At 62.8% G+C, this 41525-nt stretch carries 46 protein-coding genes; 29 read left to right on the top strand and 17 right to left on the bottom strand.

The window, feature by feature from the left end:
* Together AUR66_RS00405 and AUR66_RS00400 are read right to left on the bottom strand one after the other, a co-directional pair.
* Positions 1 to 572, bottom strand: a 572-nt coding sequence (locus AUR66_RS00405) for a hypothetical protein (protein WP_197409638.1), incomplete at its 3' end; no start/stop codon positions are given.
* A gap of 235 nt (positions 573 to 807) precedes the next feature.
* Positions 808 to 1095, bottom strand: coding sequence for a DUF5779 family protein (locus tag AUR66_RS00400; RefSeq protein ID WP_058570562.1), 288 nt, complete (start codon positions 1093 to 1095; stop codon positions 808 to 810).
* Between the two features lie 439 nt (positions 1096 to 1534).
* Here AUR66_RS00400 and AUR66_RS00395 point away from each other — a divergent pair, with 439 nt between their 5' ends.
* The 17 genes from AUR66_RS00395 (at position 1535) to AUR66_RS21595 (ending at position 17472) form a co-directional block, all read left to right on the top strand.
* On the top strand, positions 1535 to 2782 hold the full coding sequence (locus tag AUR66_RS00395; protein WP_231727695.1) for a LeuA family protein: 1248 nt from the start codon (positions 1535 to 1537) through the stop codon (positions 2780 to 2782).
* A gap of 364 nt (positions 2783 to 3146) precedes the next feature.
* A complete protein-coding gene (ilvB, locus tag AUR66_RS00390; protein WP_058570560.1) occupies positions 3147 to 4907 on the top strand; it encodes a biosynthetic-type acetolactate synthase large subunit in 1761 nt (586 codons plus the stop codon).
* Complete coding sequence (ilvN, locus tag AUR66_RS00385) at positions 4904 to 5560, top strand: acetolactate synthase small subunit (RefSeq protein ID WP_058570559.1); 657 nt, start codon at positions 4904 to 4906, stop codon at positions 5558 to 5560. The genes ilvB and ilvN overlap by 4 nt, the downstream gene beginning before the upstream one ends.
* A complete protein-coding gene (gene ilvC, locus AUR66_RS00380; RefSeq protein ID WP_058570558.1) occupies positions 5557 to 6597 on the top strand; it encodes a ketol-acid reductoisomerase in 1041 nt (346 codons plus the stop codon). The genes ilvN and ilvC overlap by 4 nt, the downstream gene beginning before the upstream one ends.
* Positions 6598 to 6620: 23 nt before the next feature.
* Positions 6621 to 6902, top strand: coding sequence for a hypothetical protein (locus AUR66_RS00375; protein ID WP_058570557.1), 282 nt, complete (start codon positions 6621 to 6623; stop codon positions 6900 to 6902).
* A complete protein-coding gene (gene leuC / locus AUR66_RS00370; RefSeq protein WP_058570556.1) occupies positions 6895 to 8316 on the top strand; it encodes a 3-isopropylmalate dehydratase large subunit in 1422 nt (473 codons plus the stop codon). The genes AUR66_RS00375 and leuC overlap by 8 nt, the downstream gene beginning before the upstream one ends.
* On the top strand, positions 8313 to 8921 hold the full coding sequence (gene leuD, locus AUR66_RS00365; protein WP_058570555.1) for a 3-isopropylmalate dehydratase small subunit: 609 nt from the start codon (positions 8313 to 8315) through the stop codon (positions 8919 to 8921). The genes leuC and leuD overlap by 4 nt, the downstream gene beginning before the upstream one ends.
* A complete protein-coding gene (gene leuB, locus AUR66_RS00360) occupies positions 8914 to 9888 on the top strand; it encodes a 3-isopropylmalate dehydrogenase (RefSeq protein WP_058570554.1) in 975 nt (324 codons plus the stop codon). The genes leuD and leuB overlap by 8 nt, the downstream gene beginning before the upstream one ends.
* Before the next feature lie 251 nt (positions 9889 to 10139).
* Positions 10140 to 10907 carry an HTH-type transcriptional regulator GlpR gene (gene glpR / locus AUR66_RS00355; protein WP_058570553.1) on the top strand — a complete coding sequence of 256 codons (768 nt, stop codon included), beginning with the start codon at positions 10140 to 10142 and terminating at the stop codon, positions 10905 to 10907.
* Positions 10904 to 11821, top strand: a complete 918-nt coding sequence (gene pfkB, locus AUR66_RS00350; protein WP_058570552.1) for a 1-phosphofructokinase — start codon at positions 10904 to 10906, stop codon at positions 11819 to 11821. The genes glpR and pfkB overlap by 4 nt, the downstream gene beginning before the upstream one ends.
* A gap of 105 nt (positions 11822 to 11926) precedes the next feature.
* Positions 11927 to 13057: a fructose PTS transporter subunit IIC gene (gene ptfC / locus AUR66_RS00345; RefSeq protein WP_058570551.1), complete on the top strand. Its 1131-nt coding sequence runs from the start codon at positions 11927 to 11929 to the stop codon at positions 13055 to 13057.
* Positions 13058 to 13099: 42 nt separating this feature from the next.
* The gene (ptfA, locus tag AUR66_RS00340; protein WP_058570550.1) at positions 13100 to 13564 is read left to right on the top strand and encodes a fructose PTS transporter subunit IIA; all 465 of its coding nucleotides are present in this window, start codon (positions 13100 to 13102) and stop codon (positions 13562 to 13564) included.
* Positions 13564 to 13833, top strand: a complete 270-nt coding sequence (gene ptsH1 / locus AUR66_RS00335) for a phosphocarrier protein HPr (RefSeq protein ID WP_058570549.1) — start codon at positions 13564 to 13566, stop codon at positions 13831 to 13833. The genes ptfA and ptsH1 overlap by 1 nt, the downstream gene beginning before the upstream one ends.
* A gap of 2 nt (positions 13834 to 13835) precedes the next feature.
* The gene (gene ptsP, locus AUR66_RS00330; protein ID WP_058570548.1) at positions 13836 to 15533 is read left to right on the top strand and encodes a phosphoenolpyruvate--protein phosphotransferase; all 1698 of its coding nucleotides are present in this window, start codon (positions 13836 to 13838) and stop codon (positions 15531 to 15533) included.
* Positions 15530 to 16000 carry a fructose PTS transporter subunit IIB gene (gene ptfB, locus AUR66_RS00325; RefSeq protein ID WP_058570547.1) on the top strand — a complete coding sequence of 157 codons (471 nt, stop codon included), beginning with the start codon at positions 15530 to 15532 and terminating at the stop codon, positions 15998 to 16000. Before ptsP ends, ptfB begins: the two co-directional genes overlap by 4 nt.
* 165 nt (positions 16001 to 16165) lie before the next feature.
* Positions 16166 to 17158: a class II fructose-bisphosphate aldolase gene (gene fba / locus AUR66_RS00320; protein WP_058570546.1), complete on the top strand. Its 993-nt coding sequence runs from the start codon at positions 16166 to 16168 to the stop codon at positions 17156 to 17158.
* 164 nt (positions 17159 to 17322) lie between these two features.
* Positions 17323 to 17472: a DUF7557 family protein gene (locus AUR66_RS21595; protein WP_191965864.1), complete on the top strand. Its 150-nt coding sequence runs from the start codon at positions 17323 to 17325 to the stop codon at positions 17470 to 17472.
* A gap of 48 nt (positions 17473 to 17520) precedes the next feature.
* Here AUR66_RS21595 and AUR66_RS00315 read toward each other — a convergent pair whose 3' ends face one another.
* Positions 17521 to 17970 (bottom strand): DUF5799 family protein, encoded by a 450-nt coding sequence (locus AUR66_RS00315; protein WP_058570545.1) that lies wholly within the window; start codon positions 17968 to 17970, stop codon positions 17521 to 17523.
* A 121-nt stretch (positions 17971 to 18091) separates the two neighbouring features.
* Between AUR66_RS00315 and AUR66_RS00310 the strand changes: the two genes are divergently transcribed.
* Entirely contained in the window at positions 18092 to 19312 is a 1221-nt protein-coding gene (locus AUR66_RS00310) for an HAD family hydrolase (protein ID WP_058570544.1), read from the top strand.
* A 108-nt stretch (positions 19313 to 19420) separates the two neighbouring features.
* Here AUR66_RS00310 and AUR66_RS00305 read toward each other — a convergent pair whose 3' ends face one another.
* Positions 19421 to 20044: a hypothetical protein gene (locus AUR66_RS00305; RefSeq protein ID WP_058570543.1), complete on the bottom strand. Its 624-nt coding sequence runs from the start codon at positions 20042 to 20044 to the stop codon at positions 19421 to 19423.
* A gap of 465 nt (positions 20045 to 20509) precedes the next feature.
* Between AUR66_RS00305 and AUR66_RS00300 the strand changes: the two genes are divergently transcribed.
* Positions 20510 to 21148, top strand: coding sequence for a TMEM175 family protein (locus AUR66_RS00300; RefSeq protein ID WP_058570542.1), 639 nt, complete (start codon positions 20510 to 20512; stop codon positions 21146 to 21148).
* A gap of 58 nt (positions 21149 to 21206) precedes the next feature.
* Positions 21207 to 21653, top strand: coding sequence for a luciferase domain-containing protein (locus AUR66_RS00295; RefSeq protein ID WP_058570541.1), 447 nt, complete (start codon positions 21207 to 21209; stop codon positions 21651 to 21653).
* Positions 21654 to 21713: 60 nt separating this feature from the next.
* On the opposite strand, the gene AUR66_RS00290 is transcribed toward AUR66_RS00295, so the two are convergent.
* Genes AUR66_RS00290 through AUR66_RS00280 form a run of 3 tightly spaced genes read right to left on the bottom strand, consistent with a single transcriptional unit; the run spans position 21714 to position 23920 of the window.
* Positions 21714 to 22190 carry a hypothetical protein gene (locus tag AUR66_RS00290; RefSeq protein WP_058570540.1) on the bottom strand — a complete coding sequence of 159 codons (477 nt, stop codon included), beginning with the start codon at positions 22188 to 22190 and terminating at the stop codon, positions 21714 to 21716.
* A complete protein-coding gene (locus AUR66_RS00285; protein ID WP_058570539.1) occupies positions 22187 to 22723 on the bottom strand; it encodes a signal peptidase I in 537 nt (178 codons plus the stop codon). Before AUR66_RS00285 ends, AUR66_RS00290 begins: the two co-directional genes overlap by 4 nt.
* 60 nt (positions 22724 to 22783) lie before the next feature.
* Positions 22784 to 23920, bottom strand: coding sequence for a choice-of-anchor W domain-containing protein (locus AUR66_RS00280; RefSeq protein WP_058570538.1), 1137 nt, complete (start codon positions 23918 to 23920; stop codon positions 22784 to 22786).
* A 327-nt stretch (positions 23921 to 24247) separates the two neighbouring features.
* Between AUR66_RS00280 and AUR66_RS00275 the strand changes: the two genes are divergently transcribed.
* Positions 24248 to 25486, top strand: a complete 1239-nt coding sequence (locus AUR66_RS00275) for a mandelate racemase/muconate lactonizing enzyme family protein (RefSeq protein ID WP_058570537.1) — start codon at positions 24248 to 24250, stop codon at positions 25484 to 25486.
* 148 nt (positions 25487 to 25634) lie between these two features.
* Positions 25635 to 26591: an acetamidase/formamidase family protein gene (locus AUR66_RS00270; protein ID WP_058570536.1), complete on the top strand. Its 957-nt coding sequence runs from the start codon at positions 25635 to 25637 to the stop codon at positions 26589 to 26591.
* A 10-nt stretch (positions 26592 to 26601) separates the two neighbouring features.
* Here AUR66_RS00270 and galK read toward each other — a convergent pair whose 3' ends face one another.
* The 3 genes from galK to AUR66_RS00255 all read right to left on the bottom strand — a co-directional run bounded on the left by galK (position 26602) and on the right by AUR66_RS00255 (position 29090).
* Positions 26602 to 27795 carry a galactokinase gene (gene galK / locus AUR66_RS00265; protein ID WP_058570535.1) on the bottom strand — a complete coding sequence of 398 codons (1194 nt, stop codon included), beginning with the start codon at positions 27793 to 27795 and terminating at the stop codon, positions 26602 to 26604.
* Positions 27792 to 28355 carry an MOSC domain-containing protein gene (locus AUR66_RS00260; RefSeq protein ID WP_058570534.1) on the bottom strand — a complete coding sequence of 188 codons (564 nt, stop codon included), beginning with the start codon at positions 28353 to 28355 and terminating at the stop codon, positions 27792 to 27794. Before AUR66_RS00260 ends, galK begins: the two co-directional genes overlap by 4 nt.
* 99 nt (positions 28356 to 28454) lie before the next feature.
* On the bottom strand, positions 28455 to 29090 hold the full coding sequence (locus tag AUR66_RS00255) for a hypothetical protein (RefSeq protein ID WP_058570533.1): 636 nt from the start codon (positions 29088 to 29090) through the stop codon (positions 28455 to 28457).
* A 172-nt stretch (positions 29091 to 29262) separates the two neighbouring features.
* Here AUR66_RS00255 and AUR66_RS00250 point away from each other — a divergent pair, with 172 nt between their 5' ends.
* Both AUR66_RS00250 and AUR66_RS00245 read left to right on the top strand, forming a co-directional pair.
* Positions 29263 to 30954 carry a globin-coupled sensor protein gene (locus AUR66_RS00250; protein ID WP_058570532.1) on the top strand — a complete coding sequence of 564 codons (1692 nt, stop codon included), beginning with the start codon at positions 29263 to 29265 and terminating at the stop codon, positions 30952 to 30954.
* 52 nt (positions 30955 to 31006) lie between these two features.
* Positions 31007 to 32146, top strand: coding sequence for an MBL fold metallo-hydrolase (locus tag AUR66_RS00245; protein ID WP_058570531.1), 1140 nt, complete (start codon positions 31007 to 31009; stop codon positions 32144 to 32146).
* 135 nt (positions 32147 to 32281) lie between these two features.
* On the opposite strand, the gene AUR66_RS00240 is transcribed toward AUR66_RS00245, so the two are convergent.
* The 3 genes from AUR66_RS00240 to AUR66_RS00230 form a co-directional block, all read right to left on the bottom strand.
* Positions 32282 to 32605, bottom strand: a complete 324-nt coding sequence (locus AUR66_RS00240; protein ID WP_058570530.1) for a 2Fe-2S iron-sulfur cluster-binding protein — start codon at positions 32603 to 32605, stop codon at positions 32282 to 32284.
* Positions 32606 to 32685: 80 nt separating this feature from the next.
* The gene (locus AUR66_RS00235; RefSeq protein WP_058570529.1) at positions 32686 to 33177 is read right to left on the bottom strand and encodes a universal stress protein; all 492 of its coding nucleotides are present in this window, start codon (positions 33175 to 33177) and stop codon (positions 32686 to 32688) included.
* 34 nt (positions 33178 to 33211) lie between these two features.
* Complete coding sequence (locus tag AUR66_RS00230; RefSeq protein WP_058570528.1) at positions 33212 to 33499, bottom strand: hypothetical protein; 288 nt, start codon at positions 33497 to 33499, stop codon at positions 33212 to 33214.
* A gap of 113 nt (positions 33500 to 33612) precedes the next feature.
* Between AUR66_RS00230 and AUR66_RS00225 the strand changes: the two genes are divergently transcribed.
* Positions 33613 to 35256 (top strand): flippase activity-associated protein Agl23, encoded by a 1644-nt coding sequence (locus tag AUR66_RS00225; RefSeq protein ID WP_058570527.1) that lies wholly within the window; start codon positions 33613 to 33615, stop codon positions 35254 to 35256.
* Positions 35257 to 35304: 48 nt separating this feature from the next.
* On the opposite strand, the gene AUR66_RS00220 is transcribed toward AUR66_RS00225, so the two are convergent.
* On the bottom strand, positions 35305 to 36255 hold the full coding sequence (locus tag AUR66_RS00220; RefSeq protein WP_058570526.1) for a transcription initiation factor IIB: 951 nt from the start codon (positions 36253 to 36255) through the stop codon (positions 35305 to 35307).
* 141 nt (positions 36256 to 36396) lie between these two features.
* On the opposite strand from AUR66_RS00220, the gene AUR66_RS00215 reads away from it, so the two are divergent.
* The 3 genes from AUR66_RS00215 to AUR66_RS00205 all read left to right on the top strand — a co-directional run bounded on the left by AUR66_RS00215 (position 36397) and on the right by AUR66_RS00205 (position 38637).
* A complete protein-coding gene (locus tag AUR66_RS00215) occupies positions 36397 to 37371 on the top strand; it encodes a lamin tail domain-containing protein (RefSeq protein ID WP_058570525.1) in 975 nt (324 codons plus the stop codon).
* A gap of 244 nt (positions 37372 to 37615) precedes the next feature.
* Positions 37616 to 38011, top strand: a complete 396-nt coding sequence (locus tag AUR66_RS00210) for a hypothetical protein (protein ID WP_058570524.1) — start codon at positions 37616 to 37618, stop codon at positions 38009 to 38011.
* Positions 38011 to 38637 carry an METTL5 family protein gene (locus AUR66_RS00205; RefSeq protein WP_058570523.1) on the top strand — a complete coding sequence of 209 codons (627 nt, stop codon included), beginning with the start codon at positions 38011 to 38013 and terminating at the stop codon, positions 38635 to 38637. The genes AUR66_RS00210 and AUR66_RS00205 overlap by 1 nt, the downstream gene beginning before the upstream one ends.
* Positions 38638 to 38669: 32 nt before the next feature.
* Here AUR66_RS00205 and AUR66_RS00200 read toward each other — a convergent pair whose 3' ends face one another.
* From AUR66_RS00200 to AUR66_RS00190, 3 genes are all read right to left on the bottom strand, one after another.
* Complete coding sequence (locus AUR66_RS00200; protein ID WP_058570522.1) at positions 38670 to 40325, bottom strand: rhomboid family intramembrane serine protease; 1656 nt, start codon at positions 40323 to 40325, stop codon at positions 38670 to 38672.
* A gap of 128 nt (positions 40326 to 40453) precedes the next feature.
* Complete coding sequence (locus AUR66_RS00195) at positions 40454 to 40732, bottom strand: UPF0058 family protein (protein WP_058570521.1); 279 nt, start codon at positions 40730 to 40732, stop codon at positions 40454 to 40456.
* Positions 40733 to 40790: 58 nt separating this feature from the next.
* The gene (locus AUR66_RS00190; RefSeq protein ID WP_058570520.1) at positions 40791 to 41003 is read right to left on the bottom strand and encodes a ribbon-helix-helix domain-containing protein; all 213 of its coding nucleotides are present in this window, start codon (positions 41001 to 41003) and stop codon (positions 40791 to 40793) included.
* A gap of 183 nt (positions 41004 to 41186) precedes the next feature.
* Here AUR66_RS00190 and AUR66_RS00185 point away from each other — a divergent pair.
* A partial coding sequence (locus tag AUR66_RS00185; protein WP_157532943.1) for a molybdopterin-dependent oxidoreductase occupies positions 41187 to 41525 on the top strand: 339 nt, incomplete at its 3' end.

The following is a 41525-nucleotide window of genomic DNA, read 5'->3' as shown; positions in this document are numbered from 1 at the left end:
TGTCCGACGAGCAGGCGTTCGGGGTCGAACGACGAGAGGAGTCGGCGCGGCGGGAAGGGACGGAGCATCGGGTGGACACCGAGTCGCTCACCGGGGGCGCAGTAGTATCCAACGGACCCGACTGCTTCGGGGACGACGAGCGTGTCGAGTTCTTCGTGGAAGAATCCGACTTCTTGCCACGGCGGGACCGTTTTATCGACGACACGGAACGTTTGGAACCCGGAGTCCGCGAGTTCGCTTCCGAATCGTTCGACTGGCGCGTCGAGTTCGTTAGCGACGCCCGTCATCCACGACGCGACGTAGACTGGTACCTCGTGGCGGTTCGCCACCGCGGCCGCATCGCGTTTGTGCCGGTCGAGGCCGACGACCACGCCAGCGACGTCGCCAAGGTCGTCGAGCAAGTCGTCGACACCCGGAGCATCGACTGGGTCGAAGACCCAGACGTCACCGTCTACCTCGACGGCGTGACTCGCCCGTTGCATACCTTCTTCGGGATACGCAAGCCATCCGACGCCGTGGTCCCATCGGTCGATTTCACGGAGCTGAGAGCGTCCGCTACCTTTCATCGGCATGATAGTACCGTAGGCCGGAACGCGCATAAGCCCTCCTCCATCGGAGGTTGCGCCCGGTTTCTCTCACGTTTGCGTGTAGTGTAGTTTCGAACGACGCTGTCGAGAGTGGAGTGTAGTTTCGAACTGTGCTGTCGATTGCGTGGGTGAGTGGGAGTCGGGTTCGGCGTCACTGCGAGACACAGAGACCCCGAGAAGAGTGGAGGGGAGACAGAAGCGGGGGACGACGACTGGACCGTTATAGGTTGTCCGTGTTGATATCGACGCCCGGCGGCGTGACGACGAGGAACTTCCGGAAGTGCATCAGATTACCGCCCATGTCCTTCACGTCGCGTGCGAATCCCGCGGCGAGTTTGTTGAGGTCACCTTCGATGGCGAGAAAGAGCGTGTTTCCCCGGGCGATGGACTGGACCCACTCTTCCGGGGGTGTCGACCCGTCGAGGACGCCGAGGACGACGTCGCCTTCGGCGTCGTCTTCGTCGAGGTGTTCTTCGGCCGTCTGCAAGTTGAGGTTGAAGTCGCCCATACCCGGTCGGTTGTCGAGCGACGAGAAAAGGGTTCGGTCACTATCGGTGGGTAGCGTCGTCCAGAGAGTGTGGCGGGACTAACTCTGAGAGTGGCTGGTGGGACTACCGACCCGGTCCAGTGACGGCAGCGTCAGCGGTGTCTCTCTCATAGTCACCCTCCCAGTTCGTGTGGTGTGATAGCATCCGGTTCGGACAACATTCGTCCAATCGTGAGTGCGCGAAACGGGGTCGAATTATCGTTTCTAAACTCTATCGAGTTAATTAATCGCTTGATGGTGTTGGATGCTGTGTCGCCGTATCAGGACAACATATGACATGATATCGTATAAGGACGTTTAGGTATAGCGATTAGGGGTGTGTGGTGCTCTCACGCTGTTGCTGGTGAACGTCCGTGATACTGTCTGGGAGAAACATTTATATACGAGTTCCCACACCTGACTGACACGATGTCTCACAACGACACGGAGGATTCGTCGGGTTCCCCGGCGGGTCGAGTTCTTCCAGGGCACATTAGCCCAACAATCTGAAATCGAAGACGTACGAATCTTCGACACGACACTCCGCGACGGCGAACAGTCACCGCGAACCTCGTTCAGTTACGAGGAAAAGCGCGACATCGCCGCCACCCTCGACGACATGGGCACCCACGTCATCGAGGCAGGGTTCCCAGTGAACTCTGATGCGGAGTTCGAAGCAGTCGCTGATATCGCTGCTTCGGCGGACTATTCGACGACGTGTGGGTTGGCCCGCGTCGTCGACAAGGATATCGAAGCCGCGCTGGATTCCGGCGTGGACATGGTTCACACGTTCGTGAGCACCAGCGATGTCCAGTTGGCCGACTCGATGCACGCCTCTCGCGAAGAGGCTGTCGAGCGGGCCGTCCGAAGTGTCGAACGCGTCCGCGACGCGGGCGCCGAAGTAATGTTCTCGCCGATGGACGCCACCCGGACGGACGAGGAGTTCCTGATAGAAGTCGTCGAAGCGGTCTCTGAGGCCGGCGTCGACTGGATCAACCTCCCCGACACGTGCGGTGTGGCGACACCGACTCGCTTCGCCCGGATGGTCCGGACGGTCCGCGAACACACCGACGCTCGAATCGACGTGCACGCGCACGACGACTTCGGACTGGCGTCGGCCAACGCGATGGCCGGCTTCGAAGCAGGTGCCGCACAGGCACAGGTGTCGGTCAACGGCATCGGCGAACGTGCCGGAAACGCCGCTTACGAGGAGGTCGTCATGGCCGCAGAATCCCTCTACGGCGTCGACACCGGCATCGACACCACTCGAATCACCGAGTTAGCTCGCATCGTCGAGAAGGCGTCCGACATCCCGATTCCGGCGAACAAGCCGGTCGTCGGCCGGAACGCCTTCTCCCACGAGAGCGGCATCCACGCCGCCGGCGTCATCGAGAACGCCGACACGTTCGAACCGGGCGTCATGACCCCCGAGATGGTCGGCGCCACGCGCGAGTTCGTACTCGGCAAACACACGGGGACGCACTCGGTTCGCAAGCGCCTCGCAGATATCGGGTTCGAACCCACGGACGCCGAGGTCCGTGAGGTAACCCGCCGCGTCAAAGACTACGGCGCGGAGAAAGAGCGCGTCAACGACACCACGCTCGAGGCGTTCGCCCGCGACGTCGGTGTCACCCACGAAGACGAGAGAGAGGAGGAGGTCCGCGCCTGATGGCGCTGGGCTGTGGCCCTACTGGGCGACCGCCCTGCACTCTGTCCCGGCCGGCGTGCAATCGTTGCCCGCCGCGCAACAGTTATTATGACCCGGGAGTACGTGTGCCATACGATGAACCAGCACGACGCACGATTGGCAACCGCTTCGCCGCAGTCAGCGGCGAGCGCTGCCACCGTCGCTGCTGTTCGGTCGCTCATTATTGTAGGGGCATAGCCCCCTCACACTCCATCTCTCAGTCCTCGGGTTCGCACCGTTTTCAGACACTTCAGCAGTCCCCAACCATGGAGCACCAGTACCACGCAATCGACCGACAGCACACGCATCGATATCGACGACCAACACACCGCCACGGAGGCCATACATGAGTGAACGCACCGCAGCGGCTGCCGACGCAGACGCGTCGTCACAGTCCGACGACGACCCGACACAGACCGAGGTCACGTCGGGCGCGACTGCCGTCGTCCGCGCGCTCGAAAACGCCGGCGTCGAGACGGCATTCGGCGTGCAGGGCGGGGCAATCATGCCCATCTACGACGCCCTGTACCACTCCGACATCCGTCACGTGACGATGGCCCACGAGCAGGGCGCGGCCCACGCTGCAGACGCCTACGGCGTCGTTCGCGGCGACCCGGGTGTCTGTCTGGCAACGTCCGGTCCCGGTGCGACGAACCTCGTGACCGGCATCGCCGACGCCAACATGGACTCCGATGCGATGCTCGCACTCACCGGCCAGGTCCCTTCGGACATGGTCGGCTCCGACGCGTTCCAGGAGACGGACACGACGGGCGTCACTGCCCCAATCACGAAGCACAACTACTTCGCTTCGTCTCCGGACACCGTCGGTGACACCGTCGGCGAAGCGTTCGCGCTGGCCGCCGAAGGCCGACCCGGCCCGACGCTGGTCGACTTACCGAAGGACACCTCCCTCGGTGAGACCGACCGTGAACCCGGCGAAGCACGTCCGCCAGAGACGTGCCGTCCGCGGACTGACCCAGACGATGCACAGGTCGAAGCGGCCGCCCGCGCAATCGAACAAGCGGAGAAACCACTCCTCCTGTTCGGCGGTGGAGTCGTCAAGGGTAATGCGACCGACGTCGCCCGGAACTTCGCGACCGAGCACCAGATTCCGGTCGTCACGACGATGCCCGGAATCGGCGCGATGCCGGAAGACGACGAACTCTGCCTCTCGTGGGCAGGGATGCACGGCACCGGATACGCCAACATGGCTATCACCCACACCGATTGCCTCATCGCTATCGGGACGCGATTCGACGACCGCTTGACCGGCGGCATCGACACCTTCGCACCCGAAGCGGAAGTCGTCCACGTCGACATCGACCCGGCGGAAATATCGAAGAATATCCACGCAGATTACCCAGTCGTCGGCGACGCCGGCACCGCCATCGAGCGCATCGGTGCAGAGATGGAACACAGTCCGGACGCCCGCGAGTGGCGCGAGCAGTGTCTCGTCTGGAAAGACGAGTACCCAATGGACTACGCGGCACCAGAGGACGAACCTCTGAAACCGCAGTTCGTCGTCGAAGCGCTGGACGAAGCGACCCCCGACGAGACCATCGTCACGAGCGGGGTCGGCCAACACCAGATGTGGGCCGCCCAGTACTGGACGTTCCGCGAACCGCGCCGGTGGGTCTCTTCACACGGCCTCGGCACGATGGGCTACGGCCTCCCGTCCGCCATCGGTGCCCGACTCGCCGCTGACGACGACGAGACTGTCGTCTGTGTCGACGGCGACGCCTCGTTCTTGATGACGATTCAGGAACTCTCGGTCGCCGTGCGCGAGGACCTTGACATCACCATCGCCATCCTGAACAACGAGTACATCGGGATGGTCCGCCAGTGGCAAGACGCCTTCTTCGAAGGACGTCGCATGGCCGCCGGCTACGAGTGGTGTCCGCAGTTCGACAAACTCGCCGAGGCGTTCGGTGCCCGCGGGTGGACTGTGGACTCCTACGACGAGGTTGCAGACGCCATCGAAGAGGCACTGGCCTACGACGGACCGTCGGTCATCGACTTCCACGTCGACCCGGCGGAGAACGTCTACCCGATGGTCTCCTCGGGCGCACCGAATGGAAAGTTCGCACTCTCGGAGGACCAATTATGAGTGACAAAGAAGTCGGCCTGCAGGGTCCAGCACCCGAAGAACGGCCTCACCCAGAAGGCCGACGCAACTCGCAAGGTATCCGCATCGACCCCGAAGCGGAGTCAGAACCCGAACGACGCCGCACGGTGTTTTCGGCCATCGTGGAGGACGAACCCGGTGTCCTCTCGCGGGTCGCTGGCCTCGCCGCACGGCGCCAGTTCAACATCGAGAGCCTCACGGTCGGTCCGACCACCGTCGACGGCCACTCGCGTATCACGATGGTCGTCGAAGAACCCGACCCCGGCATCGACCAGATAGAAAAGCAGATTGCGAAACTCAAGCCCGTCATCTCTATCGGCGAACTGGACGACGACGCCGTTCGCGCGGAACTCGTCCTCCTGAAGGTTCGCGGTGAGGACCCCGACAAGGTCCACGCCATCACGGAGATGTACGACGGCACGACCCTCGACGCCGGGCCGGAGACTATCACGGTCCAACTCACCGGCGACGAGCGGAAGATAGACGACGCCGTGGACGCGTTCCGCCGATTCGGTATCATCGAAATCGCCCGAACCGGCCAGACCGCCCTCGCCCACGGCGCGAAGAAGACCGTCCCCGGAGAGGAACCCGGAACCTCCGGCGAACCGACGAAACCCACGACAAATACCCAATGACCGAACTCAGCACCACTGTATACTACGACGACGACGCAGACCGCTCCCAAATCGACGACAAGACCGTCGCCATCATCGGCTACGGGAGTCAGGGCCACGCCCACGCACAGAACCTCGCCGACAGCGGCGTCGACGTGGTCGTCGGCCTCCGTGCCGACTCCTCGTCACGCGCAGCAGCACGCGAAGACGGACTCCGCGTCGCGACGCCCGCCGAGGCCGCCGCGGAAGCCGACATCGTCTCTATCCTCGTCCCCGACACCGTCCAACCGGCAGTGTTCGAGGAGATTCGCGACGGACTCGACGACGGCGACACACTCCAGTTCGCCCACGGGTTCAACATCCACTACAACCAGATTCGCCCGCCGGAGAACGTCGACGTGACGCTCGCCGCGCCGAAGTCGCCCGGCCACCTCGTCCGCCGGAACTACGAGGCTGGCGAAGGGACCCCCGGCCTCATCGCCGTCTATCAGGACACGACCGGCGAGGCGAAAGAAGAAGCGCTGGCGTACGCCCACGCAATCGGTTGTACTCGTGCGGGCGTCATCGAGACGACGTTCCAAGAAGAGACCGAGACCGACCTGTTCGGTGAGCAGGCCGTCCTCTGTGGCGGCGTCACCTCGCTCGTCAAGCAGGGCTACGAGACGCTCGTCGACGCGGGCTACTCCCCCGAGATGGCCTACTTCGAGTGCCTGAACGAACTGAAGCTCATCGTCGACCTGATGTACGAAGATGGACTCGGCGGCATGTGGCACTCCGTCTCCGACACCGCGGAGTTCGGCGGCCTGACCCGCGGTGACCGCATCGTCGACGAACACAGCCGCGAGCGCATGGAAGAGGTCCTCGAAGAGGTCCAAGACGGCACCTTCGCCCGCGAGTGGATTCTGGAGAATCAGGCGGGTCGTCCGTCCTACACCCAGCTCAAGGAAGCAGAAGAGAACCACGAAATCGAGCAGGTCGGCGCACCGCTCCGCGAGTTGTTCGCGTGGGGCGACGACGCCGACGACACAGAGAAAGCAGAAGCACCAGCAGACGACTGACCAGCCAGCAGCGCCCCACACACATGACACGAAACGAAACACGAGACGACACAGCCGAACGAATGGGAGACATCAGCCACACCAATCCCTATACGGGAGAGACCTTCACGACGGTCTACGAGCGCGGTCCGGCCGCCACCGACGGCGGCGAAGTGGCCGGAACCACGCCGGAGATGACCGGCGGGTCCGAGACGATGGAAGACGTCGACCACACCCCGCGCAACGGCGCGGACGCGAACGAAGTCTGGAAACGCGGCCGCGACGACGGTCCCGTCCGGTCCGTACCGGGTGACGTAGATGAGTGAGGGAACGCTCTACGACAAGGTGTGGGAAGAACACACCGTCTCCGAACTCCCGACGGGCCAGACGCAACTGTTCTGCGGCCTGCACCTCATCCACGAGGTGACGAGTCCGCAGGCCTTCGGGATGCTCCAAGAACGCGACTTAGAAGTCGCGTACCCAGAGCGTACGCACGCGACAGTCGACCACATCGTCCCCACGTCGGACCAGTCGCGGCCGTTCCGTGACGACGCCGCCGAAGAGATGATGTCCGAACTCGAACAGAACGTCCGCGACGCGGGAATCAACTTCTCGGACCCAACCTCTGGCGACCAGGGTATCGTCCACGTCATCGGGCCAGAGCAGGGTCTCACCCAACCCGGCATGACCATCGTCTGTGGTGACAGTCACACCTCGACCCACGGCGCGTTCGGTGCGCTGGCGTTCGGTATCGGGACGAGCCAAATCCGCGACGTACTGGCGACTCAGACCGTCGCGATGGAGAAAAAGAAGGTTCGCAAAATCGAGGTCACGGGCGAACTCGGCCCCGGCGTCGAAGCGAAGGACGTCGTCCTCGAAATCATCCGTCGTCTCGGAACCGAAGGCGGCGTCGGCTACGTCTACGAGTACGCCGGCGAGGCAATCGAGAACCTCGACATGGAAGGGCGGATGAGTATCTGCAACATGTCCATCGAGGGCGGTGCTCGCGCGGGCTACGTCAACCCCGACGAGACCACCTACGAGTGGCTGAAGCAGACCGATTACTTCCAGGACAACCCCGAGAAGTTCGACGAACTCAAACCGTACTGGGAGTCCATCCGCTCCGACGAGGACGCCGAGTACGACGACGTCGTCACCATCGACGGGTCGGAACTCGAACCCGTCGTCACGTGGGGCACCACGCCCGGACAGGGCGTCGGCATCACCCAACCCATCCCGGCCCCAGAAGACCTGCCCGAAGAGAAGCAGGACACCGCCCGGATGGCCCAAGAACACATGGGCGTCGAACCCGGCGAGACGATGCAGGGCTACGAAATCGACGTCGCCTTCCTCGGGTCGTGTACCAACGCCCGAATGCCCGACCTGCGCCGTGCCGCAGAGGTCGTAAAGGGCCGGCAGGTCGCAGATAGCGTCCGCGCGATGGTCGTCCCTGGCAGTCAACGCGTCAAGGCCGCCGCCGAAGCGGAAGGCCTCGACCAGGTGTTCGAAGACGCTGGCTTCGAGTGGCGAGAAGCAGGGTGTTCGATGTGCCTCGGCATGAACGAAGACCAACTCGAAGGCGACGAGGCATCTGCGTCCTCGTCGAACCGGAACTTCATCGGACGGCAGGGGTCGAAAGACGGCCGCACCGTCCTGATGAACCCGCGCATGGTCGCTGCCGCGGCCATCACCGGGGAAGTGACTGACGTCCGCGAACTGAAGGAGGTGACCACGGCATGACCGACGAGATTCCAGAGATTGACTCCGCTTCTGGGTCGGGCGTTCCCATCCGCGGCAACGACATCGACACGGACCAGATAATCCCGGCGCGGTTCATGAAAGTCGTCACGTTCGACGGCCTCGGCGAGTTCGCGTTCTTCGACCAGCGATACGACGAACACGACGAACCCAAAGACCACCCGATGAACGAGGCGCACTTCCAGGACGCCTCCATCATGGTCGTCAACGCCAACTTCGGGTGTGGGTCGTCGCGCGAACACGCCCCACAGGCGCTCATGCGTTGGGGAATCGACGCTATCGTCGGCGAGTCGTTCGCCGAAATCTTCGCCGGCAACTGTCTCGCACTCGGTATCCCGACGGTCACGGCAGACCACGAGACGATCGTCGAACTCCAGGAGTGGGTCGACGAGAACCCCGACGGCGACATCGACGTCGACGTGGGGAACGAGACGGTCACGTACGGAGAGACCACCGTAGACGTGACCGTCGACGACGCACAGCGAAAGGCACTCACCGAGGGTGTCTGGGACACGACGGCGCTCATGAAGTCGAACGCCGACGCAGTCGCCGAGAAAGCCCAATCTCTCCCCTACGTCGATGACTGAGGAAATCGTCGTCATCCCTGGTGACGGAATCGGGAGCGAAGTCATCCCCGCCGCCGTCGACGTACTCGACGCCGTCGGCGACTTCGAATTCGTGGAAGCCGACGCCGGCGACCACGTGAAGGAAGCGACGGGCGAGGCGCTCCCGCAGGAGACCTACGACCTCGTCGCCGAATCGGACGCGACCCTGTTCGGCGCGGCAGGCGAGACTGCCGCCGACGTCATCCTCCCGCTTCGGACGGCAGTCGATTCGTTCGTCAACGTCCGTCCGGCGAAAGCGTACCCAGGCGTCGACGCACTCCGTCCGGAGACAGACCTCGTCTTCCTCCGAGAGAACACCGAGGGCGTCTACTCGGGCCACGAAGACCGCCTCTCGGACGACCTCTCCACGCTCACACGCGTGGTGACGACGTCCGCCTCGGAGCGACTCGCCGAGTACGCCTGCGACTACGTCGGTGGCGAAGGCGGCAGTTTCCAGGTCGCCCACAAGGCGAACGTCATGCGCGAGACGGATGGACGCTTCCGCGACGCCGTCGTCTCCGTCGCAGACGAACGCGGCGTCGAGACCGAAGAAGTCCTGATGGACGCCTTCGCGACGCGCGTCTGTCTCGACCCGACGCAGTTCGACACCATCGTCTGTCCGAACCTCGCGGGCGACGTGTTGTCGGACCTCGCTGCGGGTCTCGTCGGCGGACTCGGACTGCTCCCGTCGGCCAACATCGGCCCGGACAGCGCCCTGTTCGAACCGGTCCACGGGTCTGCCCCCGACATCGCCGGTGAGGGTATCGCAAACCCGGCGGCCACCATCCTCTCGGCCGCCATGCTGCTCGACTACCTCGACTACGCGGACGAGGCCGAGCAGGTTCGTGCGGCAGTCGAAGGCGTCCTCGAAGACGGTCCGCGGACGCCGGACCTCGGCGGCGACGCGTCTACCGAAGACGTGACTGCGGCCATCCTCGACCGCCTCTAATCGACCGGTCGCGACTGGTCGCCGACTCGTCTCTCTTCACGCTGTGGTACGCTGCGTGCAGTCGTGCCCGACTGTACGGTGACAATTTGCGGTCTCGCCCCTGCCCACCCACGCCCGACGTGCAGTTCGTCGGAATCCATTTTCGTTCCTGTTCGTCTCTCCCCCGATTCCGAACACATACGAACGGAATCCAACATAAACAATTAACTCTGCTCGTCTCCCACTTCCCATCTAACGAGGAATCGTTACAGATGTTACCAGCAGAGCGAAAACGCCGTATCGTCGAACTCGTCTCCGAGTCTGACGGCCGCTCGGTCGAGGGACTCTCCGAGGACCTCGGGTACTCGAAGGCGACGATACGTCGTGATTTACGCGAACTCGAAGACCGCGGGCTGGTCGAACGGTCGCACGGTGGGGCCGTTCCCGTGACCTCCGTCGGCCGAGAGCAGACCTACGGGCAAAAAGAAGTACAGAACCTCGACGCGAAGCGGGCAATCGCGAAACGCGCTGTCGAGGAACTCGCCGAGGGACAGGTCGTCTTCTTCGACGCGGGGACGACGACGATGGAAGTCGCCCGGACCGTCCCGAAAGACGGCACGGTTCTCGCCGTCACGAACTCGCCGCGACTCGCCATCGAACTGAACGACGAGGACAACGAGGTCAAACTCACCGGTGGGACCCTCCGCCGCCGGACGCGCGCACTCGTCGGCCCGACTGCAGAATCGTTCATGCAACGGACGAACTTCGACGTTCTCTTCTTGGGAACGAACGCACTCGACGTCGAGTCGGGGCTGACGACGCCGAACGAAGACGAAGCCCGGATGAAAGAACTGATGGTCGAGAAGGCTGCCAAAGTCGTCCTCGTCGCCGATTCCTCCAAACTCGACCGCCGAAGTTTCGTCCAGTTCGCGACGCTCGAAGACATCGACCTGTTCATCACTGACGGCGAACTCGACCCCGCGACGCGCGAGGAGATAGAGAGCGCGGGCGTCGAAGTCGTCGACGGAGTTTCCCAATGATTCTCACGATTACACCGAACCCTGCGGTAGACCACACGATTCACTTCGACGAACCACTCGAACCCGGCGTCGTCCACCGAACCGACGACGCGGTGTTCACCGCCGGCGGCAAAGGAATCAACGTCGCAAAGTACGTCTCCGCGCTCGACGTCGAGGCGACAGCATCTGGGTTCCTCGGTGGTCACTTCGGGACGTTCGTTCGTGACCGACTCGACGCGGATGGCGTCCCGAGCGACTTCGTGAACATCGACGACCACACCCGATTGAACACGACCGTTCTCGCCGACGACGGCGAGTACAAACTCAACCACAACGGCCCGCACATCGTCGACAGCGACGTGGACGAACTCGTCGAGGCGGCGCAGGCGAACGAACCCGACACCCTCCTCGTCGGCGGCAGTCTCCCGCGCGGAATGGCGCTCGAATCGGTCGATAGACTCGCGCGGGCGGGTGACTGGCGAACGGCAGTCGACATGGGCGGGAAGTACCTCGCGGAACTCGACGCCGACTACTTCGTCTGTAAACCCAATCGGTCGGAACTCGCCGAAGCGACTGGGCGAACCGTCGAGACGAACGAAGACGCGATTGCTGCGGCAGAAGAGCTCCGTGACGGGCAGTTCGAGTACGTGCTCGCCTCCCTCGGGGCGGACGGTGCTGTCCTCGTGACCGAAGACGAAATCCTGTCTGCGCCGGCACTCGACGTCGACGTCGTCGATACCGTCGGGGCTGGTGACGCGATTCTGTCCGGATTCCTCGCGGCACTCGAACACGGGATGAGCGATTCTGACGCGCTCCGAATGGGGATTCTCACTGCTGCACGTGTCGTCGGCGTCGCCGGAACTCGGGTACCTCACCTCGAAGACGTGCTCACGAACGAGACACGCGTCGACGTGGCCACTGTCCGGACTCGCTGACATTTCGGACGAATGTTTGTTAAGGACTAAAACAGTCAGGAACATTCATATTCGAAAGGGTTTTTGAAGATATACGCGTAGAAACGATAACGGGGTGGCAACACTATGGCAAACGATGCAGAAGACGCGGTTCGGTCCTACCTCACGTCGGTGAAGGAGGACCTCATGACAGGGGTATCGTTCATGATTCCGTTCGTGACTATCGGCGGAATCTTCCTGGCGCTGGGCTACGCGGTAGCCTCGCTTTCGAACAACGTACAAGACGTGTTCAGTAGCACTGGCACGGCAGGCTGGTTCCTCGCCCAAATCGGTGTGGCGGGACTCACGCTCATGGTTCCGGTCCTCGGTGCGTACATCGCGTACGCAATCGCCGACCGTCCGGGCCTGGCACCGGGGTTCATCCTCTCGTACATCATCCAGCAAGGAAACGTCCTGCAGGCGGCCGGTGACGTCATCGGTCTCCAGGGTGGGTCGGCCGGTGCCGGCTACCTCGGCGCAATCGTGGCCGGGTTCCTCGCCGGTATCGTCGCTCGCTGGTTCAAACAGCGCAACGTGCCGGAGTTCATCGCACCGATGATGCCGGTGCTCCTCATCCCGGTGGCGACCACTGCGGTCCTGACGCCGATTATGCTGTTCGTGCTGGGCGTCCCGATTTCCATCGCGAACGCGGGCCTCACGAACTTCCTGAGCAACATGCAAGGCGGCGGTCAGGCCATCGTCCTCGGTGCCATCCTCGGCGCGATGATGGCGTCGGACATGGGCGGCCCCATCAACAAGGTGGCGTACGTCTTCTCGGTCGGCCTCATCTCCGAGGGCGTCACTGCCCCGATGGCCGCCGTGATGATTGCCGGGATGGTCCCGCCAATCGGCCTCGCGCTCTCGAACTTCATCGCACCGCAGAAGTACGCAGAAGAGATGTACGAGAACGCCAAGAGCGGCGTTCTCCTCGGCTTCTCGTTCATCACTGAGGGTGCGATTCCCTACGCAGCAGCAGACCCCGCACGCATCATCCCCAGCGTCGTGGCTGGCAGTGCAGTCGCGGGTGCGGCCTCGATGGCACTCGGCGTGACGATGCCTGCACCCCACGGCGGCATCTTCGTCGTCCCGCTGTCGAACCAGCCGTTCGCGTTCATCGGCTGTATCCTGCTCGGCTCGCTCGTGACGGCCGCTATCGCGACGGGTATCAAGCCCGACTTCGAAGTTACGGCGAGTTCGGCACAGAGCAGCGACGACTGACCACGGCACCTGACCAATCTTTCCATACCCGAACGAAGTACCATGGACGTAGCAGACATCAGCACAATCACACCGCTCGAACTGATTTCACTCGAAGAGCCCCCGGCGACCAAGGACGGAGCCATCGAATTCCTGCTCGACCTGGCAGTCGACGCAGGGCGTGTCGAGGACCGCGAGGCGGCGCTCGACGCACTCCTCGAACGAGAAGAAGAGGCGACCACCGGCGTCGGCTTCGGCATCGGCATCCCACACGCGAAGACGGACGCAGTCACCACGCCGACCGTCGCATTCGCTCGTTCCACCGAGGGAATCGACTTCGACGCCATGGACGACAAGCCGGCACGCCTGTTGTTCATGATTCTCGTCCCCGCCGAGGGTGGCGAAGACCACCTCCAGATTCTGAGCGCACTCTCTCGGTCGCTCATGCACGAAGACGTGCGGGAGAACCTCCTCGAAGCAGAGAGCAAGGAGACGGTTCAGGACATCCTCAGCGAGGTGGTGGCCTGATGGAGCGAATCGTCACCGTCGTCCCCGAAGACGGCCTCCACGCACGACCAGCCTCGAAGTTCGTCGAGACGGCAAACGAGTACGACGCGGACGTGCAACTCGGCCGCGCGGACTCCGACGACCTGGCACCCGCTGCGAGTATGCTCGCCGTGACTGGACTGGGCGTCTCCGCCGGCGAAGACGTGCGCCTGGTCGCCGAAGGCGACGATGCAGAAGCGGTCCTCGACGCACTAGAAGATATCCTTTCGACGCCTGAAGCCGAACACTGACCATGGCCGAACGAACCCTCTCTGGTATCGGCGTGACACCGCTCTCCGGGGTCGGGAAGGTCGTCTGGTACCGCCCGGACGCCGACCTTCCAGAACCGCCCGCCCCCGAGGACGTCGATGCCGACGCAGAACTCGCCCGCTTCGACGAGGCGCGGAGCGACGCCGAAGACGAGTTGCAGACGGAACGCGCGCGAACCGCCGAACGCGTCGGTGAAGAAGAGGCTGCCGTGTTCGACGCCCACGTGCAGTTCCTCAACGACCCGCAGATTACCGACGGCGTCACCGACGCCATCGAAGGCGGATTACCGGCAGAACACGCCGTCCAAGAGACGTTCACTGGGTTCGTCGAGCAGTTCGAGAGCATGGGCGGACGCATGGGCGAACGCGCAGACGACCTGCGTGACATCCGTGACCGACTCGTTCGCGTCATCTCGGACAGCGAACGCGTCGACCTCTCGTCGCTCCCGAAGGGAAGCGTCGTCGTCGCCGAGCGTCTCACGCCGAGTGACACGGCGCAACTCGACCCGAAGCGCGTCGCAGGCTTCGTGACCGTAACCGGCGGCAGAACGTCTCACGCAGCCATCTTCGCCCGGTCGCTCGCCCTGCCCGCCATCGTCGGCGTCGGCGAGGAACTGGAGTCAGTCGAAGACGGGACAGAAGTCGTCGTCGACGGCGACGCGGGTAACCTCGTCGTCAACCCCGGCGACGACACGAAAGCGGCCGCCGCTGCCGAGGCGGACGTTCACGTCCGGAGCGGTCCCGTGGAGACGGCCGACGGCGTCGGCATCGAAGTCGCGGCCAACGTCGGAACGCTTGCCGACCTCGAACCCGCAGTCGACCGCGGGGGCGACGGTATCGGCCTGTTCCGAAGTGAGTTCCTCTTCTTAGACCGCGAGTCCCCACCGGACGAAGACGAACAGTTCGAGGCGTACGTCGACGCACTGGAGTCGTTCGAACACGGCCGCGTCGTCGTCCGAACCCTCGACATCGGCGGCGACAAGCCGGTTCCGTATCTCGACTTGCCGGAAGAGGAGAATCCATTCCTCGGTGAGCGCGGGATTCGGCGGTCGCTCGGCCCCGACGCGTCGCTCTTCGAGACTCAGATTCGCGCGCTGTTGCGGGCCGCGGGAAGCACCGACGGGACGCGACTGTCGGTGATGCTTCCGCTCGTGACGACGCTGGAGGAACTCCACGAGGCACGCGAGCGATTCGAATCCGTCGCGTCCGACCTCGCCGAGGAGGGTCTCACCCACGAGATGCCCGAGTTCGGCATCATGATAGAGACACCCGCCGCGGCGTTCATGGCCGACCGATTCGCACCGCACGTCGACTTCTTCAGTATCGGGACGAACGACCTCGCGCAGTACGTGATGGCCGCAGAACGCGGCAACGAACGCGTCTCTGAACTCGGCGACTATCGCCAACCTGCGGTCCTGCACGCCATCGACGCGACTGTCTCGGCAGCAGACGGTCACGACTGTTGGGTCGGCATGTGCGGCGAGATGGCGGGCGACCCGGACCTCACCGAACTCCTCGTCGGCCTCGGGTTAGACGAGTTGAGCATGAGTGCGGTCACGGTTCCGCACGTGAAAGCGGCCGTCACGGAGACGGACACAGCGGAGGCAGAAGCGCTCGCTGCAAAGGTTCTCGCGGCTGACACCAAAGATGAAGTCACTAACCTCCTAACCACAGACCAATGAAATTAGTCGCAGTCACATCCTGTCCGACGGGTATCGCACACAGCCAGATGGCGGCGGAGAACCTCCTGCAGACCGGGGAGCGTCTCGGCCACGACATCGACGTCGAAGTGCAAGGCGCCATGGGGACCCAAGACGAACTGTCGTCTGAGGCTATCGCGGAAGCCGACGCGGTCATCATCACCTCGGACACGTCGGTCAGTCGCGACCGATTCGACGGGAAACTCGTCGTCAAAGGCACCGTCAAAGACGGCGTCAACAACGCCGAGGCAATCATCGAGCAGGCAGTCGAACTCGCGGAAGCGGGGAAGACCGGGTCCGTCTCGTTCGGCGACGACGGAAGCGACGCCGAGTCGGCGGACGACGAACCGGTCGACTCTGAGTCCAAAGCGGAATCTGAGGAACCAGTCCGCCGCGGCGGCGACCCCGAAAAGGGTCTGTTCGCACGCCTGAAGAAGCTGTTCTCCTAACTCTCGCCACTTCGTCATCCCGTCTTTTTCACGGTTCTGAGCGACGCGTCTCGCGCTCGCTGAAAATTAACTCGAAAATGAACGAACGAGAACGTGCAAAATCGAAACCGGTTTCCCATAGATTATTATCCTCGCGTTCGTTGCCGAACACGAGGTGAACGCATAATGCCGTTCTACGGCGGGGAGGAACTCGCCACTGTATACGACGAGGCGCTCGACGAAGGGTTCGGTCTCGTCGCGAGTAACGTCGCGGAACCGAACGTCATGATGGGACTCGTGGAGGGTGCCGACCGGATGAACTCGGACCTGTTGCTCCAACTCAGCGGCGGTGCCTGCAAGTTCGCCGGCAACGGCGACCCCGTTGCGGGCCTGAAGGCCATGGGGACCTACATCGAGACGATTGCCGACCAGTACGATATCGGCGTCTTCCTCAACATGGACCACCAGACGGACCTCGAGTTCATCGAACAGCAGATAGAACTCGACATCCCGTCGTCCATCATGATCGACGCCTCCCACGAACCGTTCGACGAGAACGTCGCGACGAGTCGGGAAGTCGTCGAGATGGTCGAGGCTGCGGACTCCGACATCCTCATCGAGGCCGAACTCGGCCAAATCAAGGGTGTCGAAGACGAAATCGAGGCCGAAGAGGCGTTCTACACGGACCCCGAGCAGGCCGTCGAGTTCGTCGAGAAGACGGGCGCGGACCTCCTCGCTATCTCCGTCGGCACGCAACACGGCGTCGCCAAGGGCAAGGACCTGGAACTCCGCCCGGACCTCGCCCACGACATCCGGCAGGCCCTCAAGGACCACGGCCTCGACACGCCACTCGTCCTCCACGGGTCGTCCGGCGTCCAACCCGACCAACTCCAAGAGATGCTCAAACACGGCATCTGCAAGGTCAACAAGGACACGCGCTACCAGTACGAGTACACGCGCACCGCGTACGACCTCTACCGCGAGACCCCCGACGCCATCGTCCCGCCGGAAGGCGTCGAGGACGCTCGTGACACGTTCTTCAACGAGACTGAATGGTCGCCGGACAAGTCGGTGTTCGACCCCCGCGTCGTCGGACGCGACATCCGCGCCCGCATCGCAGACGTGCACGCCGACCTGACGGAAGTCTCCGGAAGCGCCGGACAGACGCTGTTCAAGTAACGTCGCGTCGTTTCAGGTGCCGGTCTTCTGCCGTCACCTTCGCCGCCGTCTTTCTTCTTCGCCGACGTCTACTCGTCTCGTGGTCCACTCGAACCACGCCGATTCGTCGGTCTTCGATTCGATTTCCCCGGCCGCTTAAGGTGTCACGTGGCGTGGGAGTACGTATGCCACAAATCCACGTCGACGACTCCACCATCGAACGACTCGACAACCTGCGCGAAGAAGACGAAGACTACGACGAACTCATCAACGAACTGATGAACATCTACGAAGCGAGCGAGCGGACGCTGTTCCACGCCGGCGACGAGTACTGAGACGACGCTTTCGCCCCCACGTGGCCATCTCGTCGTGCTACTGAACAGTCACTCTTGATACGCGATTCTGACCTGTTCCCACTTGCCTTTCTTCTCGAGGTGGTCCTGGAGGGCGTCCGCGTAGGCCTGTGTGAGTCGCTCGGCGTCTTCGAGTTTTTCCTGTTGACCTTGCTTCCCGCCGTCTCCGAGTCCGAGTGCACCTTTGATTGAATCGACGATGCCGCCACCCGACGACGAGTCCTGTTGCCCGCCGGCCCCGCCCATCGCGCCCATCTGTTTGCGGATGTTGTCGAGTTCGGGGATAATCTGTGGAACTTTTTCGGTGTCTGCGACGATTCGCGCCGCGTCCGGGTCGTCCGCGTTCTCGATTTCGAACTCCGTCGCCGTCATGATGAGGCCCCACTCTTGGCTGTTGAAGCGAGAGTTCATCACGTGGTCGTTGAACTCGCGGTCGACCGTCATCCGGTCGCCCACGATACTGTCAGTCCAATGTGCCATGTGCACACGTCGTCGTCCAGTCAGTATCAGGGTTGCGGGGTCGGCCGACGACGACGCGCCGGCCCCTGACACGAATCGCCGGCCACGCGGGTTTAATGCGACTGCGTGACCACCCCGTCTCATGGAGCGGTACGACCTCCTGTACCGACTGTACGGGAACTTCGACGCTGACGCAGTCCGCGACGCACAGGACTTCGTGGACCTCTTGCCCCCACTCGACTCCTCGGTGGCGCTCTCACATTGGCAGGAGGTCGACGACGAACTGACCGACAGAAAAGACCGTATCCGACGTGGCATCCCGGACGGGGACCGATACGCCGAACTCGCCGCCCGCGCGACGAGAGACCAGGCGTTTACCGCCCTCGACCTGTACACGAAGTACGGCCGGGCAGTCAACGCACTCGTCCTCGACGTGGACGAGACGCTTCGGTCGGCAGGGCGGACTGACAACGAGATTCCCCGAGAGGTGCTCCACCTCCTCACCGAGTTCCACGAGATGGACGTCCCCATCGTCATCTGCACCGGCCAGACGTTGGAGAACGTCAAGGGGTTCGCCATTCAAGGTCTCGGCAACGAACTCGTCCACTCTGGCGACGTGAGCATCGTCTACGAGGCGGGGACGGGCGTCTTCACACCCGGACACGGGCCGAACACGAAGCGCCTCCTCTACGAGACGCTCGACGACGCGGTGCAGTCGGTCTTCGAGTCGGTTCGTGGCCGCGTGATTCGTGACCTTCCAGAGGGTCTCCGTGGGTGTGTCCACCTCCAAGGCAACGAGTTCAACGTCACACTCAAGCCCAACTTCGAGACCGGAAGCGACGACGCCGAAGAAGTCATCGACGAGTCACTCGTGTACATGCTGGACCTCCTCGGTGAGGCAGTCACCGACGACCCAGAGGGGCCGACGTGGACGCGTGCGTACTACGCCGAACGCGACCCAGAAATCGACGGCGTCCTCGCCGACAGAGAGGAACGTCCAGACCCGGAGACGACCGTTCCGGACGACGTCGCCGAGACGCTGGACCGAGTCACCGTCGCCTACTACCACGCCGACGCCGCAGAACTGTCCGCAGTCGATTTGAACAAAGCAGCAGGTGTAGAGGCCGCACTGGAGGTTCTCGGCGTGGACGACCCGTTCGTGCTGGTCATGGGTGACTCGAAGTCGGACCTCGACGTGATGCGCTGGGCTGCAGACGGGAACCGTGGACTCGCCGCCGCACCGGACCACTCGTCTCCCGGCGTGCTCGAACACGTCGAAGAGACAGACGGACTCGTCTTCGACAGAGGCGACGCCGCGTCGATGCTCCGAACAGCATTCGCGCTCAACTTACTCGTGGAGTAACGGAGAAGAAGAGAACGACTCGTTGCGGGAACACGACTCGCAAAAAGCGGGGACCGCCGGTGAACTCCGTGTGGTGTTCTCGCCGAACACCTGACTGTGTCTACGACGTTATACCGTGCACATCCCTCCTGAGTCGTCGGTCGGCGTCGAATCGTCGTTGTCGTCGGTCGGCGTCGACTCGTCAGTTGGCGTCGATTCGTCGCTGTCGTCGGTTGGCGTCGATTCCTTGGGGGTGTCAGTCGGTGTGGCGTCACCATCGGCCGACGACGAGTCGTCAGTCGTGGTCGAATCGTCGTTCGTGTTGGACTCGGTGTCGTCACTGCCGTCGTTCGTGGCGCCAGTGTACGGCGGTTTGTCGTCTTCCTTGTCGAACTCGGAGGAACTCTTGTATCTGAGGACTGTGGTCGTTTGACTCTCCGACGACGTCGAGTCGTCCGCCTCGTCGAGCGACTCGACCGTTCCGCTCGTCTGTTCGGTGTCGTCGTCACCCGAGGCGTCCTCGCCGTCTGCCGCCGGGTCGTCGGACCCGTCGTCTGCAAGGAGGGGTTCTTCGACCGTTTCACCGCCGTCTGTGGGTGATTCGTCGGTCGGGTCTGTGGTCTCTGCACCGAGACTGGCGTCTGCATCCGATGCAGGGCCTGACTCGTTGGGGGCGTTCAAGCCCCCAGAGAGGAACGCGAACGCGACGACGACGACGACGATTCCGACCACACCGAGTTGTGCTCTGTTCATGAGTGGCTACTCCCTGTACTGCCGTCGTCGTGGGCACGAGCGTGACTGAACTCCGCGGGGAGTGTGGCGACTCGGGCCGGGGCGGAACCACCGTGGACTATTCTGGATGACAATGCAACTGGGGGAGTCGAAGACATATCCACTTGCTTATTTGTCTTCCGTCGGTTTCGTTACGAGTTATCTACCTGTCTGTGCGCACGTGCAGTGGGGAGACCCATCGACTGTTTGGTAGTCTCCCGCCTCACTGACGACCACGGACATTCCCTCACCCGATAATTACCGTTCCTAACGAGTTTTAATGCCAGAATACCTGTGCTGTCAGAGTGTCTGTGAAGCTGCAACTTTCACGTATTCGTGATAGTCGTGATGTACGGCGGTTTTTGCTTCAGACTGGCCATCCGTGTCAAATCACCAACTTGTCTGACTGTGGAAACATAGTTCTCGCTTGACAACAAAAGGGTTGGTATGGGAGTCTCGTTTCGCCGGGAGCAAGAAGAGACGGACCGATTACTCGCGCTGAGCGACGGCGTCATCGCCATCGCAATCACGCTGTTAGTTCTCGAAATCACTGTCCCAGAGATTCCACCGGGGAGACCCGTTTCGATACTCTCGAATCTGGTCTTCGAACAGTGGCACGAGTTCTTCGCGTACGTGTTGAGTTTCTTGGTGATTGGCTTCTACTGGGTGCTCCACCGCCGAATATTCCTCTACATCGAAGCACACGACAAAGGCGTCGTCTGGCTCAATCTGCTGTTCTTGCTCATGGTAGCGTTCGTCCCGTACGGGACGAGTCTGTTCAGTACCTATCCAACGCAGTTCGGCGTCATGTTCTACGCGGGTATCTTGGCACTCACCGGACTGACCCTCACGCTGCTGTGGAGTTACGCCTCGCGGCACGACATCCTCGAAGAGGGACTCACGTCGACGCTCGTCGTCCTCGAAGGGGCGCGGTTCCTCGCATCGCCGCTGGTGTTCGTCTTCTCCATCGTCATCGCCAACTTCGACACGACACTCGCAATCCTCTCGTGGCTTTTGTTGCTCCCGATAAACGGTATCTTGCAGTCACGGATGGTCGACAGCCTCGAACAGGCAAACGTGGTCTGACCGCGCTCCTCTTCTCCGGTAGACACTCGCTTATGTTCTCGGCGGGCGTACCGTCCCCGTGACCGCGACAATCGACAGCATCGTCTCACACGTCCGCCAGTGGCCGGGCGTCGAAACCGCTCCGCACCGATTCGGTGGCACCGAGTTTCTCGTCGCCGACAAGGAGATTGGCCACGTCCACGACGTCGGTATCGTCGACCTCGCCATCACCAAGCGGGTCCGTGATAGCCTCGTCGCGGATGGCCTCGCTGACCCGCACCACGTTCTCCCGGACTCTGCGTGGGTAACCTACCGCGTCCGGAGCGACGCGGACGAACGGGACGCGATTCGACTCCTCAGACTCGCATACCTCTGGCGTGTGCTCGCACTTCGTCGCCGCGGCGTCGACGTCGACCCGACGTTTGCCCCCGAAGACGAACTCGCCTGCCTCGACTTTCCGTCCGACCTCGACGCTCTCGTTCGGACGACGTTCAGTGACTCCCTCGACGGGCGTGCATCGGTCTGAGTCGGACAGACAGACTGCGACGAGATAGACGGATTTTCTGTGCTCGAGTCGCGTTTCAGTTCACTCACCTGTGGGTGACGCTGTCGCAGTCGAGGTACTGGTTGGTGTTTCGGTTGGCGTGCTTGTTTGGGTACTGGTGGGTGTCTCCGTTGTCGTCTCCATCGGTGTACTCGTCGAGTTAGTCGACTCTCCACTCGGTTCGCCGGTCAGTGTCGCCGGCGTTTCACTCGTCGTCTGATTCGAATCGGTCGTCTCCTCCGACGAACTGTTCTCGGTGAACGGTGTCTGCGTCGGCTTGGCGGACTCGTTTGCGTCGTCAATCACGGTGACGAACTCAGACGAGGACGTGGCGTTCTCCTGAGTGTCTTCACTGACCGCAGCACTCTGCGCGTCAGGTGCGTCGAAGACACCGACTCCGAAGACGGCGCTCGAAGACTCGGTGTCGGTCAAGATCCCGAACGTGTATGCCCCCGTCGACCCGAGCAGCAGTCCGAAGACGAGGACGCTGACGAGTGCAGTCCAGCCTCTACGGGTCATACGTCACCCTCCTTGCGCTCCCGGGTGCCACGAACCAGCGCGCGGAGTTCGGTCACTGCGAGTAAGGCAGCGGGTACCACGACCAGTGAAATCTTTCCGAGCGACGTCCCCGCGAAGGAGACGACGTATCCGAACCACGGGATGTGGAACATGACGACGCCAATGACCCGGTCTGAACGGACGAGTGCGGGGTCCGGGTCCTCGTTGGCGTCGCCTTTCGTCTCGAAGTACAGGCCGTCGGCACGTTCGTGGATGTCGACGACACGGTGAGTCACGCGCACGTCGCTCTGAGAACTGTACCCGCCGGGGACGAACGTGATGACGTCACCCTCTGAGATACGGTCCGTGGGTCGCTCGTCGACGATGACGACGTCCCCAGCGCCGATGCTGGGTTCCATACTGCCCGTGAGGACGACGTAGCTATGCTCGGCACCGACGAGTCCCGGAAGTGCGTAAACGGCCGCAACGGCGACTGCTGCTACGACGATGACTGCGCCGACGACGCGGAGTGAGTGTGACGCGGATGAGTTCATGTACTGAAATGGGTGATTGGGGGATGGTTCGAAGGCGGAAAGTCCGCCGTCGGTCAGTGCTTACTGGACGTCGAATTGAATGCCTGCTTCGTTGCTTGGCGACCCGGAGTAGGTGAGTTCGACAGTTCCGGTCAGTTCGAACCCGTTCGAGAAGTCGAGTCCGTCGAGTGCGACGTGTTGGTTGCCGGACCCCGAGAGGGACGTGACGGAACCAGGCGCGACGCTGAGGCCGTTGAGTTCGAGCCCGGTTACTTCGACGTCGGCATTCGCGCCTTTTGCGATGATTCCGAGTCGCCCCGTCGTCGCTGCCGGCACGGATGCCGTCAGCGTGTCACCATCCACATCGATAGTCGCGGTTCCTGCAGTAGCGTCGTAGCTGAACGAGAACGGTTCTGCTACACCGCTCGCCCAGGCGTGCGAACCAGTCTGAGTGCTCGAAATCGCGAACTCTGCTGCACCACCGGTTGCACCGTTATCTTGCCCGTCACCGTAGCGGATTTTGGCATCCCACTCTTTGTCACCGGTCCAACTCGGGAACCCAGTTCCGGCGGTGCCCAACACAGCCTGCGTCATGTCGAAGGCGAAGTCGACTTCGACGCTGTCGGTCTGGATGGTCGTCGGTGCGGACGCCGGAAGCTTCCAGTCGAGACAGAAGTCTGCTTCCTCGCTCACATCGAGCGGGTAGTGAACCTGGAACGTCTTCCCCGCCTGCAGGCGGTTGCTCGCTTTCCGGTACTGGTCGTCCCCGAGGTAGGTTCGGTTGCCCGAACTGTCCTCGAAGTACATTCGGACTTTGAGGTACTCACCGAGTTCACCGCCGTTGTTTCCGCCAGTGGTGTCTCCTGCCTCTTTCTCCATCTCCTCGCGGCCGTTCTCCTTGTTGGCCACGCGAGTGATGCGGACGTCGACTGCCCCGCCAACGTTGCTGTTGGCAGAGTTCTTCAGGGTGACACAGCCGAAACCGCTGTCACCGGGAACGATGGGGTTGTTGCTCGTGTTGAGCAGGGTGACACTCGAATCGCCACCGTTGATTCGCAGGTCCATCCGGCCCGCGTATATTTGGTTACCGTTGCTGTTCTCAGTGTCTGTGAGCGCGGCGATGGTTCCGGCACCGGCAGTCGCTGATGCGGCACCGATGAGTGCGAGTCCACCGAGCACTTTTCGACGCGAAAGTTCGATTGTGTTGTCTCCCGACATACACGTCTTCGTTCACGGGAATTCCTCTTCGTTATCTACCGACTACCTGAATTTCACAAATTCGTGTGTTTCAGCTACTACAGAATGTACCGGTATAAGCATCTTAACTACCGGATTCGAGGAGTCTGTTAGCTCTGACACTGAAATTGAATCTCGAGAAAGGTGAACGTTCAGTAGTCGTATATTGTCACTAACTACTGAATTACCGGTCTGCGCATCAACCGCCCCCGACCACAGTCATAGCCCATCACCCATGCCCTCCAAGCGACACCGCACCTGTCGCCTCGGTCGCAAAAACTTTACTGGCGTCCGAGTAAACCACCATCTATGGGAAAGAATTACGCGGACCTTCACGACCCCAACGCGGAGTATACGATGCGAGAACTCTCCGCAGACACGATGGGCGTGACCGCGACGCGCGGTGGCGGTCGAGACGTGGAGATTACGGACGTACAGACGACGATGGTCGACGGCAACTTCCCGTGGACTCTGGTCCGTGTCTACACCGACGCGGGCATCGTCGGCACCGGTGAGGCCTACTGGGGTGCTGGCGTCCCAGAACTCATCGAGCGCATGAAGCCGTTCATCATCGGCGAGAACCCCCTCGACATCGACCGTCTCTACGAGCACCTCGTCCAGAAGATGTCCGGTGAAGGCTCTGTGGAGGGTGTCACCGTCACGGCCATCTCCGGAATCGAAATCGCTCTCCACGACCTCGCGGGCAAGATTCTCGACGTTCCTGCCTACCAGTTGCTCGGCGGCAAGTACCGCGATAAGGTTCGCGTCTACTGTGACTGCCACACGGCCGACGAGGCCGACCCGCAGGCCTGTGCCGACGAAGCAGAGCGTGTCGTCGAGGAACTCGGCTACGACGCCCTGAAGTTCGACCTCGACGTTCCGTCCGGTCTCGAGAAGGACCGCGCGAACCGTCACCTTCGCCCCGGCGAGATTCGGCACAAGGCCGAAATCGTCGAAGCCGTCACCGAACGCGTGAAGGACCGCGCAGACGTCGCGTTCGACTGCCACTGGACCTTCTCGGGCGGCAGTGCGAAGCGTCTCGCCGCCGCCATCGAGGACTACGACGTGTGGTGGCTCGAAGACCCCGTCCCGCCGGAGAACCTCGAAGTCCAAGAGGAAGTCACGAAGTCCACGCTCACCCCCATCACGGTCGGTGAGAACCGCTACCGCGTGACCGAACTCCGCCGTCTCATCCAGAATCAGGCCGTCGACATCGTCGCGCCCGACATGCCCAAGGTCGGTGGCATGCGCGAGACGCGGAAGATTGCCGACGTCGCGAACCAGTACTACGTGCCGGTCGCCATGCACAACGTCTCGTCGCCCATCGCGACGATGGCGTCCGCCCACGTCGGCGCGGCCATCCCGAACTCGCTGGCCGTCGAGTACCACTCGTACCAACTCGGCTGGTGGGAGGACCTCGTCGAGGAGTCCGTCATCGAGGACGGCTACATCGAGATTCCCGAGAAGCCGGGTCTCGGCCTGACGCTCGACATGGACGCCGTCGAAGAGCACATGGTCGAAGGCGAGACCCTCTTCGACGAGGAGTGAAACGACTCGTCGAGCCAGCGGAGCTGTGCTCCGCGCGGTTCGACGAGCGTAAGCCGCGGCCACTCTCTCCTCGATACGGTTGCATTTTCGAACTCACACCCCGACAGCTAGCTAGTTTTTGTCACTTCAGCACGTTCTTTGCTAGCGCATGCCAGAGTACACCGTCGACTACGAACTGAGCGACACCGACGAAAACATCCACAACAAGTGGGACAACAGTCTGGACCCACTCGTGACGGTCGAACCCGGCGATGTCGTCCGGTTCGAGTGCCGCGACGCACTGGACAGACAAATCACGCCGGATTCGACCGCCGAAGACCTCGCCAACGCGAGTTTCGACCCGGTTCACCCACTCACCGGCCCTGTCGCCGTCGAAGGTGCAGAACCGGGCGACGTACTCGCAGTCGAGTTTCTCGACTTCGAACACAAAGGCTGGGGCTACACAGGATATATGCCGGGGGAGATGGGTCTCGGCCTCCTCCCCGAAGACTTCGAAGAGGCTGGCCTCCACGTCTGGGACCTCGACGACGACGTGGCGCACTTCGTGAACGGAATCGAGGTACCACTGGACATGTTCCCCGGCATCGCAGGCGTCGCACCCGAAGCAAACGGCGCGCACAACACACTTCCACCGCGTGACACTGGTGGGAACTTCGACATCAAGCACCTCACGAAAGGGTCGACACTGTACCTGCCCATCGAAGTCGAGGGCGCGTTGTTCTCCACTGCCGACTGCCACGCCGCGCAGGGCGACGGCGAAGTCTGCGTGACCGGCATCGAAGCGCCGATGTTCGTTACGGCGCGGTTCGACGTGCTGAAGGAGAAGTCCATCTCGCAACCCGAGTTGGAGACGATGGGGCCGTTCACCCCGACCGGTTCGGACGAACCGATGTACGGAACGGCCGGTATCGCGGACGACCTGATGGAGGCGACGAAGAAGGCCGTTCGCCACATGATTTCGCACCTCGAATCCGAACGCGGTCTGACCCGCGGTGAGGCGTACATCCTCTGTTCAGCGGCGGTAGACCTCAAAATCAGTGAAGTCGTGGACGCGCCCAACTGGACGGTTACGGCGTACCTGCCGGAGAGTATCTTCCCCGAGTGAGTCGAGTCCGTTACAAGGGGTCGACCACTTGGACACCGCCACTCGGCCGGCAGGAAAACACCTGTGCGTCTGCCCCGACTCGGTCCGAGAGCGCCGCTCGAATCGCCGTTTTTGCTCGTTCGAGTGCACTTCCGCGGACCAGTGCAACCACACTGCCGCCGAATCCGCCGCCGGTCATTCGGGCACCGTAGACACCGTCAGTTTCGGTCGCGAGTTCGACTGCGGCATCGAGTTCCGGGCAACTCACTTCGTAGTCGTCGCGGAGACTCTCGTGGGCGGCGACCATCGTCTCTCCGACCTGCTCGAAATCTCCCGCAGAGAGCGTCTCACGAGCGTCCCTGACCCGTTCGTTCTCGGTCACGACGTGGCGGGCGCGTCGATACAGAACGTCGCTCAGCGCGTCAGCGTTGGCTTCGAGCACGTCGATGTCCACGTCTCTGAGTGACTCGACCGACGCTTCCGACGAATCTCGGAGTGTGGATACCGCCTGTCGACACTCACGAACTCGGTCGTTGTACCCCGAGTCGGCCAATTCGTGCGAGACGCCGGTGTCGAGGACGAGCACTCCCACGTCGCCGCCGAAGTGAACCTGCTCGAACGCACGTGTTCGGCAGTCCAAGAAGAGCGCCGAGTCGGGTTCACAGAGGCCGACGGCGAACTGGTCGAGGATGCCGCACTCGACGCCGACACCCTCTCGTTCGGCCCGCCAGCACGCGAGTGCGAGGGCTGTCGTGGACATCTCGACACCGGCCACACCGAGCAGCGCTCGCCCCACGGCGAGTTCGATGGCCGCGGACGACGAGAGACCCGCACCAGAGGGGACGTCCGATGCGAGTGCGAGGTCTACACCGGGAATCGTCTCGTCTTCGCGCAGCACCCGAGCGACGGCGGCGACGTACGCGACCCAGTCGTCTGGGTCGTCGTCAGGGCCGAACGTCGCCGTCTCGTCGAAGTCAGTCGCGTGGACGCGTATCTGGTCGTCGTCTCGCTCTCGGGCCGCCACCGCGACGTGTCGGTCGACTGCCATCGGGAGACAGAGACCGTCGTTGTAATCGGTGTGGCCGCCGACGAGGTTCACCCGCCCGGGAGCGATGGCGACCAGCGGTTCGGACGTGTCGGCGGCGTCGTCTCCGAACGCCGCGTCGAGACCGTTTCGGGCGCGTTCGACCGGACTGCCGGACGCCTCTGCTGTACTCTCACTCACGCTTCGTCACGCTCCGTATCCGCTGGGTCTGCGCTCGTGTCTCCCCCCAACCTGGCAGCGATTTCCCGACCAACTTCTCGCGGGTTCGCCTCGGTCACTCGAACCCCGTCGCCGACACTGACCTGTCCGGGTGTGACAACGTCGGCGCAGATGCCGCCGCGGCGTTCCCGAAGTGCGTCCACGACGCTCTCGTCGCCGACGAGTTCGCCGAGATACGCGCACGGTGGTCTGAGTCGTGTCCCGCGAAGTTCGGCGTTCCCGACCCTGAACGTCGCGTCGAGGAGGTCTGTGGGGTCGATGCCGCGAACGACGACGTTCCTGCGGTGCCGACCGGCCGAGAGGTCGATACCGAACTCGTCGCGGACGTCGTCCAGGACCACGGCGTCCACGAGTGTCACCTGACACCCGTCGGTGGCCGAGTAGTATCCCGTCCCCCGGAAGTAGCGGTCACCCTCGATACCACCCTCTGTGACGGCTATCGACTCGTGTGCAACCATCGGTTCGCCCCTCGACGGAGCGGTGTAGAGACCTTCGACGACTCCGTCGGCCGCTGTAGTCATAGCTCTGGGTAGCACTGGTGGGGATGAATACGTTGGGTCGGCGGCGAGTGCGAGTGCGTAGACAGTGGGTGCGGGGCCGAAGCGTCGTCCTGTCCCGACTCAACAGAGTGGCTTCGGGTCCACGCCGAGTTCTGCGAGGCCGTCGGCGTAGTCGTCGTAGGCGACCTGGACGACGTACTCGGCGACCATCTGGGCACGCTGCCAGTCGTCGTCGTCTTCGCACAACTCGTCGAGAAGTTCGAGTCCCGTGGTGAGCGTGTCTTCGGTCTCGGTCTTCAACTCACGAAACAGGTCTGCGCCCTTCCTGTCTGCCTCGTTCACGAAGAATCCGATGACCTGCGTGTGCGTCCGAAGCGAGACGAGTCCGCGTCCGACCATCCCGGCGGCGATTCGCTCGATGGTGTCGTCGCGTCCGCGGAGGTACGCGTGCATCGGCCCTGCCGCGTCGGGGAGGTCGATATCATCTTCGAGACTGTCGAGGACGCGACGCAAGTGCTCGGCTTCCTGCTGTGCAGTCTTCTCGAACGCCGCTTTCGCGCGTTCGTCACGCTCGTCGGTGGCCCACTCCCGGAACGTCTCGCGAGCAGCGTGTTCGGAGTTCGCGGCGGCGCGAAGCACGGCCGATTCCGAGAGGTCTGCGTTCGTCACCGAGAGGAGCAACTTCGAAGACCCGAGGCGGTCGAGTTGCGTTCGCTTCGCCGACTCGACGGCCTCACGGAACGATAAGGCGTCCATACACGACGTGTCGGGTGCTGAAGACGTGAACCTTGGGCTGGAGAGAACCGAGTCGTGTACCTTGGGTTTGGGGGAACGAGTCGTGTCGGGTATAATGTCCCACGGTATCGTGGTATCAGTCCTGATAGTGGGTGGTGAGGGTTCAAATACGGGAAGGGACGACTCGTTCAGTATGACGGATTCCTTCGACCGAGTGACGGCCGACGCCCGTGCCGACGTCGACGGGGCACATCTCCTCTCTCAGTTGGGTATCGACGAGTCTGAAATCGAGCGCCGAAAGTCGTTCGTCCGCCTCTCGGACGAGGACGAACAGTGCCTACGCGAGTGTAAACCAATCTTCGACGAGTTCGCAGATGAGTTCGCCGAGGAGTTCTATCAGCACCTCGGTTCGCACCCCGAGGCTGAATCGTTCTTCGACAAATCGACCAAGACGGTCGAGATGTTGAAGGCCGACCAGGCGGCGTACCTCCGCGAACTTGGTCGTGGCGAGTACGACGCGGAGTACTTCTCGCGGCGGGCGCGTATCGGCAAGATACACGACATGATAGACCTCGGGCCGAAGTTCTACCTCGGGGCGTACTCCGTGTACTACGAGGGTCTCACCGAGGCACTCGCAGCAGAGGTCAAAGACGAGTTCGCCACCACGACCACAGCAAGCGGGGGATTCCTCGATGGACTCGTCGGCGACGACAGCGAGGACGACTCCGACGTGGTCGAGGCAGCTATCGACACACTCGTCGAGCGTCTCCTCCCGATTTTGAAACTGCTCTCGCTCGACCAGCAAGTAGCGATGGACACGTACATCCATTCGTACAGCGAGGCCGCACGGCAGGCCGCAGTACGTCGGAAAGAACTCGCTTCGGAGGTCGAAGCCGACGTCAGCGCCCCCATCGAAACTTTGCTCGAAACGTCCGAAGAGGTCACAGACAGGACGGCCGATATCAAGGAACTCGCCGAGTACCAGGCCGAGGACATGTCCACTGTCGCCGACGAGGTGTCGACCATGAGCGCGACTGTCGAAGAGATTGCGGCGACTGCGGAGGAAGTCGAACGGACCAGTTCCGACGCCGCCGAACGCGCCGCAGAGGGTGAGGACGCCGCCGACGAGGCTATCGACGTGATGCGCGACGTAAGTGAGGCCGCAGAGACGGCATCTGCGGACGTGCAAGGACTCCACGACCAGATAGAAGAGATAGACGAAGTCCTCGACGCCATCAACGACATCGCCGAACAGACCAACTTGCTCGCACTCAACGCGTCCATCGAAGCAGCACGCGCCGGCGATGCCGGTGAAGGATTCGCCGTCGTCGCGAGCGAAGTGAAGAACCTCGCCGAAGAGTCGCAGGCCCGTGCGACCGAAGTCGAAGAGACGGTCGGACACATCCAAACCGAGGCACAGGAGACTATCGAGAGTCTCTCGCAGACGACCGACCGCCTCTACGACGGAATCGACCGGGGTGAAGACGTGATGCGCAGTCTCACGGACATCTCGGCAGCGGTCGAACAGACCTCCGCCGGTGTCAGCGAAGTCGCTGCGGCCACAGACGACCAGGCGGTGAGCGCCGAACAAATCGCCGACATGGTCGACCGTGCGAACGAGATGGCCGTCGAAGTCTCCGACCAGATTGGAGAGATTGCCGAGGCGAATCAGTCACAGACACAGCAGGTTCTCACCATCCGCGATGCGGCACACCGTCTCGGCGGAGACATCGCCCACGACGGAGATTCACCCGCCGACGAACCCACGACAGACCCTGCGGGGGAGATGCCCGTCGATGGACCACCGGCTCACATCCTCGAATCGGACGAGTTCGACGGCCCACCCGACCACCTACTTAGCAACGACGGCGGAACCACACAGTAGCCGTGTCGCACTCGACGGAGTGTTCTTGCGGCACGCGTGCGTAGTCTGACGGATGACACCCGACGAACTCGCCGCCCGCCTCCACCGCGGGACACCGACAGCGATTCTCGACGTACGCGACCGCGACGAGTTCGACGAGTGGCACGTCGACGGGCGGTCCGTGACCGCGACACAGATTCCAGCGATTCGCTTCACGCAGGCGGAAGTCCTCGGAACGGTCGACGACGTGGCCGACCAGTTCCGCGACGCGCCCTCGCCGGTCGTGGTCGTCTGTGGGGAAGGACGCGCGAGCGACCACGTCGCCGACCTTCTCACTGCCGCCGGCGTCGACGCAGAGAACCTCGAATCAGGCATGGATGGGTGGGCGCGAGTCTACCGAGCGTCGAGGATTCGCCACGCAGATGCGACAGTGCTCCAGTACGACCGGCCGTCCAGTGGGTGTCTCGCGTATCTCGTCGTCGCCGGTGACGAGGCAGTCGTCGTCGACCCACTTCGGGCCTTCGCCGACCGATACGTCGAAGACGCCCACGACCACGGTGCCGAACTCGTCGCCGCTATCGACACACACGTCCACGCCGACCACGTCAGCGGCGTCCGCGCCGTGGCCGAGCGAACGGGTGCGGCAATCGCCCTCCCTGCCGGCGCGAAGACGCGTGGTCTCACGTTCGATGCCCGACTGCTCGAAGACGAGGACGCCGTCTCTCTCGGCGGCGTCGAACTCGTCGCCGTTCACTCACCGGGGCACACGAGCGAGATGACCGCCTTCCGTCTCGGTGACCTCCTGTTCGTCGGGGACGGCCTCTTCGTCGAGAGCGTCGCGCGACCCGACCTCGAAACGGGCGACGAAGGGGCACCCGCCGCCGCACGGCGACTTCACCGGACGCTCGTCGAACGGTACGGCGAGTTCGCCGACGAGACGCGAATCGCACCCGGCCACTACAGCACTGCCGCGGTTCCGAACGAAGACGGCGTGTACGTGGCGACGCTCGGTTATCTCCGTCGGCACCTCGATGCGCTTTCGATGGACGCCGACGAGTTCGTCTCGGAAACTCTCTCGGAGATGCCACCTCGGCCGACGAACTTCGAGCGTATCGTCGCGACAAACCTCGGACAGGAGTCGCTCGAAGACGACGAAGCGTTCGAGGTGGAGTTAGGACCGAACAACTGCGCCGCGACGACGACCCGCGCGTGAAGTCGCTGGACGGTCGTGTGCGTCTTATCAGTGCGCATGGTCGGTCGTGTGTGTACACTCGCAGGTCAGTCGCGGTGGACCGAAGCGAAAAGAAGCGACTGGTGACACGGCTACCCGTGTCGAATTCAACCGTCGTTAGTCGTCTGCGGCGGCGTCGGCGTCGGCACCGTCCGCTTCGATGCTCGGCGGGTAGACGCCGCGTTCGAGTTTGAGGTCGCTCTGCGGGCGTGCCATACAGGTGAGCGCGTAGTTCTCGGCTTCTTCTTCGGTCAGGCCACGGGCGGCGGGTTGGGTGACCTCCCCTTCGAGAATCTCGGCGGTGCAGGCGATACACATGCCGACGCGGCACGAGTACTCTTGTGCGATACCCTCTTCGAGACAGGCTTTGAGGATGGTCTGCTTGTCGGATACCGTAATCGTGTCCCCCGTGCCGACGAACTCGACGGTGTACTCGGTCATACCGCGGCGTATGAGCGACCACACCAAAACTGTTTATCAAAGCAGTGCCGCTGAGCCGATTCCGACCTCTGGCGAGGGAGTTATTCGTCCGCTTCGTCCGTCGGTGCCGCTTCCGCTTCCGCTTCTGCTTCCGCCTCTGCGTCTTCGTCTCCCATTCGGACGGTGAGCACAGGTACGGGGCAGGTTCGGACGACGCGTTCGGTGACGCTGCCGAGCAGGTAGTGGCTGAGACCGGTTCGACCGTGGGTCCCCATGACGACCAGGTCGATGTCGTGGTTCTCGATGTAGTCGTGAATCGACCGGTACGCCGTCCCGGTCACGACTTCGGCGTCGACTTCGACGCCCGCCTCTTCGGCGGCCTCTCGGACGTGTCGAGTCGCAACCTCGCCCTCACGTTCGAGGGCATCGATGACGACGTCTGCCCCGGCGTCGAGGGAGGTGTAGATGCTCGTGTCGACGACGTACAGCGCGTGGATTCGTGCACCGTAGGTCTTGGCGATGTCGAGTGCGTGTTCGATGGCCCGTTCGGCGGCCTTGCTCCCGTCGGTGGGCACGAGGATTTCGCTGTACATGACAAATTACACGTAGTCCGGAACGGGGTTAATTCTACTCCTCGTTCTCGTCGTTCTGGAAGGACCGAACGGCGTCCTCACAGGCCTGTAGGCCGTCGATTCTGGCTGTCTCTTCGTCGAGCGTGACTGTCTCGACGAGCGTCCACCCCGACGCGTCGTCGTAGGCGACACCTTTGACCCACGAGTCGGTGGCGAACAGGACGCCGCGTGCCGGTCCGTCGCTCTCGACGGCGACCACGAGTTCGAACGTGTCGGCGCGGTTCAACGAGGTGAGTTCCTGCGGTTCGAGCGGTCGGGGTGGAAGTGAATCGATGAGCGTCATATCCCAGTGCTACCGGCCGGCGGGGATGACGCTTTCGAAGGCACCGACGTCCGGACTCGGCCCGGTGCCTCCGAGTCGTAACCTTTCTGGCGTCCGGCGCGACACGGTACCTCATGATACCCTCTCGCGCCGAGTGGCGCGCAGACGGACCGACACTCGCCGTGGGTGCACTCGCCCTCGTCGCCCTCGTCGTCCGTCTCGTCGGTCTCGGCGACCGGCCACTCCACTGGGACGAGGCCCGCGTCGGGTACTGGAGTCTCCGCTATCTGGAGACGGGATACCTGACGTACCGGCCAGTCGCTGGTGGGCCACTCGTCTACCTCCTCGGACGGACGTCACTCGCCATCTTTGGCTCCACCGACTTCGCGCTCCGTCTCCCCATCGCCATCGCTGGGGCCGCACTTCCGCTGGTCTCTCTCCTCTTTCGGTCCCACCTGGAGGACGACGAGACTGTCGCACTCGCCGCCGTCCTCGCACTGAGTCCACTCCTCGTCTACTACGGACGGTTCGCTCGCGGTGACCTCCTCGCGGTGGGCTTTACGCTCGCCGCCTTCGGATTCGCCCTCAGGTTGCTCGATGGCGACGGCCGACACAACGCCTACGGACTCGCCGCAGCGAGTGCACTGGCCCTCGCGTCGTCTGGCTTGGCCGTCGTCACGCTCGGGTGTCTCGGAATCGCTGGCGTCCTCGTCTTCGACCACGCGGCACTCCTCAAATCGTCGCGCCCCGCCGCGACACGCCTCGGTGAGTTCGCAGCACGCGTCCGCGGTGAATCGACGTACGCGGCACGCTCGGTGCTCGTCTTCGTGGGCCTCTACATCTTCACCTTCGCTCCGCGGGCCGGCATCACCGACGATGCAGGAATCTACTCGCCGGGGACGATTCTGGCAGCAATCGACGTGGCACTCTTCGAGTCGGTTCGCCGTTTCTTCGGCGTTCGTGTCTCCGACCGTTACCCCGAGGGGACCCACGAATACCTCCCGTACCTCGGTGACTTCGTCGAGACGCTCGCCGTGGCGGCGTTGCCGGTGACGCTCCTCGCCGTCGCAGTCTTCGTCGTCGACCGGTACACGGCAGGTGGACCACGAACTATCGTCTCTGCGGCCGCCTACTGGGCCGGTGCATCGCTCGTGTTCGTCCCGATGCTGACCGAAGTGTCGGCCCCGTGGCTTGGCGTCTACGCCGTCGTTCCACTCGCCATTCCGGCGGCAATCGGCCTCGCCGCCCTCGTCAGGTGGGGACGAGACGCACTCGACACGGGAAGCGTCCCGCGAGTCGCCGCCGCGGCACTCGTCTTGTTGGCACTCGTCGCCCAGACCGGTGCCGTCGCCACTGGAGAGGTCTACGGACCGAGTGACCGCGACACTCGCTTCGCTCACTACGCGCAACCGTCGAGCGAGTTCACCGAGTTCCGCGAGAACCTCTCGACGTGGGTCGGACCGACCGACGACGAGGACGTCGACGTGCTCTACTACGGTAGTTCGATGTACGTCGCCGATGGGGCGGCGGACTATCCGCCAGTCCCCGACCGATGGGGTGAGCGACTCCCGATGGCGTGGTACGTCGCACGAATCGGGGCAGACACCGCAACTGCCACCACGCCAGTGGAACTCCGAGAGCGCTCGGACGCACCACCAGTGGTCGTCGCACCTGCCGAAGAGCGGTCGACACTCGCACCGATGCTCGATGGCTACGTCGCACACGAGTACGACACGGCGCTCTGGGGGCGACCTGTCGTCGTGTTCGTCGAAAAGTAGTCGCGGGTTCTGTTCTGAACTGACTCTCTGTCGAGGCGCTGTCTGGACTTAGCGGAAGCCCATCGCTTCGATTTGCTCTTGGTAGCGGTTGCGGATGGTGACTTCCGTCACCTGCGCCACGTCGGCGACTTCGCGCTGGGTCTTCTTCTCGTTACAGAGCAACGATGCGGCGTAAATAGCGGCGGCGGCGAATCCCGTCGGCGACTTGCCCGAGAGCAGGCCCTGTTCGGCAGAGACGTCGATGATTTCGGTGGCCTTCGCCTGTACCTCTTCGGACAGGTCGAGGGCGGAGGCGAATCGAGGGACGAACTGCTTGGGGTCGACTGGCTTGAGTTCGAGGCCTAACTCTTGGGAAATGTAGCGGTACGTGCGACCAATCTCCTTCTGTGGGACGCGAGAAACTTCGGCGACTTCGTCGAGTGAACGTGGGATACCTTCCTGCCGACACGCGGCATAGAGGGCGGATGTGGCGACGCCCTCGATGGAGCGCCCCCGAATCAGGTCTTCGTTGAGTGCGCGTCGATAGATGACCGACGCGACTTCACGTACGGACCGTGGGACGCCGAGTGCAGACGCCATGCGGTCGATTTCGCTGAGGGCGAACTGCAGGTTTCGTTCACCGGCGTCTTTGGTCCGGATTCGTTCCTGCCACTTTCGAAGCCGGTGCATCTGCGACCGCTTCTCCGAGGAGAGCGACCGGCCGTAGGCGTCTTTGTCCTTCCAGTCGATGGTCGTCGTCAACCCACGGTCGTGCATCGTCTCCGTGATTGGTGCGCCCACGCGCGACTTCGACTGTCGTTCTGAGTGATTGAACGCGCGCCACTCTGGCCCTCGGTCGATCTGTCGCTCGTCGAGGACGAGACCACAGTCGTCACACACCAGCTCCCCCTGGTCTGCATCTGTGACGATCTGGTCAGACCCACACTCCGGGCAGTTGAGTCGCTCGTCCTCTTGTGCCGTTGCCTCCTCTCGTTGACGCTGCCGGCTCGGACGTTCCATTAAAAGGTTTCTGGTGGAGCTCGAATTTAAACCTTTTTGTCACAAACGTGATAGACGGCGCTGTCCTGCGATTAGCGGCTCGCGAGTTTCGACGTGTTTGCCTCTCCTACTTATACGGTTCCCTGACTAACGGTTAATCGAATGGTAAGAGGTGCTACCGCGACACTTGTCATCGTACTACTCGTGGTGTTTTCGGGGTGTCTAGGTGGCGGGGGCTTGGCCACAGACCCGGCGCCGACACCCACCGAATCGCCATCGACCACGCCCACGTCGTCGCCGACGGGCGAGACTGCAACTGGCGACGTGTCTGTCGACGTGGTCGAAGTCGTCGATGGCGACACCATCAAAGTCGTCATGCCCGACGGCGCGCGCGAGACAGTTCGGCTCCTCGGCGTCGACACGCCCGAGGTGTACGGCGAGAACACGCCCGACGAGTTCGAGGGTGTGCCAGATACCGACGAGGGTGCTGCGTGTCTCCGTGATGCCGGCCACGACGCGAGTGACTTCGCGAAAGACAGACTCTCCGGAGAGACGGTCGAACTCCGCTTCGACGAGAAAGCGGGTGAGCGTGGGTACTACGGCAGACTCCTCGCGTACGTCGTCGTCGACGGAGCCGAGTTCAACTACGAACTCCTCACCAACGGGCACGCTCGGTTCTACGAGAGTTCGTTCGAAGAACGCGAGCGATACGAACGCGCCGAGCGCGACGCACGCGAGCGCGGTGTCGGTCTCTGGGCGTGTGCGACAGAAGGGTCGGCAGCAGGTGGGTCGGACGCGAGTACCGACGACGGATTCGCTGTCACCGTCGTCGCCGACGCACCCGGAAACGACAACGACAACCTCAACGAGGAGTACGTGACCTTCAGAAACGACGGCGACGAGGTACTCGACCTGTCTGGATGGACCGTCTCCGACGCGGCGGGTGCGACGTACACGTTCGCCGAGGGGACGGAACTCTCCCCGGGTGGAGTATTGCGACTCCACACCGGGTCTGGGACCGATTCCGCTGAAGACGTCTACTGGGGGCGCTCGGGAGCGGTCTGGAACAACGGCGGTGACACGATTACCGTGCGCGACGCGTCTGGTGGAACAGTTCTCTCGTACACGTACGACTAGACGACCAGCGAACGCGAAAATCGTCACAGCTGACCAAACGGGGACCCAGCGACTCCACGTCGCCGTCAGGGGGAGGGGGCTGAAGCGTGTGACCCCCAGAAGTGCTACGGTGTAATCCCTAATGAGTCTCTAGGCCGCTCGAGGACCTCTATTTCGACGGTTTCCAGACATTCACTCGAACTGTCTTATTACTTCTGTGCATTCACAAAGTTATATGTATAACCAAAGGAAATGTGTGGGCACCATGAGCACACTCGAGACGTCCTCCGTCGAAGCGGCCCTCTCGGCAGGCCGTCCCACCGACCTGACGCCACTCACCATCGACGCCACGTCACTCGACTCCACCGCCCCAGACCACCTACGCGACCTGAAAGCCGGACTCGCAGACGAAGGGTACCTCCCAGCGGAACTCGCCGTCGAAGCACGATTCGACGAGGACTGTCCGTTCGCGGTCCAGTCGGAGTCAGACCGTCTTCGCGAGTACGTCCGCGCCGCCTCGTTCCTCGGTGCCGGCCGTCTCGTCGTCGACGTTTCAGAATGTTGCCGACCGGACGACGTGGAGACCACACTCGCGGCCCTCGAAGAGCGTGCCCACCGCGAGGGTGTCGCTTTTGAGGCTCGGGGTTCCATCGACGCCTGATGGCAACCAAAGCCGCGTTGGAGGCGCAGTTGGCGGTGGTCGCTGGCTTCGAGAATCCGAAAGTCGCCCTCGAACAGTACCCGACGCCGCCGGGCCTCGCCGCGCACCTCGTCCACCTCGCAGACCTCCGCGGCGACATCGAGGACACGACAGTCGTCGACCTCGGGTCCGGCACGGGAATGCTCGCCCTCGGTGCCGCCCTCCGCTCGCCCGCCCGCGTCGTCGGCGTCGAACTCGACTCCGAGGCGTTACAGACGGCGACGAGCAACGCCCGCCGTGTCGGCGCGAGTGCGCCCATCCACTGGGTCCGCGGCGACGCAACCCGCCTGCCGCTGTGTCTCCCCGACGACCAGCCAGTGACCGTCCTGATGAACCCGCCGTTCGGCGCACAGCGCGGCAACGAACACGCCGACCGCGCGTTCCTCGAATCGGTCGCCGAGGTGGCCGACGTGTCGTACTCGGTCCACAACGAAGGGAGCAAGGAGTTCGTCGAGGCGTTCGTCGCCGACGCCGGCGGCGAGTTGACCGACGCCTTCCGGGCGACGTTCGACCTCGAACGACAGTTCGACTTCCACGACTCGGACCGAAAGGAACTGGACGCCGAAGTGTTCAGAATCGAGTGGTAACGACGGGCTGACCGCGCCGGTCGATTTTCGTCCTACTGGTACGTCTCTTGCCGAGCGACGCGGACACGCGTCCCCTCGTACTCGGCGAAGACGAACGTCTCCTGCCGGACGAACCGAATCCCATCGAGCGTCGTCGTCACGTTCTGCGACGGCATCGGCCCACGGACCGACCCGTTTTCGGACGACACGGCGAGGTCGTATCCCGACTCCGTCGGGACGACCGAGATGTTTCGTCCGGCCACGACTGGTTCTGCTTGGATTGGCTCCGTCGTGTGCGCGAGCGTCACCGAGTCGTTCGACACGAGGAAGACTCGGTACGCCGACTCACCAGTCCCCGAGACGACGAACCCGTCGCGCACGGCGGTGACTGTGTCTCGCCACCCGAGGCCACCGACCCTGACCGTCGACTCGCCGTCGAACGCCAAGCGTCCGGTCGAGACGGCAGTCGTCCAGATACCTCGCTGTTGGCTCTTGACGATGACGCCAGAGGTGTTCGTCGTCGTCGATTCACCGAACAGTTCCACGTCGACGACGGCAGTCAAGCCGTTCGGCACGTCTTCGGCGTAGGTAACCTCGTAGTCTCTGACCGAGACGCTCTGTCCGGGCAGGTCGTCGTCTGCCGCGGTGAACAGGTTGGGGAGGATTGCAGGCCCGGTCAGTGCCGCCGTCGCGAGGAGGAGGACGGCCACGCCGACTTGCCAGCGCTCCGCGGAGAACACCGAGTTCGCAGGTGCGTGGTCACGAAGCGGCTTGTTGGACGCAGATACCGTGAGTGCGACGAGCAGTGCGAGCGAGACGACCAGCGCGACTCCGATAGCACGAAAGAGGACGAACGTGTCGGTCCCACGGAACCAGTACACCGCCCACATCGACTCGCTGACTGCGAAGAGGAGAACACCCGCGAAACTCCGGTATGCGCTCGGCCGGTCCGCGCCGCGCCGGTGGACCAGCCAAATCCCGAGGAGGACGCCGAACAAGAGACCGATTGCGTGGCCCTGAATAGCGATTTGCGCCCACCACGGCGACGAGAACACCGGGCGGGCAGTGGCGACGACTTCCGGGTTCTGGAGGGCGTCGTAGAACAGTCTGAGAACGCGTCCAGAGACGAACGCGAGAATCGTCGTCAGGGGACGTGTGACGAGCGCGAATCCGGCGAACGCGAACACGACGCCGGAGAACCCGATGACCGGCCCGAGTGCGAACACCGACGTGAGAAGGCCGACGCCGAAGACGGCCGCCGGGAAGATGACGAGCGCCCGTACGTACGGGTTCTCGGCGAACGACCCGAACGACGTCGACCCGCGGCGTGTCGGGTAGTGCCCCCACGCGTACTCGGCAATCGGGGCCAACGTCAACGTCCCGACGAGGTTGCCGACGAGGTGCCCGGCACTGGAGTGAGCGAACGCGGCGGTGACCATGCCGAGCGGATAGAAGTACGACCACGCCCGAAACGGGATGACGAGTGGTCGGTACCACGTCGAGAGCCCTCCCTGGACGAAGAGGTACACGGAGAGGACACCCCCGATGCTGACGAGCGTTCCGAGGGGGAGTCCGAAGAGGAACCGGCGGCGCAGTGGTTCCATCAGACGACGCGGCCGGTCGACGAACGAGAGAACGACGAACGCGACGAGGAAGGCGGCGACGGCAGCGAGCCGGTGGAACGGAATCCAGCCGGGGATGTCTAGCATTGGCTACCTGTGTCGTGCGAACGGGCGATAAAGAAACCCGCGGAGAACTGCTTGAGCACTGCTAACGAGCGACACGGCGGCTGACGGAGCGCGAGACGCGTAACCGAACGGACGAGCGTCGCTCGCTGTCAGATTTTGCCTTCGGCGTCTTCGGCTAACTCTTCCATCCGCTTGCCGACGCGGCCAGCACTCGAGAACTCGTCTTCGCTCATCGCAGTCGCGAGGGCGTTCCCGAGGACGAAGACGGCGTGTTTGTGCTCGCTCTTGGACTTGTGGACGTGAGACGGGTCGACGCCGAGTTCGTCGTACGGGTCGAACAGCGAGGAGTCTACGTGTTCGCGGGCGGAGAAGTGGTCTTTGATGATAACCATCTGTTCGTGCAGCTCCAGCAGTTCATCCTTGTGCATGAGAGTCCGTTAGGCGCGAGGATGTTTTAAGAGTTATTGGGTACTGCTGTCATTCGGTTCAGAAGACGTACTCGTCTTCGTGACCCATCATCCCGTCGTCTTCGAACGCGCGGTCCTCGTCGGACATCGGACCGCTCGTCTTGTACGCACGGATGCCAGTCGAGAGCAAGTCTTCTATCGCTTCGTCACGGTTGACGAACTCACCTTTTTCGACGAGCTGGATGATCTGCATCTCCAGGTGTTCCGGCACGGTAATCTCTACTTTGGGCATCTGAACGTCCGACGGTTTGGAAGGGCCGTATATAACTCTACCGGGGTACCAATAGTAAATGTTGAACTTAGCCTTCCCCTAACCGAACTTCTGTTTCCATTCCCCCGACTCTTGTTAGTAAATCCGATAGTCGACCGATTCCGGAGTCGTTACAGATAGGTGCGTCGGGTCGAAGCATCGAACATGACCAAAGACGTCACGCACCTCTACGAGGAGTTCGGCGGTGACCGCTTGCCGCCGGGCCAGCGTGAGACACAGCGATTCCCGGTCCTCTCGAAGAGCGGGACCCCGTCGTGGGACCCCGAGACGTGGTCGTTCGACGTGTGGGGAGCAGTCGACAACCCACTCGACCTCTCGTTCGACGAGTTCCGCGACTTGCCGTCCGAGACGCAGAAACAGGACTTCCACTGTGTCACCGGGTGGAGCAAGTTCGACTGCGAGTTCGAAGGCGTCACGTTTCCGACGCTCGCCGAGGAAGCGGGCGTCACCGACGACGCGGTTCACGTCATGTTCCACGCCTTA

The sequence above is a fragment of the Haloferax profundi genome, from assembly GCF_001469865.1.
GTDB classification, from domain to species: Archaea; Halobacteriota; Halobacteria; order Halobacteriales; family Haloferacaceae; genus Haloferax; species Haloferax profundi.
The sequence above is the reverse complement of the archived record's forward strand: the minus strand, read 5'-3'. Positions and strand labels throughout refer to the sequence as shown.

Coding starts and splice junctions, on each gene's coding strand:
- AUR66_RS00400 (WP_058570562.1), bottom strand. CDS start 1,095: ATGGGCGACTTCAACCTCAACTTGCAGACGGCCGAAGAACACCTCGAC.
- ilvB (WP_058570560.1), top strand. CDS start 3,147: ATGAGTGAACGCACCGCAGCGGCTGCCGACGCAGACGCGTCGTCACAG.
- ilvN (WP_058570559.1), top strand. CDS start 4,904: ATGAGTGACAAAGAAGTCGGCCTGCAGGGTCCAGCACCCGAAGAACGG.
- ilvC (WP_058570558.1), top strand. CDS start 5,557: ATGACCGAACTCAGCACCACTGTATACTACGACGACGACGCAGACCGC.
- AUR66_RS00375 (WP_058570557.1), top strand. CDS start 6,621: ATGACACGAAACGAAACACGAGACGACACAGCCGAACGAATGGGAGAC.
- leuC (WP_058570556.1), top strand. CDS start 6,895: ATGAGTGAGGGAACGCTCTACGACAAGGTGTGGGAAGAACACACCGTC.
- leuD (WP_058570555.1), top strand. CDS start 8,313: ATGACCGACGAGATTCCAGAGATTGACTCCGCTTCTGGGTCGGGCGTT.
- leuB (WP_058570554.1), top strand. CDS start 8,914: ATGACTGAGGAAATCGTCGTCATCCCTGGTGACGGAATCGGGAGCGAA.
- glpR (WP_058570553.1), top strand. CDS start 10,140: ATGTTACCAGCAGAGCGAAAACGCCGTATCGTCGAACTCGTCTCCGAG.
- pfkB (WP_058570552.1), top strand. CDS start 10,904: ATGATTCTCACGATTACACCGAACCCTGCGGTAGACCACACGATTCAC.
- ptfC (WP_058570551.1), top strand. CDS start 11,927: ATGGCAAACGATGCAGAAGACGCGGTTCGGTCCTACCTCACGTCGGTG.
- ptfA (WP_058570550.1), top strand. CDS start 13,100: ATGGACGTAGCAGACATCAGCACAATCACACCGCTCGAACTGATTTCA.
- ptsH1 (WP_058570549.1), top strand. CDS start 13,564: ATGGAGCGAATCGTCACCGTCGTCCCCGAAGACGGCCTCCACGCACGA.
- ptsP (WP_058570548.1), top strand. CDS start 13,836: ATGGCCGAACGAACCCTCTCTGGTATCGGCGTGACACCGCTCTCCGGG.
- ptfB (WP_058570547.1), top strand. CDS start 15,530: ATGAAATTAGTCGCAGTCACATCCTGTCCGACGGGTATCGCACACAGC.
- fba (WP_058570546.1), top strand. CDS start 16,166: ATGCCGTTCTACGGCGGGGAGGAACTCGCCACTGTATACGACGAGGCG.
- AUR66_RS21595 (WP_191965864.1), top strand. CDS start 17,323: ATGCCACAAATCCACGTCGACGACTCCACCATCGAACGACTCGACAAC.
- AUR66_RS00315 (WP_058570545.1), bottom strand. CDS start 17,970: ATGGCACATTGGACTGACAGTATCGTGGGCGACCGGATGACGGTCGAC.
- AUR66_RS00310 (WP_058570544.1), top strand. CDS start 18,092: ATGGAGCGGTACGACCTCCTGTACCGACTGTACGGGAACTTCGACGCT.
- AUR66_RS00305 (WP_058570543.1), bottom strand. CDS start 20,044: ATGAACAGAGCACAACTCGGTGTGGTCGGAATCGTCGTCGTCGTCGTC.
- AUR66_RS00300 (WP_058570542.1), top strand. CDS start 20,510: ATGGGAGTCTCGTTTCGCCGGGAGCAAGAAGAGACGGACCGATTACTC.
- AUR66_RS00290 (WP_058570540.1), bottom strand. CDS start 22,190: ATGACCCGTAGAGGCTGGACTGCACTCGTCAGCGTCCTCGTCTTCGGA.
- AUR66_RS00285 (WP_058570539.1), bottom strand. CDS start 22,723: ATGAACTCATCCGCGTCACACTCACTCCGCGTCGTCGGCGCAGTCATC.
- AUR66_RS00280 (WP_058570538.1), bottom strand. CDS start 23,920: ATGTCGGGAGACAACACAATCGAACTTTCGCGTCGAAAAGTGCTCGGT.
- AUR66_RS00275 (WP_058570537.1), top strand. CDS start 24,248: ATGGGAAAGAATTACGCGGACCTTCACGACCCCAACGCGGAGTATACG.
- AUR66_RS00270 (WP_058570536.1), top strand. CDS start 25,635: ATGCCAGAGTACACCGTCGACTACGAACTGAGCGACACCGACGAAAAC.
- AUR66_RS00260 (WP_058570534.1), bottom strand. CDS start 28,355: ATGACTACAGCGGCCGACGGAGTCGTCGAAGGTCTCTACACCGCTCCG.
- AUR66_RS00255 (WP_058570533.1), bottom strand. CDS start 29,090: ATGGACGCCTTATCGTTCCGTGAGGCCGTCGAGTCGGCGAAGCGAACG.
- AUR66_RS00250 (WP_058570532.1), top strand. CDS start 29,263: ATGACGGATTCCTTCGACCGAGTGACGGCCGACGCCCGTGCCGACGTC.
- AUR66_RS00245 (WP_058570531.1), top strand. CDS start 31,007: ATGACACCCGACGAACTCGCCGCCCGCCTCCACCGCGGGACACCGACA.
- AUR66_RS00240 (WP_058570530.1), bottom strand. CDS start 32,605: ATGACCGAGTACACCGTCGAGTTCGTCGGCACGGGGGACACGATTACG.
- AUR66_RS00235 (WP_058570529.1), bottom strand. CDS start 33,177: ATGTACAGCGAAATCCTCGTGCCCACCGACGGGAGCAAGGCCGCCGAA.
- AUR66_RS00230 (WP_058570528.1), bottom strand. CDS start 33,499: ATGACGCTCATCGATTCACTTCCACCCCGACCGCTCGAACCGCAGGAA.
- AUR66_RS00225 (WP_058570527.1), top strand. CDS start 33,613: ATGATACCCTCTCGCGCCGAGTGGCGCGCAGACGGACCGACACTCGCC.
- AUR66_RS00220 (WP_058570526.1), bottom strand. CDS start 36,255: ATGGAACGTCCGAGCCGGCAGCGTCAACGAGAGGAGGCAACGGCACAA.
- AUR66_RS00215 (WP_058570525.1), top strand. CDS start 36,397: ATGGTAAGAGGTGCTACCGCGACACTTGTCATCGTACTACTCGTGGTG.
- AUR66_RS00210 (WP_058570524.1), top strand. CDS start 37,616: ATGAGCACACTCGAGACGTCCTCCGTCGAAGCGGCCCTCTCGGCAGGC.
- AUR66_RS00205 (WP_058570523.1), top strand. CDS start 38,011: ATGGCAACCAAAGCCGCGTTGGAGGCGCAGTTGGCGGTGGTCGCTGGC.
- AUR66_RS00200 (WP_058570522.1), bottom strand. CDS start 40,325: ATGCTAGACATCCCCGGCTGGATTCCGTTCCACCGGCTCGCTGCCGTC.
- AUR66_RS00195 (WP_058570521.1), bottom strand. CDS start 40,732: ATGCACAAGGATGAACTGCTGGAGCTGCACGAACAGATGGTTATCATC.
- AUR66_RS00190 (WP_058570520.1), bottom strand. CDS start 41,003: ATGCCCAAAGTAGAGATTACCGTGCCGGAACACCTGGAGATGCAGATC.